Origin of the sequence: Pseudomonas sp. SWRI68 (assembly GCF_014269165.1) — a bacterium.
In the GTDB taxonomy this organism is placed as follows: Bacteria; Pseudomonadota; Gammaproteobacteria; order Pseudomonadales; family Pseudomonadaceae; genus Aquipseudomonas; species Aquipseudomonas capeferrum.
Map to the genome: position 1 here is coordinate 224,253 of NZ_JABWRU010000006.1, position 56,031 is coordinate 280,283.

51 protein-coding genes and 1 pseudogene (1 of these 52 cut by a window edge) are annotated in these 56,031 nt (G+C 63.5%); 27 read left to right on the plus strand and 25 right to left on the minus strand.

Translation table 11 applies throughout. The features are described from left to right. A protein-coding gene (locus HU770_RS12005) for an SDR family oxidoreductase (RefSeq protein WP_186655607.1) crosses the window boundary here: on the plus strand, positions 1–227 show its final stretch. The gene continues 631 nt to the left of window position 1, outside the view; the window shows 227 of its 858 coding nt (coding positions 632–858); its start codon lies off the left edge, out of view; its stop codon occupies positions 225–227. A 63-nt stretch (positions 228–290) separates the two neighbouring features. On the opposite strand, the gene HU770_RS12010 is transcribed toward HU770_RS12005, so the two are convergent. The 5 genes from HU770_RS12010 to HU770_RS12030 all read right to left on the minus strand — a co-directional run bounded on the left by HU770_RS12010 (position 291) and on the right by HU770_RS12030 (position 4,960). Further along, positions 291–1,016 (minus strand): hypothetical protein, encoded by a 726-nt coding sequence (locus tag HU770_RS12010; protein WP_186663723.1) that lies wholly within the window; start codon positions 1,014–1,016, stop codon positions 291–293. A 56-nt stretch (positions 1,017–1,072) separates the two neighbouring features. Further along, complete coding sequence (locus HU770_RS12015) at positions 1,073–1,453, minus strand: RidA family protein (protein WP_033702322.1); 381 nt, start codon at positions 1,451–1,453, stop codon at positions 1,073–1,075. A gap of 23 nt (positions 1,454–1,476) precedes the next feature. Then, positions 1,477–3,585, minus strand: coding sequence for a bifunctional GTP diphosphokinase/guanosine-3',5'-bis pyrophosphate 3'-pyrophosphohydrolase (spoT, locus tag HU770_RS12020; RefSeq protein WP_033702320.1), 2,109 nt, complete (start codon positions 3,583–3,585; stop codon positions 1,477–1,479). 59 nt (positions 3,586–3,644) lie between these two features. Beyond that, positions 3,645–3,908 carry a DNA-directed RNA polymerase subunit omega gene (gene rpoZ, locus HU770_RS12025; RefSeq protein ID WP_012312123.1) on the minus strand — a complete coding sequence of 88 codons (264 nt, stop codon included), beginning with the start codon at positions 3,906–3,908 and terminating at the stop codon, positions 3,645–3,647. 179 nt (positions 3,909–4,087) lie between these two features. Continuing rightward, positions 4,088–4,960, minus strand: a complete 873-nt coding sequence (locus tag HU770_RS12030) for a LysR family transcriptional regulator (RefSeq protein WP_186655609.1) — start codon at positions 4,958–4,960, stop codon at positions 4,088–4,090. A gap of 205 nt (positions 4,961–5,165) precedes the next feature. On the opposite strand from HU770_RS12030, the gene HU770_RS12035 reads away from it, so the two are divergent. The 3 genes from HU770_RS12035 (at position 5,166) to HU770_RS12045 (ending at position 8,980) form a co-directional block, all read left to right on the plus strand. Continuing rightward, on the plus strand, positions 5,166–6,548 hold the full coding sequence (locus HU770_RS12035) for a glutamine synthetase family protein (protein WP_186655612.1): 1,383 nt from the start codon (positions 5,166–5,168) through the stop codon (positions 6,546–6,548). Between the two features lie 4 nt (positions 6,549–6,552). Continuing rightward, complete coding sequence (locus tag HU770_RS12040) at positions 6,553–7,326, plus strand: gamma-glutamyl-gamma-aminobutyrate hydrolase family protein (protein ID WP_186655614.1); 774 nt, start codon at positions 6,553–6,555, stop codon at positions 7,324–7,326. Between the two features lie 112 nt (positions 7,327–7,438). Next, positions 7,439–8,980: an APC family permease gene (locus tag HU770_RS12045; protein ID WP_033702314.1), complete on the plus strand. Its 1,542-nt coding sequence runs from the start codon at positions 7,439–7,441 to the stop codon at positions 8,978–8,980. 34 nt (positions 8,981–9,014) lie between these two features. On the opposite strand, the gene gmk is transcribed toward HU770_RS12045, so the two are convergent. Continuing rightward, entirely contained in the window at positions 9,015–9,635 is a 621-nt protein-coding gene (gene gmk, locus HU770_RS12050; protein ID WP_033702313.1) for a guanylate kinase, read from the minus strand. 13 nt (positions 9,636–9,648) lie between these two features. Continuing rightward, positions 9,649–10,512: a YicC/YloC family endoribonuclease gene (locus tag HU770_RS12055; RefSeq protein ID WP_033702312.1), complete on the minus strand. Its 864-nt coding sequence runs from the start codon at positions 10,510–10,512 to the stop codon at positions 9,649–9,651. A gap of 226 nt (positions 10,513–10,738) precedes the next feature. On the opposite strand from HU770_RS12055, the gene rph reads away from it, so the two are divergent. Next, positions 10,739–11,461: a ribonuclease PH gene (rph, locus tag HU770_RS12060; protein ID WP_033702311.1), complete on the plus strand. Its 723-nt coding sequence runs from the start codon at positions 10,739–10,741 to the stop codon at positions 11,459–11,461. Between the two features lie 61 nt (positions 11,462–11,522). On the opposite strand, the gene HU770_RS12065 is transcribed toward rph, so the two are convergent. Beyond that, a complete protein-coding gene (locus tag HU770_RS12065) occupies positions 11,523–12,302 on the minus strand; it encodes an exodeoxyribonuclease III (RefSeq protein ID WP_033702309.1) in 780 nt (259 codons plus the stop codon). An 80-nt stretch (positions 12,303–12,382) separates the two neighbouring features. Here HU770_RS12065 and pyrE point away from each other — a divergent pair, with 80 nt between their 5' ends. From pyrE to HU770_RS12085, 4 genes are all read left to right on the plus strand, one after another. After that, complete coding sequence (gene pyrE / locus HU770_RS12070; protein ID WP_016394033.1) at positions 12,383–13,024, plus strand: orotate phosphoribosyltransferase; 642 nt, start codon at positions 12,383–12,385, stop codon at positions 13,022–13,024. Positions 13,025–13,154: 130 nt separating this feature from the next. Next, positions 13,155–13,694 (plus strand): sigma-70 family RNA polymerase sigma factor, encoded by a 540-nt coding sequence (locus HU770_RS12075; protein WP_052040640.1) that lies wholly within the window; start codon positions 13,155–13,157, stop codon positions 13,692–13,694. Continuing rightward, positions 13,687–14,655: a FecR domain-containing protein gene (locus HU770_RS12080; RefSeq protein ID WP_095063936.1), complete on the plus strand. Its 969-nt coding sequence runs from the start codon at positions 13,687–13,689 to the stop codon at positions 14,653–14,655. Before HU770_RS12075 ends, HU770_RS12080 begins: the two co-directional genes overlap by 8 nt. Before the next feature lie 79 nt (positions 14,656–14,734). Then, the gene (locus HU770_RS12085; protein WP_186663724.1) at positions 14,735–17,167 is read left to right on the plus strand and encodes a TonB-dependent siderophore receptor; all 2,433 of its coding nucleotides are present in this window, start codon (positions 14,735–14,737) and stop codon (positions 17,165–17,167) included. A gap of 76 nt (positions 17,168–17,243) precedes the next feature. On the opposite strand, the gene argB is transcribed toward HU770_RS12085, so the two are convergent. The 4 genes and pseudogenes from argB to coaBC all read right to left on the minus strand — a co-directional run bounded on the left by argB (position 17,244) and on the right by coaBC (position 21,361). Then, positions 17,244–18,149: an acetylglutamate kinase gene (argB, locus tag HU770_RS12090; RefSeq protein WP_027592158.1), complete on the minus strand. Its 906-nt coding sequence runs from the start codon at positions 18,147–18,149 to the stop codon at positions 17,244–17,246. 30 nt (positions 18,150–18,179) lie between these two features. Continuing rightward, a pseudogene (locus HU770_RS12095) lies at positions 18,180–19,547 on the minus strand (phosphomannomutase/phosphoglucomutase); the annotation flags it as partial. A gap of 141 nt (positions 19,548–19,688) precedes the next feature. Then, a complete protein-coding gene (gene dut / locus HU770_RS12100) occupies positions 19,689–20,144 on the minus strand; it encodes a dUTP diphosphatase (protein ID WP_027592160.1) in 456 nt (151 codons plus the stop codon). 5 nt (positions 20,145–20,149) lie between these two features. Continuing rightward, complete coding sequence (gene coaBC, locus HU770_RS12105; RefSeq protein ID WP_033702301.1) at positions 20,150–21,361, minus strand: bifunctional phosphopantothenoylcysteine decarboxylase/phosphopantothenate--cysteine ligase CoaBC; 1,212 nt, start codon at positions 21,359–21,361, stop codon at positions 20,150–20,152. A gap of 127 nt (positions 21,362–21,488) precedes the next feature. Between coaBC and radC the strand changes: the two genes are divergently transcribed. Beyond that, on the plus strand, positions 21,489–22,169 hold the full coding sequence (gene radC / locus HU770_RS12110; protein ID WP_186663725.1) for a DNA repair protein RadC: 681 nt from the start codon (positions 21,489–21,491) through the stop codon (positions 22,167–22,169). Positions 22,170–22,303: 134 nt separating this feature from the next. Here radC and HU770_RS12115 read toward each other — a convergent pair whose 3' ends face one another. Next, complete coding sequence (locus tag HU770_RS12115) at positions 22,304–23,893, minus strand: ABC transporter substrate-binding protein (protein ID WP_186663726.1); 1,590 nt, start codon at positions 23,891–23,893, stop codon at positions 22,304–22,306. 360 nt (positions 23,894–24,253) lie between these two features. On the opposite strand from HU770_RS12115, the gene rpmB reads away from it, so the two are divergent. Further along, the gene (gene rpmB / locus HU770_RS12120; protein ID WP_003253504.1) at positions 24,254–24,490 is read left to right on the plus strand and encodes a 50S ribosomal protein L28; all 237 of its coding nucleotides are present in this window, start codon (positions 24,254–24,256) and stop codon (positions 24,488–24,490) included. An 11-nt stretch (positions 24,491–24,501) separates the two neighbouring features. Further along, a complete protein-coding gene (gene rpmG, locus HU770_RS12125; protein ID WP_003253507.1) occupies positions 24,502–24,657 on the plus strand; it encodes a 50S ribosomal protein L33 in 156 nt (51 codons plus the stop codon). 67 nt (positions 24,658–24,724) lie between these two features. Here rpmG and HU770_RS12130 read toward each other — a convergent pair whose 3' ends face one another. Together HU770_RS12130 and HU770_RS12135 are read right to left on the minus strand one after the other, a co-directional pair. Continuing rightward, complete coding sequence (locus HU770_RS12130; RefSeq protein WP_186663727.1) at positions 24,725–24,928, minus strand: I78 family peptidase inhibitor; 204 nt, start codon at positions 24,926–24,928, stop codon at positions 24,725–24,727. A gap of 82 nt (positions 24,929–25,010) precedes the next feature. Continuing rightward, a complete protein-coding gene (locus HU770_RS12135; protein ID WP_033702294.1) occupies positions 25,011–25,370 on the minus strand; it encodes a cupin domain-containing protein in 360 nt (119 codons plus the stop codon). A 197-nt stretch (positions 25,371–25,567) separates the two neighbouring features. On the opposite strand from HU770_RS12135, the gene HU770_RS12140 reads away from it, so the two are divergent. Together HU770_RS12140 and HU770_RS12145 are read left to right on the plus strand one after the other, a co-directional pair. After that, complete coding sequence (locus HU770_RS12140; RefSeq protein WP_033702292.1) at positions 25,568–27,061, plus strand: aldehyde dehydrogenase; 1,494 nt, start codon at positions 25,568–25,570, stop codon at positions 27,059–27,061. A gap of 145 nt (positions 27,062–27,206) precedes the next feature. After that, the gene (locus HU770_RS12145) at positions 27,207–28,346 is read left to right on the plus strand and encodes an MFS transporter (RefSeq protein WP_186663728.1); all 1,140 of its coding nucleotides are present in this window, start codon (positions 27,207–27,209) and stop codon (positions 28,344–28,346) included. Between the two features lie 63 nt (positions 28,347–28,409). Here the strand turns inward: HU770_RS12145 and HU770_RS12150 are convergent, their stop codons facing one another. Continuing rightward, positions 28,410–29,963 (minus strand): phospholipase D family protein, encoded by a 1,554-nt coding sequence (locus HU770_RS12150; RefSeq protein ID WP_033702288.1) that lies wholly within the window; start codon positions 29,961–29,963, stop codon positions 28,410–28,412. A gap of 60 nt (positions 29,964–30,023) precedes the next feature. After that, positions 30,024–31,454: an aminotransferase class I/II-fold pyridoxal phosphate-dependent enzyme gene (locus tag HU770_RS12155; protein WP_186655640.1), complete on the minus strand. Its 1,431-nt coding sequence runs from the start codon at positions 31,452–31,454 to the stop codon at positions 30,024–30,026. 178 nt (positions 31,455–31,632) lie between these two features. Between HU770_RS12155 and HU770_RS12160 the strand changes: the two genes are divergently transcribed. Further along, the gene (locus tag HU770_RS12160; RefSeq protein ID WP_033702284.1) at positions 31,633–31,863 is read left to right on the plus strand and encodes a DUF1127 domain-containing protein; all 231 of its coding nucleotides are present in this window, start codon (positions 31,633–31,635) and stop codon (positions 31,861–31,863) included. A gap of 92 nt (positions 31,864–31,955) precedes the next feature. On the opposite strand, the gene HU770_RS12165 is transcribed toward HU770_RS12160, so the two are convergent. After that, a complete protein-coding gene (locus tag HU770_RS12165; protein ID WP_186663729.1) occupies positions 31,956–33,248 on the minus strand; it encodes an FAD-binding oxidoreductase in 1,293 nt (430 codons plus the stop codon). A gap of 161 nt (positions 33,249–33,409) precedes the next feature. On the opposite strand from HU770_RS12165, the gene HU770_RS12170 reads away from it, so the two are divergent. Continuing rightward, entirely contained in the window at positions 33,410–33,763 is a 354-nt protein-coding gene (locus HU770_RS12170) for a YkgJ family cysteine cluster protein (protein ID WP_033702279.1), read from the plus strand. Positions 33,764–33,765: 2 nt separating this feature from the next. On the opposite strand, the gene dadR is transcribed toward HU770_RS12170, so the two are convergent. After that, positions 33,766–34,254: a transcriptional regulator DadR gene (dadR, locus tag HU770_RS12175; protein ID WP_003258963.1), complete on the minus strand. Its 489-nt coding sequence runs from the start codon at positions 34,252–34,254 to the stop codon at positions 33,766–33,768. A 155-nt stretch (positions 34,255–34,409) separates the two neighbouring features. Here dadR and dadA point away from each other — a divergent pair, with 155 nt between their 5' ends. The 5 genes from dadA to HU770_RS12200 all read left to right on the plus strand — a co-directional run bounded on the left by dadA (position 34,410) and on the right by HU770_RS12200 (position 40,091). Beyond that, positions 34,410–35,711 (plus strand): D-amino acid dehydrogenase, encoded by a 1,302-nt coding sequence (gene dadA, locus HU770_RS12180; RefSeq protein WP_033702277.1) that lies wholly within the window; start codon positions 34,410–34,412, stop codon positions 35,709–35,711. A gap of 88 nt (positions 35,712–35,799) precedes the next feature. Continuing rightward, on the plus strand, positions 35,800–36,873 hold the full coding sequence (alr, locus tag HU770_RS12185; protein ID WP_186663730.1) for an alanine racemase: 1,074 nt from the start codon (positions 35,800–35,802) through the stop codon (positions 36,871–36,873). 123 nt (positions 36,874–36,996) lie between these two features. Then, entirely contained in the window at positions 36,997–37,545 is a 549-nt protein-coding gene (locus HU770_RS12190; protein ID WP_033702273.1) for a cupin domain-containing protein, read from the plus strand. 154 nt (positions 37,546–37,699) lie between these two features. Further along, positions 37,700–38,104 (plus strand): c-type cytochrome, encoded by a 405-nt coding sequence (locus tag HU770_RS12195; RefSeq protein WP_186663737.1) that lies wholly within the window; start codon positions 37,700–37,702, stop codon positions 38,102–38,104. 127 nt (positions 38,105–38,231) lie between these two features. Continuing rightward, complete coding sequence (locus tag HU770_RS12200; protein WP_186657514.1) at positions 38,232–40,091, plus strand: acetyl-CoA hydrolase/transferase family protein; 1,860 nt, start codon at positions 38,232–38,234, stop codon at positions 40,089–40,091. 94 nt (positions 40,092–40,185) lie between these two features. Here the strand turns inward: HU770_RS12200 and HU770_RS12205 are convergent, their stop codons facing one another. Together HU770_RS12205 and rep are read right to left on the minus strand one after the other, a co-directional pair. Further along, complete coding sequence (locus HU770_RS12205) at positions 40,186–40,758, minus strand: xanthine phosphoribosyltransferase (protein ID WP_033702269.1); 573 nt, start codon at positions 40,756–40,758, stop codon at positions 40,186–40,188. A 65-nt stretch (positions 40,759–40,823) separates the two neighbouring features. Continuing rightward, positions 40,824–42,833 (minus strand): DNA helicase Rep, encoded by a 2,010-nt coding sequence (gene rep, locus HU770_RS12210; RefSeq protein WP_033702267.1) that lies wholly within the window; start codon positions 42,831–42,833, stop codon positions 40,824–40,826. Between the two features lie 285 nt (positions 42,834–43,118). Between rep and HU770_RS12215 the strand changes: the two genes are divergently transcribed. Further along, positions 43,119–44,783 (plus strand): bifunctional diguanylate cyclase/phosphodiesterase, encoded by a 1,665-nt coding sequence (locus tag HU770_RS12215; RefSeq protein ID WP_186657517.1) that lies wholly within the window; start codon positions 43,119–43,121, stop codon positions 44,781–44,783. 36 nt (positions 44,784–44,819) lie between these two features. Here HU770_RS12215 and HU770_RS12220 read toward each other — a convergent pair whose 3' ends face one another. Next, a complete protein-coding gene (locus tag HU770_RS12220; protein ID WP_186663731.1) occupies positions 44,820–46,208 on the minus strand; it encodes a NorM family multidrug efflux MATE transporter in 1,389 nt (462 codons plus the stop codon). Positions 46,209–46,364: 156 nt separating this feature from the next. Here HU770_RS12220 and HU770_RS12225 point away from each other — a divergent pair, with 156 nt between their 5' ends. Further along, positions 46,365–47,318, plus strand: a complete 954-nt coding sequence (locus tag HU770_RS12225) for a LysR substrate-binding domain-containing protein (protein ID WP_186657520.1) — start codon at positions 46,365–46,367, stop codon at positions 47,316–47,318. 3 nt (positions 47,319–47,321) lie between these two features. Here HU770_RS12225 and HU770_RS12230 read toward each other — a convergent pair whose 3' ends face one another. Next, entirely contained in the window at positions 47,322–48,716 is a 1,395-nt protein-coding gene (locus HU770_RS12230) for a VOC family protein (protein ID WP_033702261.1), read from the minus strand. Positions 48,717–48,846: 130 nt separating this feature from the next. After that, positions 48,847–49,737: a LysR family transcriptional regulator gene (locus tag HU770_RS12235; protein WP_186663732.1), complete on the minus strand. Its 891-nt coding sequence runs from the start codon at positions 49,735–49,737 to the stop codon at positions 48,847–48,849. 135 nt (positions 49,738–49,872) lie between these two features. Between HU770_RS12235 and HU770_RS12240 the strand changes: the two genes are divergently transcribed. Together HU770_RS12240 and HU770_RS12245 are read left to right on the plus strand one after the other, a co-directional pair. Then, positions 49,873–51,363 carry an aldehyde dehydrogenase family protein gene (locus HU770_RS12240; RefSeq protein ID WP_186663733.1) on the plus strand — a complete coding sequence of 497 codons (1,491 nt, stop codon included), beginning with the start codon at positions 49,873–49,875 and terminating at the stop codon, positions 51,361–51,363. 170 nt (positions 51,364–51,533) lie between these two features. Next, positions 51,534–52,820, plus strand: a complete 1,287-nt coding sequence (locus HU770_RS12245) for an FAD-binding oxidoreductase (RefSeq protein WP_186663734.1) — start codon at positions 51,534–51,536, stop codon at positions 52,818–52,820. A gap of 156 nt (positions 52,821–52,976) precedes the next feature. Here the strand turns inward: HU770_RS12245 and HU770_RS12250 are convergent, their stop codons facing one another. Beyond that, positions 52,977–54,404, minus strand: coding sequence for a mechanosensitive ion channel family protein (locus HU770_RS12250; RefSeq protein WP_186663735.1), 1,428 nt, complete (start codon positions 54,402–54,404; stop codon positions 52,977–52,979). A 273-nt stretch (positions 54,405–54,677) separates the two neighbouring features. Here HU770_RS12250 and ycaC point away from each other — a divergent pair, with 273 nt between their 5' ends. Next, the gene (gene ycaC, locus HU770_RS12255; RefSeq protein ID WP_033702251.1) at positions 54,678–55,307 is read left to right on the plus strand and encodes an isochorismate family cysteine hydrolase YcaC; all 630 of its coding nucleotides are present in this window, start codon (positions 54,678–54,680) and stop codon (positions 55,305–55,307) included. Between the two features lie 118 nt (positions 55,308–55,425). Next, complete coding sequence (locus tag HU770_RS12260; protein WP_186663736.1) at positions 55,426–55,992, plus strand: antibiotic biosynthesis monooxygenase; 567 nt, start codon at positions 55,426–55,428, stop codon at positions 55,990–55,992. The last annotated feature ends 39 nt before the right edge of the window (positions 55,993–56,031 follow it).

Genomic DNA, 56,031 nt, shown 5'->3' on the forward strand with positions numbered 1-56,031 from the left:
CGCTGGACGATTGCTATATAGGTGTCGATGACGACCCGGCGCCGCTGGCCGATGTGGTGGCCTGGTTGCGCGGGTACATGGGGGTTACCGAGTGGTCGGATGAGCAGCGTGTGCGCCGTACCGGCAGCAAGCGCTGCAGCAATGCCCGCGTGCGGGCATTGGGCTGGGTGCCGGCATATCCGAGCTACAAGGAAGGGTATGCGGCCATTCTGCAAGGGAAAGGCTGACGCCCTGGGGCCGCTTTGCGGCCCTTTCCGACCGGTCCGCGGCCGGCAGGGCCGCGAATGGCTTCAGTTCTTCTCAAGCACCCACTGACGAGAACCGGCTGCCAATGCAGGCATCTCGTCCGGCTGTGCACGGTTCACCGCCTGGAAAATCTCCAGCTTGTCGCCATCACGCTTGAGAATGAACGGCGCACCACGTTGCTTGCGCTCCAGCCACAGGCTGTCGTTGCTGCCACCCATGGTCGCGCAATCGCCCGCCAGGCACAGGGCGAAACGGTCCGGGCCGGGCAGGCCGGTCACGCCGCCGTTATCGGCGAAACGCACCACGCTACCTTGGCCCTGGCCTTCGACGATCTTCCAGTCGCCGCCCAGGTAAGCCTGATAAAGCGCCTTCTCGAAGCTGCCACCCAAGGGCGCATTGCCCGGCTGCTTGGCGCGCACGAAGGTCTGCTTGGCACCGGATTGGTCAGTGGTTTTCAGCTCGTCACCGTCCAACTCAAGCTGCTCGGTCTGCCCGCCCTGGAAGCTGGCCTGCCACTGCTTTTCAGTGGCGCTCAGCTGGCCATCGGCGGCCTCGAAACCATTGCTGAAGCTGGCCTGCTGGTCGGCAATATCGAGTTTCCACTCGAACACCGGACCATGCGCATTCAGGGCCTGACGCAGGCTGCCACCCTTGACGGCGGCTTTGATGGCATCCTGGTTGATCCAGGTGCCGTTGAAGTCTTCGGGTTTATGACTGGCGCAACCGCTCAAAAGCAGGGCTGCCAGCGCGAGGGGCAGTGCTTGACGCATGGTGGGTAACCTTGGGGGAGAGAGCGTGACGGGCAGAGCGCCCGTCACCGGGGGCATCACTCGATGACCAGGATCGCGTCCATCTCGACCTGCGAGCCTTTCGGCAGCGCGGCAACGCCAATCGCGGCGCGGGCTGGGTAAGGCTGTTCGAAGTAGCGGCCCATCACCTCGTTGACCTTGGCGAAGTGGCTCAGGTCGGTGAGGAAGATGTTCAGCTTGACGATGTCCTTGAACGAACCGCCAGCGGCTTCAGCCACGGCCTTGAGGTTCTCGAAGACCTGAACGGTCTGGGCTTCGAAGCCTTCGACCAGTTCCATGGTTTTTGGGTCCAGCGGGATCTGGCCCGACATGTAGACGGTGTTGCCGGCCTTGATCGCTTGCGAGTAGGTACCGATAGCGGCGGGGGCCTTGTCGCTGGTAATGACGGACTTGCTCATGATGACTCCTTGCGGTTGGCGGACTACGTACGCATGCGGGTGATGCGGACCACACCGGTCAAGGTACGCAGCTTCTTGATCACACGCGCCAGGTGCACGCGGTCGTGCACGCTGACCACCAGTTGGACCACGCTGATACGGCCGTCGCGTTCGTCCATGCTGATCTTCTCGATATTGCCGTCGGCGGCATTGACGCTGCTGGCCAGCAGGGCGATCAGGCCGCGTTGGTGCTCCAGCTCGACGCGCAGCTCGACGTTGAATTCGCCCGCGATGTCCTTGGCCCAGGAAAGCTGCACGCACTTCTCCGGGTTGTGGCGAATTTCACTGATGTTGCGGCAGTTCTCCAGGTGCACGACCATGCCTTTGCCCGCCGACAGGTGGCCGACAATCGGGTCACCAGGGATCGGCGTGCAGCACTTGGCGTAGCTGAGTACCAGGCCTTCGGTGCCGCGAATCGCCAGCGGGCCTTCCGGCGCCGGCAGTTGCTCGCCTTCGGCCGACAGCAGGCGGCGGGCGACTACATAGGCCATGCGGTTGCCCAGGCCGATGTCTTCGAGCAGGTCTTCGATCAGCTCCAGGCGGTATTCGGCGAGAATCGCCTGAATGCGCTCCTGGGGGATTTTTTCGAGGCTGCTGTCGAAACCGGTCAGTACCTTGTTCAGCAAGCGCTCGCCGAGGCTGATGGACTCGGAGCGGCGCTGTTGCTTGAGCGCGTGGCGGATGTGCGTGCGCGCCTTGCCGGTGACCACGAAGTTGAGCCAGGCCGGGTTCGGCCGGGCGCCCGGCGCGCTGACGATTTCTACCGTCGAGCCGCTCTGCAGGGGCTCCGACAGTGGCGCCAGGCGGCGGTTGATGCGGCAGGCGATGCAACTGTTGCCAACGTCGGTGTGTACCGCGTAGGCAAAGTCGACGGCCGTGGAGCCTTTGGGCAGCTCCATGATGCGGCCTTTTGGCGTGAACACGTAGACCTCGTCCGGGAACAGGTCGATCTTCACGCTCTCGATGAATTCCAGCGAGTTGCCCGCACGCTGCTGCAGCTCGAGGATACCCTTGACCCACTGACGGGCACGGGCGTGGCTGCCTTTGGGCTGTTCGTCGTCGTTGGACTTGTACAGCCAGTGCGCGGCGATGCCGTTGTTGGCCATCTCTTCCATCTCGCGGGTGCGGATCTGGATTTCGATGGGCACGCCATGCATGCCGAACAGCGTGGTGTGCAACGACTGATAGCCGTTCGCCTTGGGGATCGCGATGTAGTCCTTGAAGCGACCCGGCAGCGGTTTGTACAGGTTGTGAACAGCGCCGAGCACGCGGTAGCAGGTGTCGACCTTGTCGACGATGATGCGGAAGGCGTACACGTCCATGATCTCGTTGAAGGCACGGCGCTTGCCGCGCATCTTCTTGTAGATGCCATAAAGGTGTTTTTGCCGGCCGCTGACCTCGCCCTCGATACCGTCGGCGGCCAGGCAGTTGGCCAGCGACTGTTCGATCTTGGCGACGATCTCTTTGCGGTTGCCGCGGGCGCTCTTGACCGCCCGGTGGATCAGCGACGAGCGCATCGGGTGCATGGCCTTGAAGCCGAGGTCTTCGAATTCGACGCGCACGGTGTGCATGCCCAGCCGGTTGGCGATGGGCGCGTAGATTTCGAGGGTTTCCTTGGCGATGCGTCGGCGTTTTTCGCCAGACAGCACTTCCAGCGTGCGCATGTTGTGCAGGCGGTCGGCCAGCTTGACCAGGATCACGCGGATATCGCGGGCCATGGCCATGGCCATCTTCTGGAAGTTCTCGGCCTGCGCCTCGGCCTTGGTCTCGAAGTTCATCTGGGTCAGCTTGCTGACCCCATCGACCAGCTCGGCGACCGTCTCGCCAAACTGCTGGCTGAGGGCTTCCTTGGCGATGCCGGTGTCTTCGATCACATCGTGCAGCATGGCCGCCATCAGGCTCTGATGGTCCATGTGCATGTCGGCGAGGATGCTGGCCACGGCCAGCGGGTGGGTCACGTAGGGCTCGCCGCTGCGGCGGCGCTGCCCATCGTGGGCCTGTTCGGCGTAGAAATAGGCGCGACGAACCAGGTTGACCTGTTCGGGGCCCAGGTAGGTCGACAGCCGTTCGGCTAAGGCTTCTATACCCGGCATGGGTTCACCTCTTGCAGAGGAAGAGGGCCTTGTGCCGCGCGACGTCGACCTGGCATCAATCAGACAGCCTCGTTGGACTCGTCCTCGAACGCGGCGAAGACCGGATCCTCGGTGACGATCTCTTCAGCGGCGATGAACTCGTTGGTGACGATGCCTTCGGCGATTTCACGCAGGGCAACAACGGTCGGCTTGTCGTTTTCCCACGCTACGCGTGGCTCTTTGCCGCCGGTCGCCAGCTGACGGGCGCGCTTGGTCGAGAGCATGACCAGCTCAAAACGGTTATCCACGTGTTCCAGGCAGTCTTCAACAGTTACGCGGGCCATGGTCTTCCTCAGTAGCAAATGCGGTAGGCGTGCAGCCCAATTTGGGCAGGCGGACTCAATAGTTTAAAAAATCACCAGCCAATAGGGAAGCGATGTTTTGCCGGGTGCGGATCATAGCGCTCCCTGTAGTAACGGCTTTGCCAGCGAAAGGGCCGGAACAGACACCCTGATCTTGTATCTCACAACATCGCGCCGCGCAACCGTGGGGTCAGTTCTTCGAACAGCGTCTGCACCGAGCGCAATGCCCGGCAATCGGGCCGGGTCAGCAGCCACAGCTGGGTGTCGCAACCCGCCAGCGGCCCGCTCAGCGCATCGACGCCTGGCAAGGCGTGCACCATGTAATCGGGCAACGCCGCCACGCCCAACCCGGTGCTGACCAGCTGCGCGATGGTCGACATGCCGCTGCACTGGTAACGCGGGCTCAGCCCGGGGTATTGCTGGTTGCGCCAGACCACGGTGGGGTGGTCCTGCATCGAATCGTCCGGTGCGATCCACGGCACGCTGCTGGCCGCCTCGTTCAGGCGCTCGCGCCACTGCGGCTGGCCGCAGATCACATAGGAAGTCGAGCCCAGGCAGCGGCCGACCAGATGCTCCGGTGGCGTGTTGGTCAGGCGCAGGGCAATGTCGGCATCGCGCCGGCTGAGGTTGGCGAAGGTATTGGAAGTGCCCATTTCCAGCGACAAGGCCGGGTAGTTGGGCATGAATTCGGCCAATGCCGGCAACAGCAGGCTGTGCATCACTGCCTCGGTGCACGTCAGACGAACGGTACCGCTGACTACCTGCTCGCCACTGGTCATGGCGATGCGTGCGGCCTCCAGCGCCTGCTCGGCGCGCTCGGCCTGCTCCGCCAAGGCCTGCGCCGTGTCGGTCGGCAGGTAGCCTTTACGGCTCTTGACGAACAGTGCCGTGCCCAGTGCCGACTCCAGCCGGCGGATCGAACGGAACACCGTCGAAACATCGACTTTGAGCAGTTCGGCAGCCTTTGCCAGGGAGCGGCCACGTTCCAGGGCCAGGACCAGGGAGAGGTCGGCATGGGTAATCTGATATTGCATTGGTGCACGCTCTGCTTGCCGAAATGCCAATGTCTGTTGCGTTGAGGCCATTTTATAGTGGAACCGCCCCTGGGAATCAATGCGCCCGGTCGGGCAACCAATCCCCACGATGGGAAAGTGAAAAAAACAACAGCTGCAACCATCGTCGCCCGTGAGGCGCCAGCCGTATCCCCACATCGCCGCAGCAAATCAAAGGATGTACACCATGACGTCGGTCACTCCGTGCGCCAGTTCTTCCAGCGAGATGAAAGACTTCCTCCAGGCCCATCCAGACACTCAGTACGTCGATCTGCTGATCTCCGACATGAACGGCGTGGTACGTGGCAAGCGCATCGAGCGGGCCAGCCTGCACAAGGTGTACGAGAAAGGCATCAACCTGCCGGCGTCCCTGTTTGCCCTCGACATCAACGGCTCGACCGTTGAAAGCACGGGCCTGGGCCTGGATATCGGCGATGCCGACCGCGTCTGTTACCCCATACCCGGCTCGCTGTGCAACGAGCCGTGGCAGAAACGCCCCACTGCGCAGCTGCTGATGACCATGCACGAAATCGAAGGCCAGCCGTTCTTCGCCGACCCGCGCGAAGTGCTGCGCCAGGTGGTGAGCAAGTTCGATGACCTGGGCCTGGATATCTGCGCCGCATTCGAACTCGAGTTCTACCTGATCGACCAGGACAACCTCAACGGCCGCCCACAGCCGCCGCGCTCGCCGATCTCCGGCAAGCGCCCGCAGTCGACCCAGGTGTACCTGATCGACGACCTCGACGAATATGCCGACTGCCTGCAAGACATGCTCGAAGCGGCCAAGGAGCAGGACCTGCCTGCCGACGCCATCGTCAAGGAAAGCGCCCCGGCGCAGTTCGAGGTCAACCTGCACCACGTTGCCGACCCGCTGAAGGCCTGCGACTATGCGATCCTGCTCAAGCGCCTGATCAAGAACGTTGCCTACGACCATGAAATGGACACCACCTTCATGGCCAAGCCCTACCCAGGGCAGGCGGGCAACGGCCTGCACGTGCATATCTCGCTGCTGGACAAGAAAACCGGCAAGAACATCTTCGCCAACACCGACCCGCTGCAAAGCGACGAGCTGCGCCACGCCATCGGTGGCGTGCTGGAGACCATGCCGGCGTCGATGGCCTTCCTCTGCCCGAACGTCAACTCCTACCGCCGCTTTGGCGCGCAGTTCTACGTCCCCAATGCGCCAAGCTGGGGCCTGGACAACCGCACCGTTGCGGTTCGTGTGCCGACCGACAGCAGCGAAAACGTGCGCATCGAGCACCGCGTGGCCGGCGCTGACGCCAACCCGTACCTGATGCTCGCGGCCATTCTCGCCGGCATTCACCACGGCCTGACCAACAAGGTCGAGCCGGGCGAGCCGATCGAGGGCAATTCGTACGAGCAGCTGGAACAGACGCTGCCGAACAACCTGCGCGATGCCCTGCGTGCGCTGGATGACAGCGAAGTGCTCAACCAATACATCAGCCCGGACTACATCGATATCTTCGTCGCCTGCAAGGAAAGCGAGCTGGCAGAGTTCGAAGTGTCGATCTCCGACCTCGAGTACAACTGGTACCTGCACACGGTGTAAGCCCATGAGCGCAAATGCGGTCCCTTTGATCGGTATCAGCGCCTGCCGCCAGCAGGTGGGGAAAAACTCGTCGCACACGGTGGGCGACAAGTATGTCGAGGCGGCCGGCTTTGCCGGGCTGCCGCTGATTCTGCCGGCTCGCGACGGGGGCAGTGATACCCCTGGGTTGCTGGCCCGGCTCGACGGCATTCTTTTTACCGGCTCGCCTTCAAATATCGAGCCGCATCATTACAATGGCGCCCCCAGCGCGGAGGGTACCCGGCATGATCGCGCGCGCGATCGCCTGACCTTGCCGCTGCTGCAGGCAGCGATTGCCGCCGGTGTGCCGGTGTTTTGCATCTGCCGTGGTTTCCAGGAATTGAACGTGGCCCTTGGCGGCACCCTGCACCAGCGTGTGCAAGCGCTGCCTGGCTACCTCGACCACCGCGAACCTGAGGACGCACCCCTGGAGGTGCAATACGGCCCTCGTCACCCTGTCGGCATCGAGCCTGGCGGGCTGTTCGAGCGCCTGGGCCTGGCTGCGCAATTCGAGGTCAACTCGTTGCACAGCCAGGGCATCGATCGCCTGGCCCCTGGGCTGCGCGTCGAGGCACGGGCCCCGGATGGCCTGATCGAAGCGGTGTCGATGCCGGATGCGCCGGGCTTCGTGCTTGGTGTGCAGTGGCACCCTGAATGGCGTTTCGCCGAAAACCCGGTCTCCGGGCGCCTTTTCCAGGCGTTTCGCGAGGCCTGTATTGCCCATGCTGCACGGGAGGGTGTGCGCCACAAGGCATGCTGACGTCACCCGAAAGTCTCGGATGACCCACCTCCGCTGCAAGCTTTCAATGAGTGAAAGCGGGCCTTGCGCGCAAGGCCTGTGAAAACAATTCCAAAATTTACGGCAAATACTCATGAGCGATTACACAGAGGCCGGCCGCCCACCCGATGTGGCGGCCGACGCGGGCAACACACAGCGCAGCAAGGGCTTGGCCAAAGGTCGCCTGGGCTTGTTGGCCAGCGTGGTGCTGGGCATTTCCACCATCGCCCCGGTCTATACCCTGACCGGCGCGCTTGGCCCTACCGTGCGAGAGGTGGGTGCCCACCTGCCAGCGGTATTCATCGTCGGCTTCCTGCCGATGCTGCTGGTCGCCCTCGGCTATCGCGAGTTGAACTCGGCAGAGCCGGACAGCGGCACTTCGTTCACCTGGTCGGCGCGTGCCTTCGGCCCGATGATCGGCTGGATCGGTGGCTGGGGGCTGGTGGTCGCCACCACCATCGTGCTGTCGAACCTGGCGGGCGTGGCGGTCGATTTCTTCTATCTGTTCCTCGGTCAGATCACGGGCAACCATGGCCTGGCTGCCTTGGCAGACAACCTGCTGATCAATATCGCCACTTGCTGCGTGTTCATTGCCCTGGCGGTGTGGATCTGTTGTCGCGGCATAGCCACCACCATGACGGTGCAGTATGGCCTGGTGGCCCTGCAGTTACTGGTGCTGATCGGGTTTGCCTTCGCGGCCTTCGGGGGCACCACCGCGCCGCCACCGCTGGCGTTCGATTTCGCCTGGTTCAACCCGTTCGGCGTCGAGTCGTTCTCGGCGTTTGCCGCAGGGCTGTCGTTGTCGATCTTCATCTTCTGGGGCTGGGACACGTGCCTGACCGTCAGCGAAGAGTCGGTAGGCAGCGAAGAGGTGCCGGGCAAGGCCGCCACCTGGACGGTGATGTTGATCCTCGGCCTGTACCTGTTCACCGCCATCGCCACACTGCAGTTTGCCGGTATCAGCGAAACGGGCCTGGGCCTGAACAACCCGCGCATCCAGGAGAACGTCTTTGCTCACCTGGCCGGCCCGGTCATGGGGCCGCTGGCGATCCTGATGTCCATCGCCGTGCTGGCCAGCACCGCAGCGTCGCTGCAGTCGACCTTCGTGGCGCCGGCGCGCACCCTGTTGGCCATGGGTTACTACGGTGCGGTACCGCAGAAGTTCGCCAGTGTCTGCCCGCGCTCGCAAACGCCGCGCTACGCCACCATCTGCGCAGGCCTTGCCGCTGGCCTGTTCTACGTGACCATGCGTACCCTGAGCGAGAACGTGCTGGCGGATACCATCACTGCCCTGGGCATGATGATCTGCTTCTACTATTCGCTGACCGCATTTGCCTGCGTCTGGTATTTCCGCGGCAGCCTGTTCGACAGCCTGCGCCATTTCATCATGCGCGGCCTGTGCCCGCTGGTAGGTGGGGTGATCTTGTCGGTGATCTTCGCGCGTACCGCCATCGACAGCGCCTCGCCAGACTTCGGCAGCGGCTCGCATGTGGGCGGGTTGGGGCTGGTGTTCGTGATTGCCGCGATCATTTCGGTGCTCGGCATCGGGCTGATGATGCTGTCGCGCCTGCGGGCGCCGGCGTACTTCCTGGGGGCTACCTTGCGTCAGCAGGCCACGCTGCCACTGCAGGACTAAGCAAATGGGGCCGCTAAGCGGCCCCATTCGTTTTCTAACCGACCAACTGCTTCAGCAATGCGCCGTTGCGTTGTTGCTGCTTCTTCAGCAGCAACCGGTTGGCAACGAACACCGCCTTCAACTCCTCCAGCGCGACGCCGAAGTCATCGTTGATGATCAGGTAATCGTACTCGTCGTAATGCTCCATCTCGCTGACCGCCTCCTTCATGCGCCCGGCGATGATCTCTTCGCTGTCCTGGCCACGGCCATCCAGCCGCTGACGCAGGGCTTCCTGGCTCGGCGGCAGGATGAACACCGACAGTGCCTCGGGCATCAGTTTGCGCACCTGCTGAGCACCCTGCCAGTCGATCTCCAGGATCAGGTCGTAACCCTGGTCGAGGGTGTGCTGCAGCGCGCTGCGCGAGGTGCCGTAGAAGTTGCCGAACACTTCGGCATGCTCGAGGAAGTCGCCTTGCTCGATCAGCGCCTTGAATGTTTCGTGCACGACGAAGTGGTAGTTCACCCCGTGCTGCTCGCCCGGGCGCATGGCGCGGGTGGTGTGCGAAACCGAGACGCGGATTTGCGGGTCGTCCTGGGTCAGGGCAGTGACCAGGCTGGTCTTGCCGGCACCCGAGGGTGCCGAAACGATGTAGAGGGTGCCGCTGCTGTGATTCATGGTCGGGGTGGCCTTACTCGATGTTCTGTACTTGTTCACGCATCTGTTCGATCAATACCTTGAGGTTGACCGCCGCTTGCGTGCTGCGCGGGTCGAACGCCTTGGAGCCTAGGGTATTGGCCTCGCGGTTGAGTTCCTGCATCAGGAAGTCCAGGCGCCGGCCAGCCGCACCGCCCGACTTGAGCACGCGACGCACTTCGGTGACGTGGGTGCTGAGGCGGTCGAGCTCTTCGGCGACGTCGCTCTTCTGCGCCAGCAGCACCATCTCTTGCTCCAGGCGCTGCGGGTCGAGTTCGGCCTGCATGTCGCCGAAGCGGTCGAGGATCTTCTGCCGCTGGGCGGCCAGCATCTGCGGCACCAGGGCGCGCAGGGTGGTGACCTCGCTGGCCATGTTGTCCAGGCGCTCGTTGATCAGCCGGGCCAGCTCCTGGCCTTCACGCAGGCGCCCGGCCTTGAGCTCGGCCAGCGCTTCGTCGAACAGCGCCATGGCTTCGGCGTTCAGGGCCTGGGGGTCGCTGGCGTCAGCGACCAGTACGCCCGGCCACGACAGCACTTCCAGCGGGTTCAGCGGTGCCGGTTGCTTGATCAGGCCTGCGACCTCTTCGGCGGCGGCGACCAGTTGCGCCGCGCGCTCGCGGTCGACCTTGAGCGGCTTGCCGGTGCTGTCTTCGTTGAGGCGCAAGGTGCATTCCACCTTGCCACGCGACAGCCCTTGGCGCAGGCCTTCACGGACTGCCCCTTCGAGGTCGCGCAGGGCCTCGGCCAGGCGCAGGTGCGGTTCCAGGTAGCGGTGGTTGACCGAGCGCAGTTCCCAGACCAGGGTGCCTTGGCTGCCGGCGCGCTCGACACGAGCAAAAGCGGTCATGCTGTGCACCATGGGGAGTACCTCGCGTAGATGAATGAACGGGGGGAGCCTCTCGGCTGCAAGGCGCAGGATTGTAGCGCAGTGGGGGCTCGGCGCCCAATCCAGCCATGTTACAGAGCTGGAAATGAACAATGGGAAAAGGCGACAGGCCGTCAGGGCTGCGACAATAGGCATGTCCTCCCGGGGCCGTGAGCTCTATAATGCTCGGCAGATTCAAGTCCCAGTACAGGTATCCCAGATGAAACGTCCAAGTGGTCGCGCCGCCGATCAGCTCCGCTCGATCCGCATCACCCGCAACTACACCAAGCACGCCGAAGGGTCGGTACTGGTCGAGTTCGGTGACACCAAGGTCATCTGCACGGTCAGCGTGGAGAATGGTGTTCCCCGCTTCCTCAAAGGCCAGGGCCAAGGCTGGCTGACAGCCGAATACGGCATGCTGCCGCGCTCCACCGGCGAGCGTAACCAGCGCGAAGCCAGCCGTGGCAAGCAGGGTGGCCGCACCCTGGAAATCCAGCGCCTGATCGGCCGCTCGCTGCGCGCCGCACTGGACATGAGCAAGCTGGGTGACATCACCCTGTACATCGACTGCGACGTGATCCAGGCCGACGGTGGCACCCGCACCGCGTCGATCACCGGTGCCATGGTCGCCCTGTGCGACGCCCTGGCGGTGATCAAGAAGCGTGGCGGCCTCAAGGCCGGCAACCCGCTCAAGCACATGATCGCTGCGGTTTCCGTGGGCATGTACCAGGGCGCTGCAGTGCTTGACCTGGATTACCTGGAAGACTCCGCCGCCGAGACCGACCTGAACGTGGTCATGACCAGCGCTGGTGGTTTCATCGAAGTACAGGGCACTGCAGAAGGCGCGCCGTTCCAGCCTGAAGACTTGAACGCCATGCTCGCCGTGGCGCAGAAGGGCATGAACGAGATCTTCGAACTGCAGCAGGCTGCCCTGGCCGACTGACTGTTTCTGTAGATACGAAAAAGCCGACATCGATGTCGGCTTTTTCGTATCTGAATACAACTCAGATGGTCAACGTCCAGTCATAGTCCACGATCAGCGGCGCATGCTGCGAGAAGCGCGGCTGACGCGGCAGGCGGGCGTTACGCACGAAGCGGCGCAGGCCCGGGGTGAGGATCTGGTAGTCGAACCGGTAGCCCAGGTTGAGCATCTCGGCCTGTTCGTTGTCCGGCCACCAGCTGTACTGGTCGCCTTCACGGCTGACTTCACGCAGGGCATCCACGTAGCCCATCTCGCCGGTGATCGCGTCCATCCAGGCACGCTCCGGCGCCAGGAAGCCAGGCGTTTGCTGGCTGTCGCGCCAGTTCTTGATGTCGAGCTTCTGCTGCGCCACGTAGAACGAGCCGCAATAGATGTACTCGCGCCGCTTGCGCCGCTGTTTATCCAGGTACTTGGCGAAGTCATCCATCAACTTGAACTTCTGGTTCAAGTCTTCGTCGCCGTTCATGCCCGAAGGCAGCAGCAGGCTGGCAATACTGACTTTGTCGAAATCTGCTTGCAGGTAACGCCCGTAACGGTCGGCTGTCTCGAAGCCCAGGCCGGTGATGACTGCCTTGGGCTGCATGCGCGAGTAAAGGGCCACGCCACCTTGGGCGGGCACCTCCGCGTCGCAGGCATAAAGGAAATAGCCATCGAGCTGGAAAGCTGGGTCGTCGAGTTCAAAGGCCGAGGCGCGGGTATCCTGAAGGCAGATGACGTCGGCATTCTGGGCTTGTAGCCAGCTGAGCAATCCACGCTCGGCCGCAGCCTGAATGCCATTTACGTTCACACTGATGATCCGCATAAATGGCCCCAAAAATCTCGTGCGTGTATGATACCCGAGCTCAACTCATTTAGCTAAATCCGTGGTGTCCGGGACTTTCCATGCAGCCGTATCAGCGCGACTTCATTCGTTTTGCCATCGACCGCGGCGTTCTGCGCTTCGGTGAATTCACCCTGAAATCGGGGCGTACCAGCCCGTACTTCTTCAATGCCGGCCTGTTCAACACAGGTTCTGCATTGGCGCAGTTGGGGCGTTGCTACGCCGCAGCCATCGTCGACAGCAAGATCCCCTTCGATGTGCTGTTCGGCCCGGCTTACAAGGGTATCCCCCTGGCGGCGACTACCGCCGTGGCCCTTGCCGACCAGCATCAGCTCGATGTGCCGTGGTGCTTCAACCGTAAAGAAGCCAAGGATCACGGCGAAGGCGGCAGCCTGGTGGGCGCGCCCCTGGCCGGTGAGGTACTGATCATCGACGACGTGATCACCGCCGGCACCGCCATCCGCGAGGTCATGCAGATCATCAATGCCCAGCAGGCCAAGGCCGCTGGCGTGCTGATCGCCCTGAACCGCGAAGAACGCGGCAATGGCGAGCTTTCGGCAATCCAGGAAGTGGAGCGTGACTTCGGTATCCCGGTGGTCAGCATCGTTTCGCTGACCCAGGTGCTGGAGTTCCTGGCGGACGACCCGCAGCTCAAGCAGCACCTGCCGGCAGTCGAGGCCTATCGGGCGCAGTACGGCATCTGAAAAAGCGCCGTGTTCAGGCGGCAGTAAGGCCGCCTGACGGTGCTATACCGAAGGGTGACCCTGCACGTGTACGGGGCCAAGTTTATGCTGATATGATGAGACGAATTCTCATTCACATCTGTAGCCTCCCGTGCAGCACACTTCTTCGGCAAACCACCCTCGGCATCAGGCCATCGACCAGCTCTACAGTCACCACCACGGCTGGCTGCAGGGCTGGCTGCGCAAGCGCTTGGGCAGCGCCGCCGATGCGGCGGATCTGGCCCAGGACACGTTCGTGCGGCTGCTCTGCAGAGCGCCGGGCGAGCCGCTGAACTGCACGACACCGCGCGCCTATCTGGCCACCATTGCCAATCGCCTGGCCCTCAACTTCTACCGTCGCCGCTCGCTGGAGCAGGCCTACCTGGCCGCGCTGGCGCAAACGCCAGAGGACCTCGCCCCGTCGCTGGAACAACAAGCGCTGGTGCTCGAAGCCCTCGACGAAATCGACCAGGTCCTTGCCCTGTTGCCCGCCAAAGCCCGCCAGGCGTTCCTGATGGCGCAGCTGGAGGGTTATACCCAGGAAGAGATCGCCAACCGCCTCAATCTCAGCGTGCGCTCGGTGCAGCGCCACCTTGCGCGGGCCTTTGAAGAGTGCATCGTGCTCGCCAGCCAGGGCGCGCAGCATGAGTGATACGCCCATCGACCGTCGCATCGCCCGTGAAGCGGCCCAATGGTTTGTACGCTTGCAGAACAGCAGCGCCGGCGCCGCCGAGCATGCCGCCGGCGCCGAGTGGCGGGCGCGGCACGTGGATCACGAACGGGCCTGGCAACTGGCCGAAAGGTTTGGCGGTCGAGCCCAGCAGCTTGCCGGCAGTGCCGGGCGGGTGGCGCTGGAGCGCCCGCGCAGCCTGGAGCGGCGGCAGGTGCTCAAGACCCTGGCGTTGCTGATCGCCGCCGCCCCCGTAGGCCTTGCGACATACCGCGGGCTGCCGTGGCGCGAGTGGCAGGCGGACGAGCGCACGGCCACGGGGGAGCAACGCTCCCTGCAGTTGCCCGATGGCGGGCAGATTCGCCTGAACACCGGCAGCGCCGTGGATATCGCCTATGACGAGCATGTTCGACGCGTGCGCCTCATCGCCGGCGAGATGCTCGTCGAAGTACCCCATGAGCATGCCGGGCGGCCGTTCATCGTCGATACCGCCGAAGCGGAAATTGCCCTGCTCGGCAGCCGCTTTGTGCTGCGTCAGTACCCGCACAGCACTTACCTTGCCGCCCTGGAGGGCGCTGCCCGGGTGCGCCCGCGGCGGTCACCGGGCGATGAGGGCCTGATGCTCCTGGCGGCCGGCTTGCAGACGCACGTCAACAGCCGGGCTGCGCAGCCGCCCATGGCGCTGGCGCAAGATCGTCTCGATTGGTTGAGCCAGGTGCTGCGCGCAGAAAAGATGCGCCTCGATGACTTCATCAACGAGCTCGGCCGCTATCGACCTGGCCTGCTGCGCTGCGATCCGGCAGTGGCCGGGCTGCTGATTTCCGGCGCCTTCCAGTTGCGCGACACCGATCAGGTCCTTCGCGCCCTGAGCCAGACCCTGCCGGTGAACGTGCTCTACCGCACGCCCTACTGGGTCACCCTCACCGCGCGTGCGAACGTGTGAACAGAATGCGTGTCGTGTTTTCTTCAAGCTGCGTGTCCCTCCCATAAACACATCACTTTTACAGGGCAGGGGCGAACACATGGCGACGACGCAGGGCATTCAACCACTGGCGCGGGCAGTACACGCTGCCGCACTGGGTCTGATCATCGCGGGCGGCGGCCTGGCTGCGGCATCGCTGCAGGCCGCCGAGCAAGGCGCGCGGCAGAACCGTGCCTATCAGGTGCCGGCCGGTAACCTCAGCAGTGCCCTCTCTGACTTCGCCAGCCAGGCAGGCATCACCCTGCCCATCGAGCCGGGCCTGGTGGAGGGGTTGCGCAGCCCTGGCCTGAATGCCGCCACCAGCGTGCAGGGCGGCCTGCAGCAATTGCTGCAAGGCACCGGTCTGCAAGCCTCGCCGCAAGGTAATGGCCTTTACCTGCTGACGCCGCAGGTAACGGCTGGCACAGGCCTGGAGCTGGGCGCGACCAACATTACCGGCCAAGGCTTGGCGGCGACTACCGAGCACAGCGGCTCCTATACCACCGGGGCCATGCAGACGGCCACCAAACTGCCCTTGAGCCTGCGCGAAACGCCGCAATCGGTCAGTGTGGTCACGCGCAAGCGTATGGACGACAAGGCCATGAACAGCATCAGCGATGTGGTCAAAAGTGCGCCGGGCATTTTTCTCAGTAACTCCGGCGGTGCAGGGCGGCCCTCGTTCAGCGCCCGCGGTTTCAACGTCGACAGCATCATGTACGACGGTTTTCCCACCAGCTTCCTGACCTACCTGCCCAGCGGGGAAGCCAACCTGGCCATGTATGACCGGGTGGAGATCGTGCGCGGTGCCACCGGGCTGGCCCAGGGCGCCGGCAACCCCGGTGGCGCCATCAACCTGGTGCGCAAGCGCCCGACTCATCAATTTCAGGCCACGCTCACCGGCAGTGCCGGTAGCTGGGACGATTACACCGGCACGCTGGACGTCGGCGGGCCGCTCAATGAAAGTGGCACCCTGCGCGCGCGTACCGTCGTCTCGCGGCAGGACGCCAAGAGCTTCCGTGACGCGGTGGAGAGTGACCATGAGCTGTTCTACGGCGTGGTCGACGCCGACCTGAGCGAAAGCACCACCCTGACGCTCGGTGCCTATCGGCAGAAGAACCACACCAACTATATCTGGGGCGGGTTGCCCATGGCCCGTGGCGGTGGCCATCTGGGGCTGCCTCGCGACACCTTTCTCGGCCATGACTGGGAGTATTCGGACGATCGCACCACCGGCTATTTCGCCACCCTGGAGCACGGCTTCGCCAACGACTGGTCGCTGCGCCTGGCAGCCATGCAGTCGAAGACCGACACCGATGTGCTGGCCTCTTCGGTCTGGGAATACGATCGCCATTACCTGTGGACAGAGGCCATGGAACAGAAGGAAACCGGCTATGACTTGGCGCTCAGCGGCCCCTTCCACTTGCTCGGTCAACAGCATGACGTGACCCTGGGCGTCAGCAAGCGCCAGCTGGATTACCGCTCTGGCAAGGCCTGGAGCGCCTACATCGACGCTGGCATCAATCCCTTCGAGTGGAACCCTCGTGGGCATGCCAAGCCCGATTACGTCACTGGCCCTAACGGCCTTCCCGAAACCACCACCCAGGACAGCGTCTATGCCAGCACTCGGTTGCGCTTGAGCGAGCCGCTGTCATTGATTCTCGGCGGCCGCGTCGACTGGTACGCGTTCGACGATAGCGAAAGCAGTGAGAACAACTACAAGATCACGCGCAATCTGACCCGCTATGCCGGCCTGGTCTACGACCTGGACACCCACCACTCGGTCTACGCAAGCTACACCGATATCTTCAAGCCGCAGACCAGCAAAGGCCTGGACAGCAAAGTGCTTGACCCGGTAATGGGTGAGAACTACGAAGTGGGTATCAAGGGCGAGTACTTTGGTGGTGCGCTGAACGCCAGCATGGCGGTGTTTCAGATCGACCAGAAAAACCGTGCCCAGGAGCTGCCTGACGCCAAAGGCTGCGGCACCGGCCCCGCAAGCGCCTGCTACGAGGCTGCCGGCCTGGTCCGCAGCAAGGGCATCGACCTTGAAATCCAGGGCGCCCTGACGGACAACTGGCAGCTGGCCGCCGGCTACACCTACACCCAGACGAAATACGTCAGCGACGCCAACAAAGCCCGGGAGGGCGAGGACTTCGACCGCACCAAACCGCGCCAGCTGTTCAAGCTGTCGACGATCTACACCCTGCCGGGTGAGTTGCAGCGCTGGCGTGTGGGCGGTGACGTCTACCAGCAGAGCCGCATCCGCACCTCGGGTGGTGCCGGCGCCACGGCCTGGCAAAACCAGCAGGGCTCGTACACGGTGGTCGGCCTGGTGGCAGGCTACCAGGCCAGCGAGCAACTGGACCTACAGGTCAACCTCAACAATCTGTTCGACCGTACCTACTACAGCAGTGTGGCCAATGGCGCCTACAGCCCGTACGACATCTACGGCGACCCGCGCAATGTGAAACTGACTGCCCGCTACAGCTTCTAGGCACCTGAGCGCACAAAAAAAGGCGACCTTTGCGGGTCGCCTTTTGGGTGCCTGCCTGAACTGGCCGCTTGATGAATCAGCGTGGCTTGCGATTGGTGATCAACGTGCCCACACCGCTGTCGGTGAAGATCTCCAGCAGCACCGCATTGGGCACGCGGCCGTCGATGATGTGCGAGCTGTTCACGCCACCCTGCACCGCATCCAGTGCGCACTTGATCTTCGGCAGCATGCCGCCGTAGATGGTGCCGTCGGCGATCAGTTCGTTGACCTGCTCGGTGGTCAGGCCGGTCAGGACCTGGCCCTGCTTGTCCATCAGGCCGGCGATGTTGGTCAGCAGCATCAGCTTCTCGGCTTTCAGCGCCTCGGCCACCTTGCCCGCCACCAGGTCGGCGTTGATGTTGTACGACTCACCATTGGCACCGACGCCGATCGGCGCGATCACCGGGATGAAGTCGCCCTTGACCAGCATGTTCAGCAGGTCGGTGTTCACGCTCACGACTTCGCCGACATGGCCGATGTCGATGATTTCCGGGGTGGTCATCTCTGGCGTCTGGCGGCTTACGGTCAGCTTCTTGGCGCGGATCAGTTCCGCGTCCTTGCCGGTCAGGCCGATGGCGCTGCCGCCGTGGCGGTTGATCAGGTTGACGATATCCTTGTTGACCTGGCCACCCAGCACCATCTCCACCACGTCCATGGTCGCCGAGTCGGTGACGCGCATGCCGTCGATGAAGTGGCTTTCGATCGACAGGCGCTTGAGCAGGTCGCCGATCTGCGGGCCACCACCGTGGACCACCACCGGGTTGATGCCCACAGCCTTCATCAGCACGATGTCACGGGCGAAGCCGGTCTTGAGCTCCTCGCTCTCCATCGCGTTGCCGCCGTACTTGATCACCAGTGTCTTGCCGACAAAGCGGCGGATGTAAGGCAGTGCTTCGGACAAAACTTCGGCTACATGGGAAGCGGCATCGCGATCGAGGGTCATGCAGGGCTCCTGTAAGGAACAGATAGTCGGTCAGAACGGCAGTTGCAGCTCAGGGGCAACCCGCAGCAACTGGGCGCGGAAAACATCCTTGATACGTTGCAATTCGGCGTCGCTGTCGGCCTCGAAACGCAGCACCAGCACCGGTGTGGTGTTGGAGGCGCGTACCAGGCCCCAGCCGTGGTCGTAGTCGACCCGCACACCGTCGATGGTGGTCAGGTTGGCCGCGCCCCAGTCGGCGTCGCGTTGCAGTGCATCAATGATGCTGAATTTACCCTCGTCGGTCACATCAATATTGATTTCCGGCGTGGAAATATCGTTCGGGAACGCCGCGAACAGGCTTTCGGCGTCCTGGTCGGCCTTGCTGAGGATCTCCAGCAGGCGCGCGGCACTGTAGATGCCGTCGTCGAAACCGTACCAGCGCTCCTTGATGAAAATGTGCCCGCTCATCTCGCCAGCCAGCAACGAGCCAGTCTCTTTCATCTTCTTCTTGATCAGCGAATGGCCGGTCTTCCACATCAGCGCGCGGCCGCCATGCTGTTCGATCAGCGGGGTCAGGCGACGGGTGCATTTGACGTCGAAGATGATCTCGGCGCCCGGGTTGCGCGACAGCACGTCCTGGGCAAACAGCATCAGCAGGCGGTCGGGGTAGACGATGGTGCCGGTGTTGCTGACCACGCCCACGCGGTCGCCGTCGCCGTCGAAGGCCAGGCCGATGTCGGCACCGGTCTGCTTGACCTTGGCGATCAGGTCTTCGAGGTTTTCTGGTTTGCCAGGGTCTGGGTGGTGGTTGGGGAAGTTGCCGTCGACCTCGCAGAACAGCGGGACGACTTCGCAGCCGAGTGCTTCGATCAGTTGCGGGGCGATAACGCCGGCCGCGCCGTTGCCGCAGTCCACCACCACCTTGAGCTTTTTCGAAAGCTTCACGTCGGCGATGATCTGCTGGTAGTAGCGCTCGAGAATCTCGACCTTCTGCACGCTGCCTTCGGCACGGGTCAGGTCGTTGGTTTTCAGGCGGGTCAGCAGGGCTTGGATCTGTTCGTTGGCCAGGGTGTCACCGGCGATGACGATCTTGAAGCCGTTGTAGTCCGATGGGTTGTGGCTGCCAGTCAGCATCACACCCGATTTGCCGGCCAGCACGTTGGCGGCGTAATACAGCGCCGGGGTCGGCACCAGGCCGACGTCGCTGACCTGGCAACCGGCGTCGGCCAGGCCTTTGATCAACTGCTCGACCAGCATTGGGCCAGACAGGCGGCCATCGCGGCCGACAGCGATCTGGGGCTCGCCCTGGGCGAGGGTCTGGGCGCCGATGGCGCGGCCGATCCAGTAGGCGGTTTCGGCGTGGAGGGTTTTGCCGACCACGCCGCGAATGTCATAAGCGCGGAAAATGCTGTCCGGCAGTGCGGGGACCAGCTGGGCCATTTCGTTCATCTCTGGAAGCTCCATTAGTCAAAGGCTGTCTGGGCAGGCGCAAACTGAACGCTTGGACGGTGGTTTCGCCAGAGAGTTCGCCATCCTTGGCCTGAACGGTCAGCTGTCGGCTCAGTGGCTGCCGGAGTGGCCGAAGCCGCCAGTGCCACGCTGGCTTTCGTCGAAGGCCTCGACGATGTCGAAATGCGCCTGCACCACCGGCACCAGCACCAATTGGGCGATGCGCTCGCCAATGGCAATGGTGAATGGGGTGTTGCCGCGGTTCCAGCACGACACCATCAGCTCGCCCTGGTAGTCCGAGTCGATCAGGCCGACCAGGTTGCCCAGCACGATGCCGTGCTTATGGCCCAGGCCCGAGCGCGGCAGGATCATGGCCGCCAGGCCCGGGTCGCCGATGTAGATCGACAGGCCGGTGGGGATCAGCAGGGTCTGGCCTGGCTCGAGGACGGTGTCCTCCTTGAGCAGGGCGCGCAGGTCCAGCCCGGCGGAACCCGGGGTGGCGTACTGCGGCAGGGGGAATTCGGTGCCCAGGCGTGGGTCGAGAATCTTGGCTTGAAGAGCGTGCATGTAACTTATTGAACCTGGTTGAGCCGTTCGGCGATGAAGGCGACCAGTTGCCGGGCGATCTTGCCCTTGCTGGTCTGCGCAAAGAGGGTCTGGTGCTGCTGGCGATCGATCACGGTCAAGGCGTTTTCTTCGCTGTTGAAGCCGATGCTGGGGTTGGCCACATCATTGGCGACGATCAGGTCGAGGTTCTTGTCCTTGAGCTTGCGCGTGGCGTAATCGAGCAGGTGTTCGGTCTCGGCGGCGAAGCCGACACTGAACGGGCGGTCGCTACGGCCAGCAATGGTTGCAAGGATATCGGGATTGCGCACCATCTGCAGCAGCATGCCGTCGCCGGTCGTAGGATCTTTCTTGAGTTTTTGCGCAGCAACGACCTCTGGCCGGTAGTCCGCGACGGCTGCCGAGGCAATGAACAGGTCGCAGGGCATGGCCGCTTCACAGGCCGCGAGCATGTCGCGCGCGCTGACCACGTCGATCCGGTTGACCCGGTCGGGCGTGGGCAGGTGCACCGGGCCGGTGACGAGGGTCACCCGAGCACCGGCCTCGGCGGCCGCTTCAGCCAGGGCGAAGCCCATCTTCCCGGAGCTATGATTGGTGATGTAGCGCACCGGGTCGATGTTTTCCTGGGTCGGACCGGCGGTGATCAGCACGTGTTTGCCGGTCAGCGTCTGGCGCTTGAAGCTTTCGGCGGCGCACCAGGCCAGGTCGGTGGCTTCCAGCATGCGGCCAAGGCCTACGTCGCCACAGGCCTGGCTGCCGGAAGCCGGGCCGAATACCTGGATGCCGCGGCTTTTGAGCAGGTCGAGATTGGCCTGGGTGGCCGGGTCGCGCCACATGGCCTGGTTCATGGCCGGGGCCACGGCAACGGTGGCGTCGGTGGCCAGTATCAGGGTGGTCAGCAGGTCGTCTGCCATGCCTTGGGCCATGCGCGCCATCAGGTCGGCAGTGGCGGGGGCGATGAGCACCAGGTCGGCCCACTTGGCCAGCTCGATATGGCCCATGGCCGCTTCGGCGGCGGGGTCGAGCAGGTCCATGTGCACCGGGTGGCCGGACAACGCCTGCAGGGTCAGCGGGGTGATGAACTCTGCACCGCCACGGGTCATGACGACGCGCACCTGCGCGCCGTGCTCCAGGAGTCGGCGGATCAGCTCGGCGCTTTTGTAGGCGGCAATGCCGCCACCGACGCCGAGAACGATGCGCTTGTGATACAGCCGCTGCATAGGCTTTTGCCTTTTTCCAGTGAAAGCGGGCGGCGACAAGAACTGCCTGCGGCAGAACGTCGCATGTACGAGGCGAACTAGATTAACACAGGGCCCAAACGTGCCGCAGCAGGACCAAGGAGCAGGGATGAGTATCAGGGAATGGCCGGCTGAAGAACGGCCGAGGGAGAAGCTGCTGTCGCGTGGCGTAGCGGTGTTGTCGGATGCCGAGCTGGTGGCTGTGCTGCTGGGTTCGGGGGTTGCTGGGCGTAATGTGATGGACCTGGCGCGAGGGTTGCTGGTGCGCTTTGGTGGCCTGAGGCAGTTGCTCGATGCCGATCGCCAAGCCGTTTTGTGCGAGCCTGGCCTCGGCCCCGTGAAGTACGCCCAGTTGCAGGCCTTGCTGGAGATTGGCCGGCGTTACCTGGATGAGGGTATCGAGCGCACGCCTGCGCTGGAAAGCCCGGTGGCGGTGCGGCGTTACCTCAAAGCCATGCTGCGGCATGAGGCCAGTGAGGTGTTTGGGTGTTTGTTTCTGGATACCAAACACCGGCCGCTGGCGTTCGAAATCCTGTTCAGGGGCACGATCGACCGGGCCAGTATCTATCCGCGGGAAGTGGTGCGCCGGGCGTTGCTGCACAACGCGGCGGCATTGATCTTGTGCCACAACCATCCGTCGGGCAACAGCGAGCCAAGCCAGGATGATGTGCACATGACGCTAGCGCTCAAGCGAGCGCTGGGGCTGATCGATGTGCGAGTGCTGGACCACGTCATCGTGGGTGACGGCGAGCCGTTGTCGATGGTGGAGCAGGGGTGGATCGTTGCCTAGGTGCTGCGGTGCTTGTGCAGGCCTCATCGCGGGTCAAGCCCGCTCCCACAGGTACTTCACTGTTCTCAAGGGCAGTGACATACCGGTGGGAGCGGGCTTGACCCGCGAAGAGGTCGGCACAGGCAGTTGCACCCTCAGCGGGTCACCGAAACCTTGCTGAAATCCAACCGCCCGAACGGGCTCACCTGGTACCCCTCGACCCCCTGGCGCAGCAAGGTGGCTGCCGTGGGGTGCGCCAGCGGCACCCACAGTGCCTGCTGCTGGATCAACGTCTGCGCCTGCTGGTACAGCCGGCTGCGCACGCTCTGGTCGTTGGTGGTGCGGCCAGCATTGATCAACTGGTCAAGGCGGCTGTCGCAGAACCGCGCGAAGTTGGTCCCAGATTTCACCGCAGCACAGGAAAACTGCGGGCTGAGGAAGTTATCCGGGTCACCGTTGTCACCCGCCCAGCCCATGAACAGCAAATCATGCTCACCGGCCTTGGCGCGGCGGATCAGCTCGCCCCATTCGATCACCCGGATCTCGGCCTTGATGCCGATCTTGCCCAGGTCGGCCTGCAGCATCTGCGCGCCAAGGCTGGGGTTGGGGTTGAGCAGGCTGCCCGACGGGCGGGTCCAGATCGTGGTGCTGAAGCCCTCTGGCAGGCCTGCTTTGGCCAGCAGGGCCTTGGCCTTTTTCAGGTCCATGGGGTAGCCAGGCAGGTCCTTGGCGTAGCTCCAGGTGTTGGGCGGGTAGGGGCCGTTGGCGGCCGTCGCGGTGCCTTCGAACACGGCCTTGAGGTAGGCCGGCTTGTCGAAGGCCAGGTTGATGGCCTGGCGCACCTCTGGCTTGTCCAGCGGCGGGTGTGCGCTGTTGATGGCGACGAAGGCGGTCATGAAGGCCGGCGTGCTGGCAACCTGGAGGCTGCCATCCTTGCTGGCTTCAGCGATATCCAGCGGTTTGGGCGACAGGGCGACCTGGCATTCGTTGCGCTTGAGCTTCTGCAGGCGCACGTTGGCATCGGTGGTGATGGCGAAGATCAGCGGGTCGACGCCAGGCTTGCCAGCGAAGTAGTCGGGGTTGGCGCGGTAGCGCACCACGGCGTCCTTCTGGAAGCGCTGGAAGACGAACGGCCCGGTGCCGATCGGCTGGCTGTTGAGCTTTTCCGGGGTACCTGCCTTGAGCAGCTTGTCGGCATATTCGGCAGAATAGATCGAGGCAAAGCCCATGCTCAGGGTGGCCAGGAACGTGGCATCCGGGTGGGCCAGGGTGACGCGCACGGTCTGCGGTTCAGGGGCGTCGATCGACTTGATCAGGTTGCCCAGTTGCAGCGATTGTGCGTGCGGGTAACCGCCCGGGGCGGTCTTGTGCCAGGCGTGGGCCGGGTAGAGCATGCGCTGGAAGCTGAACAGCACATCGTCGGCGTTCAGCGCGCGGGACGGTTTGAAGTAGGCAGTGGTGTGAAACTTCACGTCATCGCGCAGCTTGAAATCGTAGATCAGGCCGTCGGCCGACACCGTCCAGCTCGCCGCCAGGCTGGGTACTACCTTGCCCTGGGCCGCATCGAACTCCACCAGGCGGTTCATCAGCACGTCGGCCGAGGCGTTGGTGGTGGTCAGCGAGTTGTACTGGACCACGTCGAAACCTTCGGGGCTGGCTTCGCTGCAAACACTCAGCGCGGCTGCCTGGGTGACGCCTGCGGTAAACAGTGAGGTGAACAAGAGGGAAAGGGCGGCGGCACGCATCGTGACTCCTTGGCTGTCAGTGGCCCATCTGCCAGTGCAGTCTGGAAACGTCCTACCCTAGTGCGCCCGCCTGCAAATGACCACACCCTTTTTTACAAATTCGGCGACGAGTGGTCGACGCCTGACGGGGCCTGCCGCTATGCTGCCCCGGCGCACTCGGCGTCGTGTCAATATTCATCATATGTTGTTGCAGTCGAGTCTTTCTGGTATAAAGCAGCGCTCTTTTCTAGGGGCTCGGCCTGTCGCATCAGCGGATCCGGTCGATAAGACCTCCAGAATCACGGCGCCTGGCGCCAAAGACTGAGAGATTAAGCGGCCAACCCATGCCGGGTTGGGCATGTGGTTTTAGAGGGCTGAGTCATGTCGAGAGTCTGTCAAGTTACTGGTAAGGGTCCAGTAACCGGGAACAACATTTCCCACGCAAACAACAAAACCCGTCGTCGTTTCCTGCCGAACCTGCAGCACCACCGTTTCTGGGTTGAGTCCGAGAAGCGTTTCGTGCGTCTGCGTGTTTCCGCCAAGGGCATGCGTATCATCGACAAGCGCGGCATCGACGCCGTTCTGGTTGACATCCGTAAAGCTGGCGCCAAGGTTTAAGGGAGAACATCATGCGTGAATTGATCCGTCTGGTTTCGAGTGCCGGTACCGGCCACTTCTACACCACCGACAAGAACAAGCGCACCACCCCGGACAAAATCGAGATCAAGAAATATGATCCGGTTGTTCGTAAGCACGTGGTGTACAAGGAAGCCAAGATCAAGTAATTGATCGGCGACCTGAAAAAAAACCCGCATCCGAAAGGATGCGGGTTTTTTTATGGCCTTCGCTCGGTCAGCCGAAGCTGAACCCCTTGATCAGGCCGTTGGCATCGGTCCTGATGTGCACCCGGTTGGTATCGTATTCGAGGGTGGACATCTCATTGGGGCCTACCACACGAGCGCGGCCGGTGAGTGCGCTGATGGTGGCTTTAACCCCAGGCTCGTAAGGCGTATCGACCAGATGGGCGAGGGCTTGCAAGGCTTCATCGTTGTTCATGCTTGGTATCCTTCTGAAGTAAATGGCCCGTTGTGGGCAGGGCCATCCTCACGCATGCCAGCTGGCCGGCTGTGTTACATAGTTATTTCTGCTCGAACATTACATAGATCTTGCGGCAAGGCTCCAGCACTTCCCAGGTGCCCTTGAAGCCTGCCGGGATGACGAACCGATCACCGGCACGCAGGGTCTTGGCGCCGCCGTCCTGGTCACGCAGCACCGAAACACCCAGCACGATCTCGCAGTACTCGTGTTCGGTGTAGTTGACCGTCCACTGGCCGACTTCACCTTCCCAGACGCCCGCGGCGAACTGGCCGCACGGGCTGGCGTAGTGGTTGTAGACGGCCTGGTCCGGCTCGCCTTTGAGGATTTTCTCTGCCGCCGGGCGGTAGCGTTCGGCCTCGGTAAGAACCTGGGCGAAGTCGATGATGCTGGCGATGCTCATGGTGCGGCTCCTGTTGTTGTTTAATAAAATGAACATCAGTAGGCGTTTAGGCCTTTCGTGTCAAATATATTGATAGTTTACACGGCCTGGTTTAGGGTATCGCTTGCCCGTGTGCGCTCGTCGCCCGGCCAGAATTTCTGACAACGCCAGTGAGTCCTCAGTGCGGCGTTGCACCTAAACAAGAGGAGGAGTTTCGTATGACCACCCTGACTCGTGCGGACTGGGAACAACGTGCCCAGCAACTGAAGATCGAAGGCCGTGCCTTCATCAACGGCGAATACACCGACGCCGCCTCCGGTGAAACCTTCGAGTGCCTGAGCCCGGTCGACGGACGCTTCCTGGCCAAGGTCGCCAGCTGCGACCTGGCCGACGCCAACCGTGCTGTCGAGAACGCCCGCGCCACCTTCGATTCCGGTGTCTGGTCGCGCCTGGCGCCGGCCAAGCGCAAAGCCAAGCTGATCCGCTTCGCCGACCTGCTGCGCAAGAACGTCGAAGAGCTGGCGCTGCTTGAAACCCTGGACATGGGCAAGCCGATCGGCGATTCCTCGAGCATCGACGTCCCAGGTGCGGCACAAGCCCTGCACTGGAATGCCGAAGCTATCGACAAGGTTTACGACGAAGTCGCGCCGACGCCGCATGACCAGCTCGGCCTGGTAACCCGTGAGCCGGTGGGTGTGGTCGGCGCCATCGTGCCGTGGAACTTCCCGCTGCTGATGGCATGCTGGAAGCTCGGCCCAGCCCTGGCCACCGGTAACTCGGTAGTCCTGAAGCCGTCCGAAAAATCGCCACTGACCGCCATCCGCATCGCCCAGCTGGCCATCGAAGCCGGCATCCCGGCCGGTGTGCTGAACGTGCTGCCAGGCTACGGCCACACAGTAGGCAAGGCCCTGGCCCTGCACATGGACGTCGACACCCTGGTGTTCACCGGTTCGACCAAGATCGCCAAGCAACTGATGATCTACGCTGGCGAATCGAACATGAAGCGTATCTGGCTGGAAGCCGGTGGCAAGAGCCCGAATATCGTCTTCGCCGACGCGCCAGACCTGCAAGCTGCCGCCGAAGCCGCCGCCAGCGCCATCGCCTTCAACCAGGGCGAAGTCTGCACCGCAGGCTCGCGCCTGCTGGTCGAGCGTTCGATCAAGGATACCTTCCTGCCGATGGTGGTCGAGGCCCTCAAAGGCTGGAAGCCTGGCAACCCACTGGACCCGCAGACCACCGTCGGCGCGCTGGTCGACACCCAGCAGATGAACACCGTGCTGTCGTACATCGACGCCGGCCACAAGGACGGCGCCAAACTGCTGGCGGGTGGCAAGCGCATCCTCGAAGAGACCGGCGGCACCTACGTCGAGCCGACCATCTTCGACGGCGTGACCAACGCCATGAAGATCGCCCAGGAAGAGATCTTTGGCCCAGTGTTGTCGGTGATTACCTTCGACACTGCCGAAGAAGCCATCGCCATCGCCAACGACACGCCGTATGGCCTGGCCGCCGGCATCTGGACCTCGGACATCTCCAAGGCCCACAAGACCGCCCGTGCCGTGCGCGCTGGCAGTGTCTGGGTCAACCAATACGACGGCGGCGACATGACCGCACCGTTCGGCGGCTTCAAGCAGTCGGGCAACGGCCGTGACAAGTCGCTGCATGCGCTGGAGAAGTACACCGAGCTGAAGGCGACCTGGATCAAGCTGTAAATCGCTGGGGCCGCGCTGCGGCCCACTCGCGGGGCAAGCCCGCTCCCACAGGCTCATCACCACTGATTTCAGAATCTCGGTGATGAGCTTGTGGGAGCGGGCTTGTTCCGCGAGTGGGCCCAAGAAAATCCAACAGGAAGAACACATGCGCTGGGGCACCTACTTCGCCGTACTGGCATCCGTACTCAGTGTCGGCCTGGCGCTCGGCGTGAGCATGCCGCTGGTGTCCCTGCGCCTGGAAGGGTGGGGCTACGGCAGTTTCGCCATCGGCGTCATGGCCGCGATGCCTGCCTTGGGCGTATTGTTGGGCGCCAGCCTGGCCAGCCGCCTGGCCGGTTGGGTCGGCGTGCCCTCGGCGATGCGCCTGTGCCTGTGGGGCGGTGCGCTGTCGATCGGCCTGCTGGCGCTGCTGCCCAGCTACCCGCTCTGGCTGGCTCTGCGCCTGTTGATCGGCATGTGCCTGACCGTGGTGTTCATCCTTGGCGAAAGCTGGATCAACCAGCTGGTGGTCGAGCGATGGCGGGGCCGGCTGGTGGCGCTGTATGGCAGCAGCTATGCCTTGAGCCAACTGGCCGGGCCATTGGTGCTGGGCTTTCTCGGCTCGGACGACGATTTCGGTTTCTGGGCCGCGACCGGCTTGCTGTTGCTGGCACCGCTGGTGCTGTTGGGGCGCGGCGGGGCGCCGACCACCGAAGCGTACAGCGTCACTTTCCGCGACCTGTTCGCCTTCTGCCGGCGCCTGCCGGTGATCGCCTGGGCGATTGCCCTGTTCGCTTCGTTCGAGGCAATGATCCTGACCTTGCTGCCGGTCTACTGCCTGCAGCAAGGGTTCACTACCGAGATTGCACTGTTCATGGTGAGCACCGTGGTGGTAGGCGATGCGGTGCTGCAATTGCCCATCGGCGCATTGGCCGACCGCATGTCGCGGCGCACCTTGTTCAGCGGTTGTGCGGTGACCTTGCTGTGCTCAAGCCTGGCGATACCGCTGTTGCTGCACACGCCGGTGATCTGGCCGCTGTGGGTGCTGTTCGGGGCCAGTGCCGGTGGCCTGTTCACCTTGTCGCTGGTGTTGATCGGCGAGCGCTATCGGGATGATGCGCTGGTGCGGGCCAATGCCCACGTGGCGCAGTTGTGGGGCATTGGTTGCCTGCTTGGGCCGCTCTTGGCGGGGGCCGGGAGCCAGTGGATCAGCGGGCATGCGTTGCCGTTGCTGATGGCTGTGGGGGCGGCGGGGTTGGTGGTGTTGATTCGGCGGCGGGGGGCTTTCGAGCCGGCTTCGGCTTGAGCATACATGGGGCCGCTTTGCGGCCCTTTCCGACCGGTCGGGCGGCACCCTATAGGGCTGCGATCACAGCATCTTTTCAAGGCCGACGGCCTTGCTGACCCAGGCGTTGAACCGTCGCCACATCCCGCCAGGCTCGGACGTCAGTATCCGCTGCTTGCCGTCTTCTTCAGTCACCCACACCAGTTTGTCGCCCCGCAACTGCGGCTGATAGCTCAGCGCCGGGGCCATACCCTGCACCGCCAGCGCGCGCGTGTATTCGGCCAGTTCCGGGCTGTCCACCAGCACACCGACTTCGGTATTCCACAGCACCGATCGCGGGTCGAAGTTGAACGAACCGATGAAGGTCTTGCGCCGGTCGAACACGATCGCCTTGCTGTGCAGGCTCGAATCCGAACCGCCATGGAAGCTCAACCGCCCGGCACTCGGGTCACCCGGCTGGCGGCGTAATTCATACAGCTTCACGCCATGTTCGAGCAGCGCCCGGCGATACGGCGCATAGCCGCCGTGCACCGCAGGTACGTCGGTCGCTTCCAGCGAGTTGGTCAGCAGTTTGACCGAGATGCCGGCATCGGCGTTGTGGGTCAGGTACAGCAAGCCCGATTCACCGGGCACGAAATACGCCGACACCAGGATCAGCTCGTGGCGAACGTTGTTCAGGTCGGGGGCCAGTTGCTGGGTCAGCAACAGTTGCGGGTCTGGCTCGTCATTGGCCAGGACCTTGCTCGGCGCATCCCACAGGGCCTGGCTGTGCGCCCAGATCAACTCGTTGCGCCACACATCCAGGCGCGGCTGCGACTGGTAGGCCATCAAGCGGTCATACAAGGCCTTGCGTCGCGTACGCGCCTCGGCCAGGGAAACCTCCAGGCGATGGCGGCTGGCGTGCAGGTCGTGGGCATCGGGCTGGCGCCAGAGGAAATCGCCGATGGGGCGGCTCAGGGCGCTGTTCCAGTACTGGTCGAAACTGTGGCCAAGTTGTTCGGCCACCGGGCCCACGCCCAGCAGGTCGATGTCGGTGAAGTTGAGGTTGGGTTCGGCATCGAAGTATTCGTCGCCCAGGTTGCGCCCGCCGACGATGGCCATGCTGTTGTCCACCAGGAACAGCTTGTTGTGCATGCGCCGGTGCTGGCGCGACAGGTTGAACAAGCGGCCTACCGCGCGCGTCACCCCGGTGCTACGCCCCAGGTGCAACGGGTTGAAGACGCGAATCTGGATGTTCGGGTGGGCGTCGAGGGTACCCATGATGGTGTCCAGGCCGTCGCTGGTGGTGTCGTCGAGCAGAATGCGCACGCGCACGCCGCGGTCGGCTGCACGCAGCAGTTCATGGACCAGCGCACGGGTGCTGAGGCCGTCATGAACGATGTAGTACTGCAGGTCGATGCTGGCCTGGGCGTTGCGGATCAGCTCGGCGCGCGCGCGAAATGCCTCGTTGCTGTTGGGCAGCAAACGAAAGCCCGAACGGCCCTCGTAGGGCGCAGCCTGGCGCAGCACCGAGCGGCCGAAGGCTGAGTCTTTGGCCGGCAGCGCCTGGCTGACTTCGCGGGGGATGTCGACGCTTGCGCAGCCTGCGAGGCCGCACAATAGCGTCAGCAGAAGCGGCAGAGCTCGCTGCAATCTCAAGGTAAGCGTGTCCTGTACAGCAAAGGCCTAAGGGGTTGGACCATGGTGGGCGGCGCAAAGTTACGCGCAGGCGTCGTCCTGATCCAGTAGACGAAGGGCGGTTTCACCCACTTTGCGCACGGCGGCCTCGATTGACGGCGTAGGCAGGGCCGCGAAGTTCATGCGCAAGCAGTGACGGAACTTGCCCGAGGCCGAGAAAATGCTGCCGACCGCGATCTGTACACCTTGCTCCAGTAAAGCGCGGTTCAGCCGCAGCGTGTCGAAATGTTCAGGCAGTTCGACCCACAGCATGAAGCCACCCTGGGGCCGGCTGACACGCGTGCCCGGCGGGAAGTAACGGGTCACCCAGTCGCTCATCAGGTCGCGGCTGCGTTGGTACTGGCTGCGCATGCGCCGCACGTGAGGCTGGTAATGGCCGGCTTTGATGAAGTCGGCGATGGCCAGCTGGGGCTGGCTGGCGGTGCTGCCGGTGCTGATGTACTTCATGTGCAGCACCCGCTCCAGGTAACGCCCCGGCGCTACCCAGCCGATGCGCAGGCCGGGTGCTAAGGTCTTGGAGAACGAACTGCACAGCAATACACGACCGTCCTCGTCGAACGACTTGAGGGTGCGCGGGCGCGGGTAGGTGTAGGCCAGGTCGCCGTACACATCGTCTTCGAGAATGGCCACGTCATAGCGCTGGGCCAGGCTGAGCAAGGCCTTCTTGCGTGCCTCGGGCATGATGTAACCCAGTGGGTTGTTGCAGCTCGGGGTGATCTGGATGAGCTTGATCGGCCACTGCTCCAGGGCCAGCTCCAGTGCTTCGAGGCTGATGCCGGTGACCGGGTCGGTGGGGATCTCCAGTGCCTTCATGCCCAGGCCCTTGAGGGTTTGCATGGCGCCATGAAAGCTGGGCGAGTCGACCGCAACGATGTCGCCTGGCTCGCACACGGCGCGAATGCTGCAGGACAGCGCCTCATGGCAGCCGGTGGTCACCACCAGGTCCGCCGGGCTCAGGCGGCAGCCGGAGTCCAGCGTCAGGCGGGCGATCTGCTCGCGCAGGGCCAGGTTGCCATGGATGTTGTCGTAGTAGAGGCCGGGCATGTCCTGGCGCCGGCTCAGCTGGGCGAGGCTGCGCAGCAGCGGCTTGAGGGTCGGGCTGTTGATGTCGGGCATGCCGCGCCCCAGCTGCATCACATCCTGGCGTGGAGTGCTGCGGACCAGTTCCAGCACCTGCTCCCACTGGGAGATGTCCACGGGGCGCTGGGCCGGGCGGCTGACGGCGGGCAGGGCAGGGAGGTGGCGGCCTTCGCTGACGAAATAGCCGGATTTGGGCCGCGGCGAGACCATGCCGCTGTCTTCGAGCATGCGGTAGGCCTGTTGCACGGTGCTCAGGCTGACCCCGTGCTCCACGCTCAGGGCACGCACCGAGGGCAGGCGCTGGCCGGGGCGATACAGGCCCTGTTCGATACGGGCGCCGAGCAACTCGGCGAGGTTGAGGTAAAGCGTCACGGCATACTCCAGTGCCGCTGAGCTGCAGCGACCAGTACAGTTGCGCTGAAAATACAGCATTCACCCGTCGATTCGCCAATTCTGTATGGGAATAATAAGCCGCTATTGGATCTGTATTGTCATCAGTGCCGACGCGCATGCTTGCTTCACGGTATCAACTGATCGGGAGAACGCAGCGATGGGTGGCATGAGCGATGTGCGCTTGCAACTGATGGCCAAGGAGCTGGAAACCGGGCAGCACGCCAAGGTCTTCAATGCGCCGGCAGGCCTGAGCCGTTGGGGGCTGATGCTGCACCGCTGGCACACCCGCAGGGCCTTGTTGCAACTGACCGATGATGAATTGCGCGATGTCGGGCTGAGCTGGGAGCAGGCCCGAGAAGAGGGGCGTAAGCCATTTTGGAGGGATTGATTGAGGGCTACGAAGTGCATGGCTTGAGGGTGATGGTGGGGCGGAAATCGAGCGCCACCATCACCCTCAAGGCATGCTCCGCCTCACATCACCTAAACCCATTCCTTGAGCCGGTGCCAGAGCATCCCCAATGCCAGCAGTGGCGAGCGCAGGTGCTTGCCGCCCGGGAAGGTGATGTGCGGCACCTTGGCGAACAGGTCGAAGCGCCCGCTCTGCTGGCCGCTGATGGCCTCGCCAAGCAGGCGCCCGGCCAGGTGGGTGGCGTTGAGCCCATGGCCGGAATAGGCCTGGGCGTAGTAGACGTTCGGCTGGCTGGCCAAACGCCCGATCTGTGGCAGGCGGTTGGCCCCGATGCCAATCATGCCGCCCCATTGGAACTCGATGCGCACATCGGCCAATTGCGGGAATACCTTGAGCATCTTTGGCCGCATGTAGGCGGCAATGTCTTGCGGGTCGCGGCCGGAATAGTGGCAGGCACCGCCGAACAGCAGCCGCTGGTCGGCAGACAGCCGGTAGTAATCCAGCGCCACGCGCTGGTCGCACACGGCCATGTTCTGCGGCAGCAGCGCGCGGGCACGCGCGTCGCCCAGGGGCTCGGTGGCGATGATGTAGCTGCCGGCGGGCAGCACCTTGCCGCCCAGCTCGCGATTGAGGCCGTTGTGGTAGGCGTTGCAGCACAGTACCAACGTCTTGGCACGGACCCGGCCTTGAGCGGTGTGTACCTTGACTTCGGGGCCGTACTCGATGCGCGTGACCTCTGACTGCTCGAACAGCCGCACGCCAAGGCGGCTGGCCACGGCCGCTTCGCCGAGGGCCAGGTTGAGCGGGTGCAGGTGGCCCGAGCCCATGTCGATCAGGCCGCCCACATAGCGGTCGGAGCCGACCACGCTGTGAATATCGTCTTTCGCCACCAGACGCAGCGCGTGGCGATACCCCAGGCTGCGCAATGCTTCGGCCTCTTCGGCAAAGCCTTGCAGCTCGCCAGGTTTGTTGGCCAGGTCGCAGTAGCCCCAGGTCAGGTCGCAGGCGATGTTGTAGCGCTCGACCCGCTCGCGGACGATCTCCACGGCCTCCAGGCCCATCAGCTTCATGCTGCGCACGCCTTCCTCGCCGATCACCGGGAGGAACTGCTCCAGGCCATGGCCGACACCGCGGATCAATTGCCCGCCGTTGCGCCCGCTGGCGCCCCAGCCGAGCTTGCGGGCTTCCAGCAAAATCACCGAGAGGCCACGTTCAGCCAGTTCGATCGCGGTGTTAAGGCCTGAATAGCCACCGCCAATGATGCACACGTCGGCGCTGTGCTCGCCTTGCAGGAAGGCATGATCGGCGTGTGGCGCGCTGCTGGCGGCGTAATAGGAAGCGGCGTGCTGCGCGCTATGGATCATGGGGCAGGTCCTGGGCTTTTGGGCAGAGGAGGGAGGATAAGCCGGGGTCGGAAGGTGGGCAACAAGGCGAGAGCCGCGTCCGCGTTCGCGGTTAAAGCTGCGCCCACAGGGCCGGTGCAATGGGCCTATAATTCACCCCACCTTCTTGCTCTGTACCCGCCATGTCCTGCAACCGCCACAAGATCCACTTCCTGCGCGAACTCATCCCTTCTTTCGAGTGCGAGCCCGGCTGCCACGACTGCTGCGGCCCGGTCACCACCTCGGCCGAAGAAATGGCCCGCCTGCCGCGCAAGACCGAGGCCGAGCAAGCCGCTGCGCTGCAGCACCTGGACTGCGTGCACTTGGGCCCCAACGGTTGCACAGTGTATGAAGAGCGCCCGATGATCTGCCGCCTGTTCGGCACCACCCCACGCATGGCCTGCCCGCGCGGCCGTGGCCCGGAGCAGATGATCGAGCCCGAGGCCGAGCAGCTCGTTCATCAATTCATTGCCACCACCCGCCAGGTGCTGGTCTAGCGTCAGTCCGGAATCGGCAGGCAGAGGCTCTCCTTCACCTCTTCCATCACGATGTAGCTCTTCGACTCGCGCACGTGCGGCAGCTTCAGCAGGATGTCGCCCAGCAGCTTGCGGTACGACGCCATCTCCGAAATACGCGCCTTTACCAGGTAGTCGAAATCGCCCGAAACCAGGTGGCACTCCAGCACATGGGGCAGCTTGAGCACCGCACGCCGAAACTCCTCGAAGGTGTCGCCAGACTTGTAGTCCAGGCTGATTTCGACGAACACCAGCAAGCTGCCCTTCAGGTGCTGCGGATTGAGCCGGGCGTTGTAGCCCATGATGATGCCCTCGCGTTCCAGGCGGCGGACGCGCTCGGTGCAAGGGGTGGTGGAAAGCCCAACTTTCTCGCCCAGTTCGGTGAAGGAAATACGCCCGTCATTCTGCAGGATCCGCAGTATGTTGCGGTCGATCTTGTCCAGTTCACGCTTGCTCTGGTGCTGGGTTCTCATAGGGGATGCCCCTCCGTGAAAGGCAATATTGCCGAGAATTCTCGCCAAATATAGGCTTTTATATAGTGAATTGCACTGGTCTGTAATTTTTATACTGCGCGCATCCATGCCATTTCAACAAAAGACAGCGGTGCGCCGCGTGCGAGGGATCAACAATGCGAGTTCTGGTACTTGGTAGCGGTGTGATCGGAACCGCCAGTGCCTATTATCTGGCCCGGCAAGGTTACGAAGTGACGGTGGTCGACCGCCAGCCGGCGGTAGCCATGGAAACCAGCTTCGCCAACGCAGGCCAGATCTCGCCCGGCTATGCCTCGCCCTGGGCCGCCCCGGGTGTACCGCTCAAGGCCATCAAGTGGTTGCTCGAACGCCACGCGCCCCTGGCCATCAAGCTGACCGGCGACGTTGACCAGTACCTGTGGATGGCACAGATGCTGCGCAACTGCACCGCCAGCCGTTATGCGGTGAACAAGGAACGGATGGTGCGTCTGTCCGAGTACAGCCGTGATTGCCTCGACGAGCTGCGTGCCGAAACCGGCATCGCTTATGAAGCCCGCACCCTGGGCACCACCCAGTTGTTCCGCACCCAGGCGCAGGTCGATGCCGCCGCCAAAGACATCGCCGTGCTCGAGCAGTCCGGTGTGCCTTATGAACTGCTCGACCGCGATGGCATCGCCCGCGTCGAACCGGCCCTGGCCGGGGTAAAAGACATTCTGGCCGGTGCCCTGCGCCTGCCTAACGACCAGACCGGCGACTGCCAACTGTTCACCACCAAGCTTGCCGACATGGCGCTGAAGCTGGGTGTGGAGTTCCGCTTCGGCCAGGACATCCAACGCCTGGACTTCGCCGGCGACCGCATCAATGGCGTTTGGATCGATGGCAAGCTGGAAACCGCCGACCGCTACGTGCTGGCCCTGGGCAGCTATTCGCCGCAGATGCTCAAGCCGCTGGGTATCAAGGCGCCGGTTTACCCGCTCAAGGGTTACTCGCTGACGGTGCCGATCACCAACGCCGACATGGCGCCGACCTCGACCATTCTCGATGAAACCTACAAGGTCGCCATCACCCGTTTCGACAACCGCATCCGCGTCGGCGGCATGGCTGAGATCGCCGGTTTTGACCTGTCGCTGAACCCGCGTCGACGCGAAACGCTGGAGATGATCGTCAACGACCTTTATCCTCGCGGCGGTGACCTGAGCCAAGCCAGTTTCTGGACCGGCCTGCGCCCGGCGACCCCGGACGGTACACCGATCGTGGGTGCCACTGCGTTCCGTAACCTGTTCCTGAACACCGGTCACGGGACCTTGGGCTGGACCATGGCGTGCGGTTCGGGTCGCCTGCTGGCAGACCTGATTGCGCGCAAGAAGCCGCAGATCAGTGCCGAAGGCCTGGATATTTCCCGTTATGGCAACAGCCGGGAAGCCACCAAGCAAGGCCAGACCGCGCCCGTGCATCAATGATTTGAAGGCCTGCGCTGGCCTCTTCGCGGGGTTACCTGCGAAGAGGCAAACACCGTTATTAAACTGAACCACCATAAGGCATGCCGCCATGCGTCCCGCCCGCGCCCTGATCGACCTCCAGGCCCTGCGCCACAACTACCGCCTTGCCCGTGAACTGACCGGCGCCAAAGCCCTTGCTGTGATCAAGGCCGATGCCTACGGCCACGGCGCGGTGCGTTGCGCCCTGGCACTGGAGGCCGAAGCCGATGGCTTTGCCGTGGCCTGCATCGAAGAAGCGCTGGAGCTGCGCGCAGCTGGCATCAAGGCGCCAGTGCTGTTGCTCGAAGGCTTCTTCGAGGCCAGCGAACTGGCCCTGATCGCCGAGCACGACCTGTGGTGCGTGGTGCATTCGCTGTGGCAGCTTGAAGCAATCGAAAAGACCCAGGTGCACAAGCCGCTGACCGTCTGGCTGAAGCTCGACAGCGGCATGCACCGCGTCGGCTTGCACCCCAAGGATTATCACGAGGCGTATCAGCGGCTGCTGGCTACTGGCAGCGTCCTGCGCATCGTATTGATGAGCCATTTCGCCCGTGCCGACGAACTGGACGCCGACGCCACCGCCGAGCAGATCGCGGTGTTCGAGGCCGCGCGCCAGGGGCTGGCTGCCGAGTGCAGCTTGCGCAACTCGCCCGGGGTGCTGGCGTGGCCACAGGCGGGTGGCGACTGGGTGCGCCCGGGCCTCATGCTGTATGGCGCCACCCCCTTCGAAGTCGCCCAGGCCGAGGCTGAGCGCCTGCAACCGGTGATGACCCTGCAATCGCGGGTCATCAGCGTGCGCGAGCTGCCGGCCGGCGAGCCGGTGGGCTACGGCGCCAAGTTCATCGGCACGCGGCCGACCCGCGTCGGCGTGGTCGCCATGGGCTATGCCGATGGCTACCCACGCCAGGCGCCCAATGGCACCCCGGTGATGGTCGCGGGCAAGCGCAGCCAGCTGATTGGCCGGGTGTCGATGGACATGCTGTGCATCGACCTGACCGATGTGCCCGAGGCTACCGTGGGCAGCCCGGTGGAGCTGTGGGGCAAGCAGGTGCTGGCCAGCGAGGTGGCTGCCCATGCCGGCACCATTCCGTACCAGATCTTCTGCAACCTCAAGCGGGTGCCGAGGGACTACTGTGGTGAGTAGGTGCGACGAATAAGACGCTGAAGCGGACAGGTTGCAGGGTGGTGTGTTGTAAATACTGAACGGCATTGCCATGATATCGTTCACATTCACCCCCCTCTCTACCCGTTTCAGGAGGCTCCAGCTTTGGACGTCGGCGAACGACTGCAAGCCATCCGCAAGCTCAAGGGCCTGTCACAACGTGAGCTCGCCAAGCGCGCGGGTGTCACCAACAGCACCATCTCGATGATCGAGAAAAACAGCGTCAGCCCTTCGATCAGTTCGCTGCGCAAGGTGCTGAGCGGCATTCCGATGTCCATGGTCGAGTTCTTTTCGGTCGAACTGGCCGCCGAGAGCCCTACGCAGGTCGTCTACAAGGCCCATGAGCTGATCGACATCTCGGACGGTGCGGTGACCATGAAGCTGGTGGGCAAGTCGCACCCCAACCGCGCCATTGCGTTTCTCACCGAGGTCTACCCACCGGGTGCCGACACCGGCGCCGAGATGCTTACCCACGACGGTGAAGAGACCGGCATCCTGCTTGAAGGGCGGCTTGAGCTGGTGGTCGGCAACGAGATTTTCATCCTCGAAGAGGGCGACAGCTACTACTTCGAAAGTACCCGCCCGCACCGCTTTCGCAACCCCTTCAAGGAACCTGCCCGGTTGATCAGCGCCGCAACGCCTTCAAACTTTTGATCCAGCGCAGTGCATTGTTTCGGCAATACCCCTTTCCTGTGTGGGGTCGTTTCACGGCCTCTGGGTTCCCGCTATACTTTTCAACGCTCGCCGATCCGTGGCCGCGAGCGTGATTAGCCACCATGAGGGTGTACGCGTGAACCAAATCAAGAAGATGCTGGCCGTACCAGCAGCCGTATTCGCCCTCTGGGCAATGAGCGCAACCGCTGCAACCAATGACGACATCGCCAAGCGCCTAGAGCCGGTGGGCCAGGTGTGCGTCCAGGGCCAGGAGTGCAAGGGCATGGAGGTGGCCGCTGCGGCGGATGGCGGCGCTGCCAAGACGCCGGACGACATCATCGCCAAGCACTGCAATGCCTGCCATGGCACCGGCTTGCTGGGCGCACCGAAAATCGGCGATACCGCCGCGTGGAAGGAACGTGCCGACCACCAGGGCGGCCTGGATGGCATCCTGGCCAAGGCCATTACCGGTATCAATGCCATGCCGCCGAAGGGCACCTGTGCCGATTGCTCGGATGATGACCTGATGGGTGCGATCAAGAAGATGTCGGGGTTGTAAGCAGCCGCTCAATTGCATGAGGCCCGCCTTTGATGGCGGGCTTTGTATATGTGCAGCCAGTGCCGGCAACCAACCCGCTGAACCCCATGTCCAACCCCTGACCCCATGGAAGACTCAGGAGGCCAAGATGCACCTCTGCTCCATCGATCAGGCAGTCGACCAGGCGCTGTCGCGCCTGCCGGCCCACATTCACATGGGCCTGCCGCTGGGCCTTGGCAAACCCAACGCCTTCGTCAATGCGCTGTACGCCCGAGTGCGCGAACTGCCCGAGCGCCAGCTGACGATCTACACCGCCTTGTCCCTTGGCCGTCCACCCTTGGGCGACGGCTTGCAGCGGCGCTTCCTCGAGCCCTTCATCGAGCGTGTGTTCGCCGATTACGAAGACCTCACCTACCTCGCCGACTTGCGCAACGACCAACTGCCGCCGAACATCCGCGTCGAGCAGTTCTTCATGCAGCCCGGCAGCCTGCTGCACAGCGAGAGCGCCCAGCAGGACTACGTCAGCAGCAACTACAGCCACGCCGCCCGCGATATCAACGCCAAGGGCCTTAACCTGATTGCCCAGCTGGTGGCCGCCACGCCAGAAAAGCCCGTGCACCTGAGCTTGGCCTGTAACCCCGACATCACCCTCGACCTGCTGCCGATGATCGCCAAGCGCCGCGCGGCCGGTGAAACCATTCTCATGCTTGGCCAGGTGCATGCCGAGCTGCCCTACATGCCGGGTGACTCGGAGCTGAGCATCGACGCATTCGACCTGCTGATCGATGAGGTGGAGCAACGCCGGCTGTTCTCCACGCCGAACATGCCGGTCACCACCCAGGACCATTGCATCGGCCTGCACGCCAGCACCCTGGTGCGTGATGGCGGCACCTTGCAGATAGGCATCGGCGCCATGGGCGATGCCGTGGCCGCTGCGCTGTTAGCGCGCCAGGGCGACAATGCGGGCTATCGGGCATTGATGGATGAACTGGATGTTGCCCCTTGGCAAACCCTGATCCAGCGGGAAGGGGGGCTGGATGCCTTCGCCCAAGGCCTCTACGGATGCAGTGAAATGTTCGTCAACGGCCTGCTGGCGCTGGCTGAGGCGGGCGTGGTGCGGCGCCCGGCAGACGAGCAGGGCGTACTGGTGCATGGCGGTTTTTTCCTCGGCCCACGGGCGTTCTACCAACGCTTGCGGGACATGCCGCTGGAGCAGCGCGCACGGTTTGCCATGACGCGTATCAGCTTCATCAATGAGCTGTATGGCCAGGAAGAACTGAAGCGCCGCCAGCGCCGGGATGCGCGGTTCATCAATACGGTATTCACCATGACCCTGCTGGGCGCGGGGGTGGCCGACCAGCTGGAGGATGGCCGTGTGCTCAGCGGCGTGGGCGGGCAGTACAACTTCGTCGCCCAAGGCCACGCGCTGGAGGGCGGGCGATCGATACTGCTGTTACGTAGCTGGCGCGAGGCGGCGGGCGAGGTCAGCTCGAACCTGCTCTGGGCCTACGGCCACTGCACCATCCCCAGGCACCTGCGCGATATCGTGGTGACCGAGTACGGCATCGCCGACCTGCGCGGGCAGACCGACAGTGAAGTGATTGCGCGGTTGTTGGCGGTCAGTGATTCGAGGTTCCAGGGCGAGCTGATCGAACAGGCCAAGAAGGCCGGCAAGTTGGCCAGGGATTTCCAGCTGGAAGCACGCTTTACCGACAACACGCCAGAGCGCCTTGAGGCCATCCGGGCGCGCCATGCAGGGCTGTTTCCGGAGTATCCGCTGGGCACCGATTTCACGGCCGAAGAGCGTGACTTGCTGCGGGCGTTGAACTGGCTGAAGAGCAAGTTCAGGTTGAGCGAGGTACTGGGGCTGGGCAAGGCAGCGCTTGATGCGCCGGGGCCGGAGGGGTATGCGGCGCAGTTGGCGCGCATGGGGTTGGGGGATCCCCAAGGGCTGAAGGAAGAAATCTATCAGCGGTTATTGCTGGCGGGTTTGGCGGCGACCCGATAATTGTCGGGGCCGCAGAGCGGCCCTTTTGCGACGCAAGGCCGCTCCTGCAGGCTCGCGCGATCTGCTTCACCTATAGGAGCGGCCCCAACGGCGATCACTCGATGAAGCTGACCACACCACCTGCCAGCGACTTCACCCGCGCCAGCGATTCAACGCGGTAGCCCTGGCTGTCCAGCTCGGCACGGCCGCCCTGGAACGACTTCTCGATGACGATACCCAGCCCGGCCACCGTGGCGCCAGCTTGCTTGATAATCGAGATCAGTGCCTGCGACGCCTTGCCGTTGGCCAGGAAGTCATCGATCACCAGCACGCGGTCGCTGCTGTTGAGATGACGCGGCGAGATGGCCACGGTGTTCTCGGTCTGCTTGGTGAAGGAGTACACCGAGGCAGTCAGCAGGTTCTCGGTCAGGGTCAGCGACTGGTGCTTGCGCGCAAAGATCACCGGCACGCCCAGCTTCAGGCCCGTCATCACTGCCGGGGCAATGCCCGAGGCTTCGATGGTGACGATCTTGGTCACGCCGGCGTCGGCGAACAGGCGGGCGAACTCGTCACCGATCAGCTGCATCAGTGCAGGGTCGATCTGGTGGTTGAGAAACGCGTCGACTTTGAGAACCTGATCGGAAAGCACGATGCCTTCTTCGCGAATCTTCTGATGCAGTGCTTCCACTGTGGTTTTCCTCGATGTAGCAAAGGTGGCCGCAACAGCGGCAACGGTTAAAGAGTAAGGGTTGATCAGCGTTTGAGCATCGCCCGAATATCGGCCAGTGCGTTGTTGCCACGCGCAGCTTTGACTTCGACTGGCGCATCGTCCAGGCCTTCCCAGGCCAGGTCGTCCGGCGGCAGTTCGTCGAGGAACCGGCTCGGTGTGCAGTCGATGATCTCGCCGTACTGCTTGCGCTTGGCCGCAAAGGTGAAGGCCAGGGTCTGGCGCGCGCGGGTGATGCCCACGTAGGCCAGGCGGCGTTCTTCTTCGATGGTGTCGGCTTCGATGCTGGAGCGGTGCGGGAGGATCTCTTCTTCCATGCCCATGATGAACACGTAAGGGAATTCCAGCCCCTTGGAGGCATGCAGGGTCATCATCTGCACGCCTTCGGCGTTTTCTTCCTCTTCCTGCTGGCGCTCGAGCATGTCGCGCAGCACCAGCTTGCCGATGGCGTCCTCGATGGTCATGTCACCCTCTTCGTCCTTCTCGAGGGTGTTTTTCAGCGCTTCGACCAGGAACCAGACGTTGCTGATACGGAACTCCGCCGCCTTGTCGCTGGCGGTTTGCTGGCGGATCCAGTTCTCGTAGTCGATGTCGCGGATCATTTCGTGCAGCGCGGCGATCGGGTCGTCCAGCGCCACCTTGTGGCGCACACCGTCCAGCCAATGCTTGAAGCGCTGCAGGCGCTCGGTGTAACGGGCGTCCAGGTGCTCGCCCAGGCCCATCTCCTCGCTGGCGGCGTACATCGAGATACCGCGTTCGGTCGAATAGTTACCGAGCTTTTCCAGGGTCGTGGAGCCGATTTCCCGTCGCGGCACGTTGATGACCCGCAGGTAGGCGTTGTCGTCGTCGGGGTTCACCAGCAGGCGCAGGTAGGCCATGAGGTCCTTGACCTCCTGGCGGCCGAAGAAGCTGTTGCCGCCGGACAGGCGATACGGCACCTGGTGGTGCTGCAGCTTGAGTTCGATCAGCTTGGCCTGGTAGTTGCCGCGGTAGAGGATGGCGAAGTCGCTGTACGGGCGGTTGGTGCGCAGGTGCAGGGTGAGGATTTCCATGGCCACCCGCTCGGCCTCGGCTTCCTCGTTCTTGCAACGGATCACACGGATCTCGTCGCCCACGCCCATCTCGCTCCACAGCTGCTTTTCGAACGCGTGCGGGTTGTTGGCGATCAGCACGTTGGCGCAGCGCAGGATGCGGCTGGTGGAGCGGTAGTTCTGCTCCAGCATGACGATTTTAAGGGAGGGGTAGTCCTCCTTGAGCAGCATCAGGTTCTCGGGCCGCGCACCGCGCCAGGCGTAGATCGACTGGTCGTCGTCGCCGACCACGGTGAACTGGTTGCGCATGCCGATCAGCATTTTCACCAGCAGGTACTGGCTGGCGTTGGTGTCCTGGTATTCGTCGACCAGCAGGTAGCGCACGCGGTTCTGCCAGCGCTCCAGCACCTCGGGGTGTTCCTGGAACAGCTTGACCGGCTGCAGGATCAGGTCGTCGAAGTCCACCGCGTTGAACGCCTTGAGCGTGCGCTGGTAGTGGGTATAGACGATGGCGGCGGTCTGCTCGCGCGGGTTGCGAGCCTTTTCCAGGGCCTCGGGGGGGAGGATCAAGTCGTTCTTCCAGGCACCGATCATGTTCTTGATCTCGTCGATGCCGTCGTCGCCGGAATACTCTTTCTGCATGATGTCCGACAGCAGTGCCTTGATGTCGGACTCGTCGAAGATCGAAAAACCAGGCTTGTAGCCCAGGCGCTCATGCTCCTTGCGGATGATGTTCAAGCCCAGGTTGTGGAAGGTGCACACGGTCAGGCCGCGGCCTTCCCCCGGCCGCAGCAGGGTGGCGACCCGCTCTTTCATCTCGCGCGCGGCCTTGTTGGTGAAGGTCATCGCCACGATGTACTGGGCACGGATGCCGCAGTTCTGGATGAGGTGGGCAATCTTGCGCGTGATCACGCTGGTCTTGCCGGAACCTGCACCGGCGAGCACCAAAAGAGGGCCGCCAACGTAGTCTCGGGCTTCCTGTTGCCGGGGATTGAGTCGGGACATGCTAGAAACCGGGGGTCGCCAGAAAATAGCCGCGCATTCTAACAGGCATGGGCCGGTTATGGCGCGACCGTCTGACGTCTGAGTCAGACTTTTGTCTGCGCATAAGCATTAGTCAGGCTCATGCTATTCATTGAAAAAATCGTATTTGCCGGTTGGGCTGGTTTCGCGCAGGATGCACGACAAAATGCGTCGGGGTGTACGTGTCTAAAAATGGAAATCATTTTCATTAATGCAGTAGCATACCTGGCCTCTGCCGCTGCCCCGTCCAAGCCCTAAGGAGCCCGCTTGTCCACGCCTGTCGAACCTCTGCGTTTGCTGCTGTTGGCTGATGAGCCGGAATGGGCCGTGCTGTTGCGTGAGTGCCTGCAGGCCCTTGGCGGCAGCGCAGTGTTGTTGACCGCACCTGACTGGGAGTCGGTCGACAGCCTGTTCAGCCATGACCGCCAGGCCGTGGTCCTGGCCACACCGGCCCTGCAGCCTGCCCCTGGGCGCTGCGAACTGCCCACCATCGTGCTGCTCGATCACGAGCCGGAGGTGGCGCCCGGCGGGGTCAGCGACTGGCTGGTGCGCGACCATCTCAATGCTGATACCTTGCGCCGCTCGCTGCGCCATGTGCGCGAGCGCGGCGTGCTGGTGGCCACCTTGCAACGCCTGGCCGAGCAGGACCCACTGACCGGCATCGCCAACCGCCAGGGGTTTCAGGCCTTGCTGACGGCGCGCCTGGCAGAAGGTGATGGCCGTGGCCTGGCCCTCGGCCACCTCGACCTGGACAACTTCCGCCACGTCAACGACGCCCTCGGCCACCAGAGCGGCGACCGCCTTATCCTGCAGGTGGTGCTGCGGCTCAAGCAGCAACTGGAAGCCGGTGACCTGGTGGCGCGACTGGGCAGCGACGAATTCGCCCTGCTGATCGATACCCGCCGTGACCCGAACCGGGCCGAGTGGATGGCCGAACGCATCATCGAGGCCTTGGCCGAGCCCTACTGGATCGACGGCGAAAGCCTGCTGCTCGGCTGCAGCCTGGGCCTGGCGCATGCCCGCGCGCAGAGCGGTGCCGACCCCCTGATGTGGCATGCGCATATCGCCATGCGCCAGGCCAAGGGCAGCCAAGGCTGTACCTTTCATGTCTTCAATGAACGCATCAACTGCAACGCCCGCAGCCTTGCCGACCTGGAAAGCGAGCTGCGCCGGGCCCTGCGCCGTGACGAGCTGGAGCTGCACTACCAGCCACGGCTGAACCTGGCCGATGGGCGTATTGTCGGCCTGGAGGCGTTGGTGCGCTGGCGCCATGCCGAACGCGGCCTGTTGCCGCCCAGCGAGTTCGTGCCGCTGGCCGAGCAGAGCGGGCTGATCGTGCCGCTGGGCTACTGGGTGATATCGCGCGCGCTGCGTGACATGCAGGCGCTGTGCGAGCATGGCCTGGCGCCGTTGCACATGGCAGTGAACCTGAGCTTTCGCCAGTTTCAGGACAGCCAGCTACTGACGACCCTGAGCCGGTTGATCATCGAACACGGGGTCGATGCCCGCTGGCTGGAGTTCGAGCTGACCGAGACGGCGGTCATGCGTCGCAACGAGCTGGTACGCCAGACCATGGATGCCCTGGGGCGCCTGGGCGTGCGTTTTTCCCTGGATGATTTCGGCACGGGGTTCTCATCGTTCGTGCACCTGAACAGCCTGCCGATCGCGTTGCTCAAGGTCGATCGCAGCTTTGTTGCCGAAATGGAAATGCGCGAAGAGAACCGCAAGCTGGTGCACGCGATGATCAACCTGGCGCACAACCTCAACCTTGAGGTGGTGGCCGAGGGGGTCGAGAGCGAGGCACAGATGGCCTTGCTGCGTGAGTTCGGCTGTGACCAGGTGCAGGGGTTTCTGGTCAGCAAGCCGCTGCCGGTAGGGGAGTTGATGGCGTTTTTGCAGGAAGGTGGCAAGCCGCACCTGGTCAGCGTGTGAAATAGCCGGGGAGGGCAACGCGCCCCCCCCGGGCATTCAGGCCGACACCGCTGCCTGGCTGCCAGCCCCGGCCTTGCGCAGCAACCGCTTCATCCGCCATTCAAAGCCAAAGGTCAGCGCCACTGCCGCGCAGGCCAGCCCCAGCGCCAGCCCCCACCAGATCCCGACCGCGCCGCCACCCAGGTTGAAGGCGAACAGCCAGGCGCTGGGTGCACCCACTAGCCAATAGCAGCACAGCCCGATCAGGAAGGTGGTCTTGGCATCCTTCAAACCACGGATCGAGCCCATGGCGATGGTCTGCATGCCATCGAACAGTTCGAACCACGCCGCCACCATCACCAGTTGCACGGCCAAGTGGTAGATGGCCGCGAACGCCGGGTCGTTTCGGTCGATGAACAACCCCACCAAGGCATCCGGCAACAGCCAGAACAGCGCGGCGAAGGCGAACATGATCATCCCGCCGAAACCGATGCCCACCCGGCCTGCGCTGCGGGCGGCGAGCAGGTTGCCGCCGCCGTAGTACAAGCCCACGCGCATGGTCACGGCATAGGACAGCCCGGTCGGCACCATGAACGCCGTCGAAACGATCTGCAGCGCGATCTGATGCGCCGCCAGTTCCGTGCTGCCGAGCACGCCCATGCACAGCGCGGCAAAGGCAAACAGGCCGACCTCGACCATGTACGTGCCGCCAATCGGCAGGCCCAACCGCCACAACTCGCGCAGGGCCGGCAGCGAAGGGCGCGACAGGCCCTTGCGCAGCGGGTAGGCGGCATAGGCCGAATGCCAGCGGATGTACAGTGCCAGGGCAATGGCCATGCCCATCGACACCACCGCAGTGACCAGGCCGATGCCCATCAGGCCCAGCTTGGGCAGGCCGAACATGCCTTCGATCATCGCGACGTTGAGCAGGTAGTTGAGCACCGTGCCAATCACGCTGATGACCATCACCGGCGTCGAGCGGCCGAGGGCGCTGGTGAACCCGCGCAAGGCCATGAAGGTCAGGTAGCTGGGCAGGGCCAGCGGCAGCAGGGTGAGAAACTCGGCTGCCGAGGCGACGTTGTCCGGCTGCTGGCCGAACATCAGCAATACCGGCTCCAGGTTCCACAGCGCCAGCGCCGCGACCAGCGCCAGGCCCCAGGCCAGCCACAAGCCGTTCTGGGCCAGGCGGGTGACGCCTTCGATGTCGTTGGCGCCCTTGCGGATGGCCACCAGCGTGCCGACGGCGGCGATCACGCCCAGGCAGAAAATCGACACGAACGAGTAGCTGGCAGCGCCCAGGCCACCGCCGGCCAGTGCTTGTGGGCTGATGCGGGCCATCATCAGGGTGTCGGTCAGCACCATCAGCATGTGCGCCAACTGCGAGGCGATCAGCGGCCCGGCCAGGCGCAGCAAAGCCTTGAGTTCGGTGGTGGGCGCTACATGCATGTGAGTAGTCCTTCTTCCTGATTCTGTGAGCAAGGGGCGAGTCTGAGGCTTTGGTCAACTTTGCACAAAAGGATAAAAGCGATCATTGGCATGAGTCTGACTCATGGGTATATGCTGCGGTCGATCGGTTTCACAGCCCCGTATGGCAGGTGCCTCATGTCTCGTCAGCTCCCTCCGTTGTATGCCTTGCGCGCATTCGAAGCCGCTGCCCGGCTGAGCTCCTTCACCCGCGCCGGCGAAGAGCTGTCCATTACCCAGAGTGCTGTCAGCCGCCATATACGCACCCTTGAGCAGCACTTCGCCTGCCGCTTGTTCGTGCGCAGCGGCCGCAGCCTGCAACTGACCGAAGCGGCAAGGCTATTGCTGCCCGGCGTGCGCGAAGGCTTCACTGCGCTGGAGCGGGCGTGCGATACCTTGCGCGGTGAAGATGACATCCTGCGCATGAAAGCGCCCTCTACCCTGACCATGCGCTGGTTGCTGGCGCGCCTGAGCCGCTTTCGTCACCTGCAGCCGGGTAATGAAGTGCAACTGACCAGTGCCTGGATGGACGTCGACCATGTCGATTTCAACCAGGAGCCTTTCGATTGCGCAGTGTTGCTCAGCGATGGCGTGTTCCCGGCTCATTGGGAGGTGCGCCGGTTGTTTCCCGAACTGCTGATCCCAGTGGGCGCCCCGGACCTGCTCGACGACGCACCGTGGGACGAGCATCGGCTGGCCTGCTTCGAGTTGTTGCACCCGACGGTGGACAAGCGCGACTGGCGAGAGTGGCTGCAGCGCATGGGGCTTGGCGACAAGGTCTCGCTCAAGGGCGGCCAGGTGTTCGACACCCTGGAGTTGGGCATGATCGCGGCGGCGCGTGGCTATGGGATATCCATGGGCGATTTGCTGATGGTGGCCGAGGATGTGGCGCAGAGGCGCCTGAGCCTGCCCTGGCCGACGGCGGTACCCAGCGGCATGGACTATTACCTGGTGTGGCCGCGTACCCGGCCGGGCGGCGAGCGGCTGCGGCGGTTGAGCGCGTTTCTGCACGACGAGGTGGCGGCCATGGACCTGCCGAAGGTGGAAATCCTGCCGGCGATTGGGCCGCAGCGCGACCCAATGCACCCCTGAGCCTTACATCGAGCCCAGGTTCAACGCCTGCGCACAGGCCTGCAACGAGCGGCGCTCGCTTTGCGCATACAAGGCCAGTTCATCCTGCACCTTCAGCCCCAGTGCGGCCTCGAAGGCCTCACGGTTAGCGTTGCTGCCGTAGTCTGCCTGCGCATCATCGCCCAGGTTGGACTGGAAGATCCCTGCCGCGCTCACCGGCAGGAAGTCTTCATACACCAGCGCCTCGTAGTGCACATGCCCTGCCTCGATCAGCCCCTGCAGGGTGGTCGGGCGCTCGCGCTGATCGCGTGCGGCCAGGCCTTTTTCGGTGGCAAAGTAACGGAAGTACGCCAGGCCTTGCTCGCGCATCTGCGCCAGGTCATCCGGGAATTCCGCGAAGGTCTGGCTCAACAGTGCCTTGTAACGCTCGGCATTGGCTTCGGCGGGGGCACCGCCCAAGGCCGCGCGCGTGGCATCAAGCAACTTGTCGTAAAGCTGGCGGCCCTTCGGCGTCAGCGCCGCACCGCGCTGTTCGATCTCGCCGAAACGTGCGGTGTGGCTGCCCTCGCTGCCTTGCTGGTCACAGAAGGCGACCTTCTCCTGCAGTGCCTTGAAGCTGGTCTGGCGCAGCAGGATCGGGTGACGACGGGTGGGCGGGCCTTCGACCACGGCTTTTGGCGGGATGCCCTTGGCCGGCATGCCGACCTGGATCGCGTCGATGTCCAGGGTGCGCGGGGTGAGGTGGTTGATGTGCGGGCCTTTGAAGGCAACTACATCGGCGATCAAACGGTGCTGGTCGTGCAGTTGCTGGTACTGCTCGGCGGTTACCGTGGCGTCGTGGTGCCAGCGGAAGGTGTGCAACGCTTCCTGTACGAAGGCTTCGGCGTCGGCCGCGCTCAGGCCGCCGTCACGTTCGCACTGCTCGATCAGTTCAAGCACGCGCGGGGTGAAGATCTCGCGTTTGGCCAGGATGCCCTGCGCCAGCTCACGCAGCTGTGGGTTGTCGATCAGTTCCAGGCGCAGCAGCGAGGTGAACACACGGAACGGGCTGACATGCAGCGATTGCTCGTGCACGGCGCGAAATGCCGTGGAGTGCACCGGTACGCCCGCCGAGCTGAGGTCGTAGTAGCCGACGGGCTCCATGCCCATCACTGCGAACAGTTTGGCGATGGTGGCCAGCTCTTCGGCGGTGCCGACACGGATGGCGCCGTGGCGCTCCTGGTCTAGGCGTTCGATTTCGCCGGTCCAGCGCAGCGCTTCGGCCACTTTGGGTTGCTGGGCCATGACCTGCTGGTTGATTTCGCTCACCAGCTCCAGCAACGTGCCGTACAGCGGCACTTCCTGTTTGTACATGAGCGACATGGCGGCAGAGAACTGCGCGCGGATGCTGTCTGGGCTGACGAAATCGTGGGCGGGCATCGCTAGCTTCCTGGTTAGGTTCGGACGCTTACATGAAAGCTGGGAATGCACATGGCTCACAAGCGAAAAAAAGTGGGTGTGTCATTCCTTTTTTGATCGACCTAAGGGCCGCAAAGCGGCCCCGGCACGCTCAACGCTGCAACTGCTCGCGCACCCACTCCACCAACGCCCGCACCTTGGGCACTTCCGCTGCATGCTCGGCATACGCCAGGTAATGCGCCCCAGTACTGCGCATCGCATGATTCCACGGAATGACCAGGCTCCCTTCATTCAATTCCTTGGCCACTAGGTACTGCGGCACCAACGCCACCCCACACCCCGCCTGCGCGGCGCTCAAGGCCATGTAGAAGGTATCGAACCGCGGCCCGTGGTAGCTGCTGACACTGTGCAGCCCCAGTTCGAGAAACCACTCATGCCACGCTTCCGGCCGCGATGTGCTCTGCAGCAGCACCAGTTCGGCCAGCTCTCCCGCATCGGCCAGGGCCCGCCCGGCCAAAAGCTCCGGCGCGCATACCGGTACCACCTCTTCGCGGAACAGCTCTACGCAGGTCGCCCCCGGCCAGGTGCCCTGCCCATAGAAGAACACCACGTCCGCCGAGCCTTGCAGCAAGGCGAACGGCTCCATCTCGTTGCGGATGTCCAGGTGGATATTGCTGTGGCGTTTGCCAAACCCCTTGAGGTGGGGGATCAACCAACGCACGCCAAAACTCGGTTGAGTGGCTACCTTCAATATCTCGGTCTGCTCGCCATAGGTCAGGACGTAGCGGCTGGAGATGTCGACCTGGGTGAGGATCTTGTTGACCTCGGCCAGGTACAGGCTGCCGGCTGGCGTCAGTTGCAGGCGGCGGCGAATGCGCAGAAACAGGTGGTGGCGCAGCATGTCTTCGAGCTGCGCCACCTGCTTGCTGACCGCGCTCTGGGTCAGGTGCAGCTCTTCGGCGGCACGGGTGAAGCTTAAATGACGGGCTGCGGCTTCAAAGCACTGCAGGGCGGTCATGGAGGGCACCAGGCGTTTGGACATAGCGGTCTCTGCGGCTCAAATCATTACCTGACGGAATGATATGCGGAATAAAGGTCGTTTGTTGCACTGGTGTGATCGGATTAATACTGATCCACATCATTTTTCCACCCCATCACCGATGTAGGAGATGCACCAATGGTTGCTGGATTGCTCGAGCGTCTTGGCGTTGCCGCCGAGGCTTACACCCAGGGCGACTACCCTGTTCACACGCCGATCGACGGCAGCCAGATCGCCTCGGTGAAGCTGCTCGGCAAGGCCGAGACCATCGCCCGCATCGATCAGGCCCACAGCGCCTTCGAAGCCTGGCGCAGCGTACCGGCCCCACGCCGTGGCGAGCTGGTCCGCCTGTTCGGCGAAGTGCTGCGTGAGCACAAGGCCGACCTCGGCGAGCTGGTTTCGATCGAAGCCGGCAAGATTACCCAGGAAGGCCTGGGCGAAGTCCAGGAAATGATCGACATCTGCGACTTCGCCGTCGGCCTGTCGCGTCAACTGTACGGCCTGACCATCGCCTCCGAGCGCCCGGGCCACCACATGCGTGAAAGCTGGCACCCGCTGGGCGTGGTTGGCGTGATCAGCGCCTTCAACTTCCCGGTGGCCGTCTGGGCCTGGAACACCGCACTGGCCCTGGTGGCCGGTAACTCGGTGGTGTGGAAGCCGTCGGAAAAGACCCCACTGACCGCCCTGGCCTGCCAGGCGCTGTTCGAAAAAGCCCTGAAAGCCTTTGGCGATGCACCGGCTGGCCTGGCGCAACTGGTCATCGGTGGCCGTGAAGCGGGCGAAGCCATGGTCGACGACCTGCGTGTGCCGCTGGTCAGCGCTACCGGCAGTACCCGCATGGGCCGTGAAGTCGGCCCACGTGTCGCTGCCCGCTTCGGCCGCAGCATCCTCGAACTGGGTGGCAACAACGCCATGATCCTGGCGCCGAGCGCGGACCTGGACCTGGCCGTGCGTGGCATCCTGTTCTCGGCCGTCGGTACTGCCGGCCAGCGTTGCACCACCTTGCGCCGCCTGATCGTGCACCGTTCGATCAAGGACGAAGTGGTTGCCCGCGTCAAAGCCGCCTACGCCAAGGTGCGTATCGGTGACCCACGCAAGGACAACCTGGTGGGCCCGCTGATCGACAAGCTGTCGTTCGATGCCATGCAGGGCGCGCTGGCCAAGGCCCGCGACGAAGGCGGCCAGGTGTTTGGCGGCGAGCGTCAGCTGGCTGACCAGTACCCGAATGCCTACTACGTATCCCCGGCCATCGCCGAGATGCCGGCCCAGAGCGACGTAGTGCGCCACGAAACCTTCGCGCCGATCCTGTACGTGCTGGCCTACGACGACTTCGAAGAGGCCCTGCGCCTGAATAACGAAGTGCCACAGGGCCTGTCCTCGTGCATCTTCACCACCGACATCCGTGAAGCCGAGCGCTTCCAGAGTGCCTCGGGCAGCGACTGCGGCATCGCCAACGTCAACATCGGCACCAGCGGCGCCGAGATCGGCGGTGCGTTTGGTGGCGAGAAGGAGACCGGCGGTGGCCGTGAGTCCGGTTCGGATGCCTGGAAAGGCTACATGCGCCGCCAGACCAACACCGTCAACTACTCGCGCGAGCTGCCGCTGGCGCAGGGTATCGTGTTCGACTGATGCTGCATGGCCGGGGGCGATGCCCCCGGTTCGCGGGGCAAGCCCGCTCCCACAGAAATCATGCACACAACGCGATCTCTGTGGGAGCGGGCTTGCCTGCGAATGGGCCGCAAAGCGGCGCCAAAACACGAGATGCACCCGCAATAAGAACAACACTGCTGGAGCCGGCCATGTCCGAACTGCGTCAACAATGCTTGTGGGAATTCGTCAGCAAACCCACCGTCGCCGCCCAGGCCCTGGCCGGTGAGCACAAGGCCGATGTCTGTGTCATCGGTGGCGGCATCACCGGCCTGTCCGCAGCCATCCACCTGCTGGAACAGGGCAAGTCGGTGATTCTGCTGGAGGCTTGGCAGATCGGCCACGGAGGCTCCGGACGTAACGTCGGCCTGGTCAACGCGGGCACCTGGATCCGCCCCGACGATGTCGAGGCGACCCTCGGCCAGAAGCAGGGCAGCCGCTTGAACAAGGTGCTCGGCGAGGCACCCGGCGAGGTCTTCGCCATGATCGAGCGCCTTGGCATCGACTGCCAGGCCCAGCACAAAGGCACGCTGCACATGGCGCACAACGCCACCGGCATCGCCGACCTCGAAGCCCGCCATGAACAGTGGCGCCGGCGAGGGGCTGATGTGGAGCTGCTGACCGGCGCCCAATGCCAGGAATACTGCGGTACCAACAAAATTTCCGCCGCGCTGCTCGACCGCCGCGCCGGCACCATCAACCCCATGGGTTACACCCAAGGCCTGGCCGCTGCGGTCTCGCGCCTGGGTGGCAAAGTGTTCCAGCAGTCGTCCGTCGAGGGCCTGGAGCGCGAGGGTGATGGCTGGCGAGTGAAGACCGCGCGCGGCTCGGTGCGCGCCGACAAGGTGGTGATGTCCACCGGTGCCTACACTGAAGGCGACTGGAGCAACCTGCAGAAGCAGTTCTTCCGCGGTTACTACTACCAGGTGGCGTCCAAGCCGCTGCAGGGCGCCGCCGCCGACAAGGTGCTGCCGCATGGCCAAGGCTCCTGGGACACCCGCACTGTGCTCAGCAGCATCCGCCGTGACGACCAGGGCCGCCTGCTGCTTGGCAGCCTGGGCCGGGTCGACAACAAGCCGGCCTGGTTCGTGCGCAGTTGGGCGGACCGGATCCAGAGCCATTACTACCCGGAGCTGGGCAAGGTCGAGTGGGAGATGCACTGGACTGGCTGCATCGATTTCACCCCCGACCACCTGATGCGGCTGTTCGAGCCGGCGCCTGGGTTGGTCGCGGTGACCGGTTACAACGGGCGCGGCAACACCACCGGGACCGTGATCGGCCGGGCGTTTGCCGAGTTCCTGCTCAAGGGTGAGGCGGACAGCTTGCCGATTCCGTTCTCGCCGATGACCGGGGTGAGTGCGCCGTCGTTGCGCACGGCGTTCTATGAGTCCGGGTTCTCGCTGTACCACGCGGGGCAGTGTTTGAGAGTGGTGTTGTAAGGTACTGCTACGGTTCTGTAGGAGCGGCCTTGCGTCGCGAAAGGGCTGCGCAGCGGCCCCAAGTTCTATGGCGCAGCAAAAATCGCCGGGGCCGCTGCGCGACCCTTTCGCGACGCAAGGCCGCTCCTACAATCAGCGCCAATTCAGGGGCTCAGGTCATTTGTGCAACCAGCTGAGGAAGCCGCCCTTCTTGATCAGGGTCGGCTTCTGCAGCAGTAGCGACTCCCGGCTCTGGCGCCGGAACCGCTGCAACTTGCTTAACGCCGTCTGTACCTCGCCGCGCTGCACCAGGCAGCTCTTCACCTGTTCCTTGTCGATGCGGTAAAGCACGCAGCTGGTCAGCGTGCGGAATTCAGCGAAGCCGTCGTCCTCGTCGAGGATGCCCTCGATTCCCAGTACCTCCCCAGGCCCCATGCGCCCAGCCTCCAGCAACTTGTCGCCGTCGCGGACCGACGCCGAAACCACGCCGCTGCCAATCACCAACAGATGCTCCGAGCGTTCGCCCACCCCCAGGATCACCTGGTCGGCCAGGTACTCTACCGCGGTCATGCGCTGGCTCAGCGCATCGCGTTCGTCATCGCTCAGCGAACGGAACACCCGCACCTCGTCCAGTACTTCGCGCTGGCGGCTGCGTGGCGGCATGGCCAGGTCGACGTTCCACATCACGCCACTGGCCTCAAGGTGCCGGTGGGCCAGGTCGAACAGCTGATTGCGCGCTTCGGTCTTGCCGCCCATGTCGGCAATGAAACCACTGGCCTCGTATTCCACCGACTCCAGGGTCGAGGCCTTCACGGTGACTTTCGGCTTGGGCGAGGCCAGTATCGCGCGGGTGCCCTGCAAGGCCTTCTCCAGCGCATCGAACACCCGCTTCGGCCGCACCTTGGCCGGCACCACCACGCTGATCGATACACCGTGCACATCGGCCGGGCGGCTGTGGTTGAGCAGCTTGGCCTTGGCCGCCACCGAGTTGGGGATCACCGCCAGGCTGCCGGACCCGGTCAGCAGGCGGGTGGCGCGCCAGTCGATGTCCAGTACCTTGCCTTCGGTGCCATCGATGGAGATCGCATCGCCGATCTGATAGGGCCGTGTGGTGTTCAGCACGATGCCGCTGAACACATCGGCCAAGGTGCTTTGCAATGCCAGGCCGATAACGATGGCCATCACCCCGGAGGTGGCCAGCAGCCCCTTCACCGGCAGCTGCATTACGTAGCCTGCCGCCGCCACCACCGCCGCCAGGAATATCAGCGCTCCCAGCACATCCTGCAGCAACCGCCCGCCATGGCTGCCGCGCGCCACCAGCAGCAGGCCGAACACCACGGTCACCGTGCGCGCGCCGAACAGCCACCAGCCGATCGTCAGCACCGTGGCCATCAGGTTGCGCGACACGTCATCGGGCCATGGCGGTGGTTGCAACGGGCTCATGCCGGCGGCCAGCAGCACCGAGCTGAACAGCAGGAAGATCACCAGCCGCGCGCCGATACGCCAGGCCCGGCGCTGGAGGGGGATCAGTTGCCAGAGCACGAGGTCGAGCAGGATCAGGGCGCAGCCGAGCAGCAACGGGGAAGACTGGATAAAGGCCAGCATGGTGGTCTCGGGATGAGGGGAGGGCTGTGGGTAGTAATAGAGCAGGTTGGTTCGCCAGGCAATGAATGGCCATTGCCGCAGCGGTCGAAGGCGTTGGGTGCGGACTCGTTCCGCAAACAAGCCAGCAAAACCATTGCCAACTTATCGTTCACAAAATAGAACGCTAAAGCCAAAAACAGCTATCTACCGCTCCAAAGGTGATGGTTTTAATCTTCTCCCATCAACGCGAAACACCCAAATCACTGAAGATCAAAACCCTTAGGAGCAACGACCATGACCCCATTCAAATACAACCGCCTGAACAAAGACGACGCTGCCGTGCTGCTGGTCGACCACCAGGCTGGCCTGCTGTCCCTGGTGCGTGACATCGAGCCGGACGCCTTCAAGAACAACGTGCTGGCCCTGGCCGACCTGGCCAAGTTCTTCAACCTGCCAACCATCCTCACCACCAGCTTCGAGCAAGGCCCCAACGGCCCGCTGGTACCCGAGCTGAAAGCGCTGTTCCCGGACGCGCCCTACATCGCCCGCCCAGGCCAGATCAACGCCTGGGACAACGAAGACTTCGTCAAGGCCGTGAAGGCCACCGGCAAGAAGCAACTGATCATCGCCGGTGTCGTGACTGAGGTGTGCGTAGCCTTCCCGGCCCTGGCAGCCCTGGAAGAAGAATTCGAGGTGTTCGTGGTGACCGATGCGTCCGGCACCTTCAACGCCATGACCCGCGACGCCGCCCATGACCGCATGAGCCGTGCCGGTGCGCAACTGATGACCTGGTTCGGCGTGGCCTGTGAGCTACACCGCGACTGGCGCAACGATGTCGAAGGCCTGGCGGCGCTGTGCTCCAACCACATCCCGGACTACCGCAACCTGATGAGCAGCTACAACGCCTTCAACGCCGGCAAGTAACCCGCCACGCCCCCGGGCACCGCCAGTCGGTGCCCGGCAAGGGCAGCACACCCATGCAATCTTCCGCCCGTTCGCCGTTGCACAGTGGATGCGGGCCAGCTCATCCCAAGGAACGCCGATGAACACCGCACTCCAAGACAACCGCAACGTGGTTACGCTGGTCATCCAGCACAAGGTTCGCACCGAAGCATTGGCAGGCTACGAAGCCTGGCTCAAGCACACGGTCAGCGCCGCACGCCGCCAACCCGGACACCTCGATGTCAACGTGATCCGCCCGGAAGACGGTGGCCGCCACTTCACCACCGTGGTGCGCTTCAGCGACGCCAGCCTGTTGCAGGCCTGGGTCAACTCCACCGAGCGCCAGACGCTGGTCAGCCAGGTGCTGCCGTTGCTGGAGGAGGGTGACAACACCCAGGTCCACGACGACCCGGAGTTCTGGTTCACCCCGCCGAGCACCACCGCGAAGCAACCGCCGCGCTGGAAGCAGGCACTGCTGACCTACCTGGTGATCTGCCCGATGACCATGATCATCCCGCAACTGCTGGCGCCGTTGTTCGCCCGCGTCCCGCAGCTGGGTGGCCCGATCACCGGCAACCTGATCGTCAACCTGTTCGTCATCCTGCCCGTGGTGTTCTACATCATGCCGTGGGTAACCCGCCGCTGCGCCAACTGGCTGCGTGGCTGAGCCAGACCCACCCCCCCACCCAAAAATGATTTCTAGGTG

Excerpts from the sequence above, each read along its gene's own strand:
- HU770_RS12010 (WP_186663723.1), bottom strand. The coding sequence starts at position 1,016 with ATGCGTCAAGCACTGCCCCTCGCGCTGGCAGCCCTGCTTTTGAGCGGT.
- HU770_RS12015 (WP_033702322.1), bottom strand. The coding sequence starts at position 1,453 with ATGAGCAAGTCCGTCATTACCAGCGACAAGGCCCCCGCCGCTATCGGT.
- spoT (WP_033702320.1), bottom strand. The coding sequence starts at position 3,585 with ATGCCGGGTATAGAAGCCTTAGCCGAACGGCTGTCGACCTACCTGGGC.
- rpoZ (WP_012312123.1), bottom strand. The coding sequence starts at position 3,908 with ATGGCCCGCGTAACTGTTGAAGACTGCCTGGAACACGTGGATAACCGT.
- HU770_RS12030 (WP_186655609.1), bottom strand. The coding sequence starts at position 4,960 with ATGCAATATCAGATTACCCATGCCGACCTCTCCCTGGTCCTGGCCCTG.
- HU770_RS12035 (WP_186655612.1), top strand. The coding sequence starts at position 5,166 with ATGACGTCGGTCACTCCGTGCGCCAGTTCTTCCAGCGAGATGAAAGAC.
- HU770_RS12040 (WP_186655614.1), top strand. The coding sequence starts at position 6,553 with ATGAGCGCAAATGCGGTCCCTTTGATCGGTATCAGCGCCTGCCGCCAG.
- HU770_RS12045 (WP_033702314.1), top strand. The coding sequence starts at position 7,439 with ATGAGCGATTACACAGAGGCCGGCCGCCCACCCGATGTGGCGGCCGAC.
- gmk (WP_033702313.1), bottom strand. The coding sequence starts at position 9,635 with ATGAATCACAGCAGCGGCACCCTCTACATCGTTTCGGCACCCTCGGGT.
- HU770_RS12055 (WP_033702312.1), bottom strand. The coding sequence starts at position 10,512 with ATGGTGCACAGCATGACCGCTTTTGCTCGTGTCGAGCGCGCCGGCAGC.
- rph (WP_033702311.1), top strand. The coding sequence starts at position 10,739 with ATGAAACGTCCAAGTGGTCGCGCCGCCGATCAGCTCCGCTCGATCCGC.
- HU770_RS12065 (WP_033702309.1), bottom strand. The coding sequence starts at position 12,302 with ATGCGGATCATCAGTGTGAACGTAAATGGCATTCAGGCTGCGGCCGAG.
- pyrE (WP_016394033.1), top strand. The coding sequence starts at position 12,383 with ATGCAGCCGTATCAGCGCGACTTCATTCGTTTTGCCATCGACCGCGGC.
- HU770_RS12080 (WP_095063936.1), top strand. The coding sequence starts at position 13,687 with ATGAGTGATACGCCCATCGACCGTCGCATCGCCCGTGAAGCGGCCCAA.
- HU770_RS12085 (WP_186663724.1), top strand. The coding sequence starts at position 14,735 with ATGGCGACGACGCAGGGCATTCAACCACTGGCGCGGGCAGTACACGCT.
- argB (WP_027592158.1), bottom strand. The coding sequence starts at position 18,149 with ATGACCCTCGATCGCGATGCCGCTTCCCATGTAGCCGAAGTTTTGTCC.
- dut (WP_027592160.1), bottom strand. The coding sequence starts at position 20,144 with ATGCACGCTCTTCAAGCCAAGATTCTCGACCCACGCCTGGGCACCGAA.
- coaBC (WP_033702301.1), bottom strand. The coding sequence starts at position 21,361 with ATGCAGCGGCTGTATCACAAGCGCATCGTTCTCGGCGTCGGTGGCGGC.
- radC (WP_186663725.1), top strand. The coding sequence starts at position 21,489 with ATGAGTATCAGGGAATGGCCGGCTGAAGAACGGCCGAGGGAGAAGCTG.
- HU770_RS12115 (WP_186663726.1), bottom strand. The coding sequence starts at position 23,893 with ATGCGTGCCGCCGCCCTTTCCCTCTTGTTCACCTCACTGTTTACCGCA.
- rpmB (WP_003253504.1), top strand. The coding sequence starts at position 24,254 with ATGTCGAGAGTCTGTCAAGTTACTGGTAAGGGTCCAGTAACCGGGAAC.
- rpmG (WP_003253507.1), top strand. The coding sequence starts at position 24,502 with ATGCGTGAATTGATCCGTCTGGTTTCGAGTGCCGGTACCGGCCACTTC.
- HU770_RS12130 (WP_186663727.1), bottom strand. The coding sequence starts at position 24,928 with ATGAACAACGATGAAGCCTTGCAAGCCCTCGCCCATCTGGTCGATACG.
- HU770_RS12135 (WP_033702294.1), bottom strand. The coding sequence starts at position 25,370 with ATGAGCATCGCCAGCATCATCGACTTCGCCCAGGTTCTTACCGAGGCC.
- HU770_RS12140 (WP_033702292.1), top strand. The coding sequence starts at position 25,568 with ATGACCACCCTGACTCGTGCGGACTGGGAACAACGTGCCCAGCAACTG.
- HU770_RS12145 (WP_186663728.1), top strand. The coding sequence starts at position 27,207 with ATGCGCTGGGGCACCTACTTCGCCGTACTGGCATCCGTACTCAGTGTC.
- HU770_RS12160 (WP_033702284.1), top strand. The coding sequence starts at position 31,633 with ATGGGTGGCATGAGCGATGTGCGCTTGCAACTGATGGCCAAGGAGCTG.
- HU770_RS12165 (WP_186663729.1), bottom strand. The coding sequence starts at position 33,248 with ATGATCCATAGCGCGCAGCACGCCGCTTCCTATTACGCCGCCAGCAGC.
- HU770_RS12170 (WP_033702279.1), top strand. The coding sequence starts at position 33,410 with ATGTCCTGCAACCGCCACAAGATCCACTTCCTGCGCGAACTCATCCCT.
- dadR (WP_003258963.1), bottom strand. The coding sequence starts at position 34,254 with ATGAGAACCCAGCACCAGAGCAAGCGTGAACTGGACAAGATCGACCGC.
- dadA (WP_033702277.1), top strand. The coding sequence starts at position 34,410 with ATGCGAGTTCTGGTACTTGGTAGCGGTGTGATCGGAACCGCCAGTGCC.
- alr (WP_186663730.1), top strand. The coding sequence starts at position 35,800 with ATGCGTCCCGCCCGCGCCCTGATCGACCTCCAGGCCCTGCGCCACAAC.
- HU770_RS12195 (WP_186663737.1), top strand. The coding sequence starts at position 37,700 with ATGCTGGCCGTACCAGCAGCCGTATTCGCCCTCTGGGCAATGAGCGCA.
- HU770_RS12200 (WP_186657514.1), top strand. The coding sequence starts at position 38,232 with ATGCACCTCTGCTCCATCGATCAGGCAGTCGACCAGGCGCTGTCGCGC.
- rep (WP_033702267.1), bottom strand. The coding sequence starts at position 42,833 with ATGTCCCGACTCAATCCCCGGCAACAGGAAGCCCGAGACTACGTTGGC.
- HU770_RS12220 (WP_186663731.1), bottom strand. The coding sequence starts at position 46,208 with ATGCATGTAGCGCCCACCACCGAACTCAAGGCTTTGCTGCGCCTGGCC.
- HU770_RS12225 (WP_186657520.1), top strand. The coding sequence starts at position 46,365 with ATGTCTCGTCAGCTCCCTCCGTTGTATGCCTTGCGCGCATTCGAAGCC.
- HU770_RS12230 (WP_033702261.1), bottom strand. The coding sequence starts at position 48,716 with ATGCCCGCCCACGATTTCGTCAGCCCAGACAGCATCCGCGCGCAGTTC.
- HU770_RS12235 (WP_186663732.1), bottom strand. The coding sequence starts at position 49,737 with ATGTCCAAACGCCTGGTGCCCTCCATGACCGCCCTGCAGTGCTTTGAA.
- HU770_RS12240 (WP_186663733.1), top strand. The coding sequence starts at position 49,873 with ATGGTTGCTGGATTGCTCGAGCGTCTTGGCGTTGCCGCCGAGGCTTAC.
- HU770_RS12245 (WP_186663734.1), top strand. The coding sequence starts at position 51,534 with ATGTCCGAACTGCGTCAACAATGCTTGTGGGAATTCGTCAGCAAACCC.
- HU770_RS12250 (WP_186663735.1), bottom strand. The coding sequence starts at position 54,404 with ATGCTGGCCTTTATCCAGTCTTCCCCGTTGCTGCTCGGCTGCGCCCTG.
- ycaC (WP_033702251.1), top strand. The coding sequence starts at position 54,678 with ATGACCCCATTCAAATACAACCGCCTGAACAAAGACGACGCTGCCGTG.
- HU770_RS12260 (WP_186663736.1), top strand. The coding sequence starts at position 55,426 with ATGAACACCGCACTCCAAGACAACCGCAACGTGGTTACGCTGGTCATC.